The sequence below is a fragment of the Streptomyces sp. NPDC032721 genome (genome assembly GCF_055579625.1).
The window spans coordinates 1-43,003 of sequence record NZ_JBVIMX010000035.1 but is presented as its reverse complement, the minus strand read 5'-3'; the positions used below and the strand labels follow the sequence as shown (position 1 = coordinate 43,003).

At 69.9% G+C, this 43,003-nt stretch carries 39 protein-coding genes; 11 read left to right on the top strand and 28 right to left on the bottom strand.

Features of this window, described 5'->3' with window-relative positions; all coding sequences use genetic code 11:
• Positions 1–169 precede the first annotated feature (169 nt).
• From ACZ5PB_RS41160 to ACZ5PB_RS41040, 25 genes are all read right to left on the bottom strand, one after another.
• Complete coding sequence (locus tag ACZ5PB_RS41160) at positions 170–946, bottom strand: GP88 family protein (protein WP_468698641.1); 777 nt, start codon at positions 944–946, stop codon at positions 170–172.
• A complete protein-coding gene (locus ACZ5PB_RS41155) occupies positions 939–1,391 on the bottom strand; it encodes a hypothetical protein (RefSeq protein WP_468698639.1) in 453 nt (150 codons plus the stop codon). The genes ACZ5PB_RS41160 and ACZ5PB_RS41155 overlap by 8 nt, the downstream gene beginning before the upstream one ends.
• A 74-nt stretch (positions 1,392–1,465) precedes the next feature.
• The gene (locus ACZ5PB_RS41150) at positions 1,466–1,969 is read right to left on the bottom strand and encodes a hypothetical protein (RefSeq protein ID WP_468698637.1); all 504 of its coding nucleotides are present in this window, start codon (positions 1,967–1,969) and stop codon (positions 1,466–1,468) included.
• A gap of 246 nt (positions 1,970–2,215) precedes the next feature.
• Positions 2,216–2,644, bottom strand: a complete 429-nt coding sequence (locus ACZ5PB_RS41145) for a hypothetical protein (protein WP_468698636.1) — start codon at positions 2,642–2,644, stop codon at positions 2,216–2,218.
• Between the two features lie 161 nt (positions 2,645–2,805).
• Positions 2,806–3,273 (bottom strand): hypothetical protein, encoded by a 468-nt coding sequence (locus tag ACZ5PB_RS41140; RefSeq protein WP_358478221.1) that lies wholly within the window; start codon positions 3,271–3,273, stop codon positions 2,806–2,808.
• A 14-nt stretch (positions 3,274–3,287) separates the two neighbouring features.
• The gene (locus ACZ5PB_RS41135; protein ID WP_468698634.1) at positions 3,288–5,552 is read right to left on the bottom strand and encodes a hypothetical protein; all 2,265 of its coding nucleotides are present in this window, start codon (positions 5,550–5,552) and stop codon (positions 3,288–3,290) included.
• Positions 5,552–8,179, bottom strand: coding sequence for a hypothetical protein (locus ACZ5PB_RS41130; protein ID WP_468698633.1), 2,628 nt, complete (start codon positions 8,177–8,179; stop codon positions 5,552–5,554). The genes ACZ5PB_RS41135 and ACZ5PB_RS41130 overlap by 1 nt, the downstream gene beginning before the upstream one ends.
• On the bottom strand, positions 8,179–8,577 hold the full coding sequence (locus tag ACZ5PB_RS41125) for a hypothetical protein (protein WP_468698631.1): 399 nt from the start codon (positions 8,575–8,577) through the stop codon (positions 8,179–8,181). The genes ACZ5PB_RS41130 and ACZ5PB_RS41125 overlap by 1 nt, the downstream gene beginning before the upstream one ends.
• A gap of 80 nt (positions 8,578–8,657) precedes the next feature.
• A complete protein-coding gene (locus tag ACZ5PB_RS41120) occupies positions 8,658–9,773 on the bottom strand; it encodes a DUF4417 domain-containing protein (protein ID WP_358478214.1) in 1,116 nt (371 codons plus the stop codon).
• Positions 9,770–11,116, bottom strand: coding sequence for a hypothetical protein (locus tag ACZ5PB_RS41115; RefSeq protein WP_468698629.1), 1,347 nt, complete (start codon positions 11,114–11,116; stop codon positions 9,770–9,772). The genes ACZ5PB_RS41120 and ACZ5PB_RS41115 overlap by 4 nt, the downstream gene beginning before the upstream one ends.
• Before the next feature lie 36 nt (positions 11,117–11,152).
• The gene (locus ACZ5PB_RS41110) at positions 11,153–12,169 is read right to left on the bottom strand and encodes a replication-relaxation family protein (RefSeq protein WP_468698627.1); all 1,017 of its coding nucleotides are present in this window, start codon (positions 12,167–12,169) and stop codon (positions 11,153–11,155) included.
• Positions 12,166–14,652, bottom strand: coding sequence for a type IV secretory system conjugative DNA transfer family protein (locus ACZ5PB_RS41105; RefSeq protein WP_468698625.1), 2,487 nt, complete (start codon positions 14,650–14,652; stop codon positions 12,166–12,168). Before ACZ5PB_RS41105 ends, ACZ5PB_RS41110 begins: the two co-directional genes overlap by 4 nt.
• Positions 14,653–14,683: 31 nt before the next feature.
• A complete protein-coding gene (locus ACZ5PB_RS41100) occupies positions 14,684–15,169 on the bottom strand; it encodes a hypothetical protein (protein WP_468698624.1) in 486 nt (161 codons plus the stop codon).
• Positions 15,170–15,389: 220 nt separating this feature from the next.
• On the bottom strand, positions 15,390–16,847 hold the full coding sequence (locus tag ACZ5PB_RS41095; RefSeq protein WP_468698623.1) for a peptidoglycan DD-metalloendopeptidase family protein: 1,458 nt from the start codon (positions 16,845–16,847) through the stop codon (positions 15,390–15,392).
• A complete protein-coding gene (locus ACZ5PB_RS41090; RefSeq protein WP_468698621.1) occupies positions 16,840–17,511 on the bottom strand; it encodes a hypothetical protein in 672 nt (223 codons plus the stop codon). Before ACZ5PB_RS41090 ends, ACZ5PB_RS41095 begins: the two co-directional genes overlap by 8 nt.
• Before the next feature lie 75 nt (positions 17,512–17,586).
• Positions 17,587–20,034, bottom strand: a complete 2,448-nt coding sequence (locus ACZ5PB_RS41085; protein ID WP_468698620.1) for a hypothetical protein — start codon at positions 20,032–20,034, stop codon at positions 17,587–17,589.
• Positions 20,031–22,634: an ATP-binding protein gene (locus tag ACZ5PB_RS41080; RefSeq protein WP_468698618.1), complete on the bottom strand. Its 2,604-nt coding sequence runs from the start codon at positions 22,632–22,634 to the stop codon at positions 20,031–20,033. Before ACZ5PB_RS41080 ends, ACZ5PB_RS41085 begins: the two co-directional genes overlap by 4 nt.
• A gap of 42 nt (positions 22,635–22,676) precedes the next feature.
• Positions 22,677–23,243: a hypothetical protein gene (locus tag ACZ5PB_RS41075; RefSeq protein WP_468698617.1), complete on the bottom strand. Its 567-nt coding sequence runs from the start codon at positions 23,241–23,243 to the stop codon at positions 22,677–22,679.
• On the bottom strand, positions 23,240–23,578 hold the full coding sequence (locus tag ACZ5PB_RS41070) for a hypothetical protein (protein WP_468698616.1): 339 nt from the start codon (positions 23,576–23,578) through the stop codon (positions 23,240–23,242). The genes ACZ5PB_RS41075 and ACZ5PB_RS41070 overlap by 4 nt, the downstream gene beginning before the upstream one ends.
• Before the next feature lie 16 nt (positions 23,579–23,594).
• Positions 23,595–24,725, bottom strand: coding sequence for a conjugal transfer protein (locus ACZ5PB_RS41065; RefSeq protein WP_468698614.1), 1,131 nt, complete (start codon positions 24,723–24,725; stop codon positions 23,595–23,597).
• Positions 24,722–24,997 carry a hypothetical protein gene (locus ACZ5PB_RS41060; protein WP_358478197.1) on the bottom strand — a complete coding sequence of 92 codons (276 nt, stop codon included), beginning with the start codon at positions 24,995–24,997 and terminating at the stop codon, positions 24,722–24,724. The genes ACZ5PB_RS41065 and ACZ5PB_RS41060 overlap by 4 nt, the downstream gene beginning before the upstream one ends.
• A 176-nt stretch (positions 24,998–25,173) precedes the next feature.
• Positions 25,174–26,172 carry a hypothetical protein gene (locus ACZ5PB_RS41055; RefSeq protein WP_468698612.1) on the bottom strand — a complete coding sequence of 333 codons (999 nt, stop codon included), beginning with the start codon at positions 26,170–26,172 and terminating at the stop codon, positions 25,174–25,176.
• 1,383 nt (positions 26,173–27,555) lie between these two features.
• The gene (locus ACZ5PB_RS41050; RefSeq protein WP_468698611.1) at positions 27,556–29,205 is read right to left on the bottom strand and encodes a hypothetical protein; all 1,650 of its coding nucleotides are present in this window, start codon (positions 29,203–29,205) and stop codon (positions 27,556–27,558) included.
• A 717-nt stretch (positions 29,206–29,922) separates the two neighbouring features.
• Positions 29,923–30,051: a hypothetical protein gene (locus ACZ5PB_RS41045; protein ID WP_468698609.1), complete on the bottom strand. Its 129-nt coding sequence runs from the start codon at positions 30,049–30,051 to the stop codon at positions 29,923–29,925.
• A gap of 186 nt (positions 30,052–30,237) precedes the next feature.
• Positions 30,238–30,969, bottom strand: a complete 732-nt coding sequence (locus ACZ5PB_RS41040) for a GntR family transcriptional regulator (protein ID WP_358478192.1) — start codon at positions 30,967–30,969, stop codon at positions 30,238–30,240.
• 187 nt (positions 30,970–31,156) lie between these two features.
• Between ACZ5PB_RS41040 and ACZ5PB_RS41035 the strand changes: the two genes are divergently transcribed.
• The 11 genes from ACZ5PB_RS41035 to ACZ5PB_RS40985 all read left to right on the top strand — a co-directional run bounded on the left by ACZ5PB_RS41035 (position 31,157) and on the right by ACZ5PB_RS40985 (position 39,186).
• Positions 31,157–31,795 (top strand): WhiB family transcriptional regulator, encoded by a 639-nt coding sequence (locus ACZ5PB_RS41035; RefSeq protein WP_468698644.1) that lies wholly within the window; start codon positions 31,157–31,159, stop codon positions 31,793–31,795.
• Positions 31,792–32,076, top strand: coding sequence for a hypothetical protein (locus ACZ5PB_RS41030; protein WP_468698608.1), 285 nt, complete (start codon positions 31,792–31,794; stop codon positions 32,074–32,076). Before ACZ5PB_RS41035 ends, ACZ5PB_RS41030 begins: the two co-directional genes overlap by 4 nt.
• Positions 32,073–33,617, top strand: a complete 1,545-nt coding sequence (locus ACZ5PB_RS41025) for a DUF2637 domain-containing protein (RefSeq protein ID WP_468698606.1) — start codon at positions 32,073–32,075, stop codon at positions 33,615–33,617. The genes ACZ5PB_RS41030 and ACZ5PB_RS41025 overlap by 4 nt, the downstream gene beginning before the upstream one ends.
• A gap of 63 nt (positions 33,618–33,680) precedes the next feature.
• Positions 33,681–33,854, top strand: a complete 174-nt coding sequence (locus ACZ5PB_RS41020) for a hypothetical protein (RefSeq protein WP_468698604.1) — start codon at positions 33,681–33,683, stop codon at positions 33,852–33,854.
• Positions 33,851–34,888, top strand: a complete 1,038-nt coding sequence (locus tag ACZ5PB_RS41015) for an ICP22 family protein (RefSeq protein ID WP_468698602.1) — start codon at positions 33,851–33,853, stop codon at positions 34,886–34,888. The genes ACZ5PB_RS41020 and ACZ5PB_RS41015 overlap by 4 nt, the downstream gene beginning before the upstream one ends.
• A gap of 9 nt (positions 34,889–34,897) precedes the next feature.
• Positions 34,898–35,338 carry a hypothetical protein gene (locus tag ACZ5PB_RS41010; RefSeq protein ID WP_468698600.1) on the top strand — a complete coding sequence of 147 codons (441 nt, stop codon included), beginning with the start codon at positions 34,898–34,900 and terminating at the stop codon, positions 35,336–35,338.
• On the top strand, positions 35,335–36,159 hold the full coding sequence (locus ACZ5PB_RS41005) for a hypothetical protein (RefSeq protein ID WP_468698599.1): 825 nt from the start codon (positions 35,335–35,337) through the stop codon (positions 36,157–36,159). Before ACZ5PB_RS41010 ends, ACZ5PB_RS41005 begins: the two co-directional genes overlap by 4 nt.
• Before the next feature lie 384 nt (positions 36,160–36,543).
• Complete coding sequence (locus ACZ5PB_RS41000; RefSeq protein WP_468698598.1) at positions 36,544–36,672, top strand: hypothetical protein; 129 nt, start codon at positions 36,544–36,546, stop codon at positions 36,670–36,672.
• 217 nt (positions 36,673–36,889) lie between these two features.
• The gene (locus ACZ5PB_RS40995; protein WP_468698597.1) at positions 36,890–37,390 is read left to right on the top strand and encodes a hypothetical protein; all 501 of its coding nucleotides are present in this window, start codon (positions 36,890–36,892) and stop codon (positions 37,388–37,390) included.
• A gap of 32 nt (positions 37,391–37,422) precedes the next feature.
• Complete coding sequence (locus ACZ5PB_RS40990) at positions 37,423–37,947, top strand: hypothetical protein (protein ID WP_468698595.1); 525 nt, start codon at positions 37,423–37,425, stop codon at positions 37,945–37,947.
• A 249-nt stretch (positions 37,948–38,196) separates the two neighbouring features.
• Positions 38,197–39,186: a hypothetical protein gene (locus tag ACZ5PB_RS40985; protein WP_468698594.1), complete on the top strand. Its 990-nt coding sequence runs from the start codon at positions 38,197–38,199 to the stop codon at positions 39,184–39,186.
• Positions 39,187–40,137: 951 nt separating this feature from the next.
• Here the strand turns inward: ACZ5PB_RS40985 and ACZ5PB_RS40980 are convergent.
• From ACZ5PB_RS40980 to ACZ5PB_RS40970, 3 genes are all read right to left on the bottom strand, one after another.
• Positions 40,138–40,302 carry a hypothetical protein gene (locus ACZ5PB_RS40980; RefSeq protein ID WP_468698592.1) on the bottom strand — a complete coding sequence of 55 codons (165 nt, stop codon included), beginning with the start codon at positions 40,300–40,302 and terminating at the stop codon, positions 40,138–40,140.
• A 314-nt stretch (positions 40,303–40,616) separates the two neighbouring features.
• Positions 40,617–41,030 (bottom strand): hypothetical protein, encoded by a 414-nt coding sequence (locus ACZ5PB_RS40975; protein ID WP_468698590.1) that lies wholly within the window; start codon positions 41,028–41,030, stop codon positions 40,617–40,619.
• 406 nt (positions 41,031–41,436) lie between these two features.
• Positions 41,437–42,054 carry a hypothetical protein gene (locus ACZ5PB_RS40970; RefSeq protein ID WP_468698588.1) on the bottom strand — a complete coding sequence of 206 codons (618 nt, stop codon included), beginning with the start codon at positions 42,052–42,054 and terminating at the stop codon, positions 41,437–41,439.
• Positions 42,055–43,003: the final 949 nt, after the last annotated feature.

The window sequence follows — 43,003 nt, the reverse complement described above, 5'->3', positions numbered from 1 at the left end:
CCTCTTTCCCCTCCTCCTCTTTCTTGTTTCCCCCTCCCTGAAGCACCCCCCCCCCCCCCCCCCCCCCCCCCCCCCCCCCCTCCTCCCCCCCCCCCCCCCCCCCCCCCCCCCCCCCCCCCCCCCCCCCCCCCCCCCCCCCCCCCCCCCCCCCCCCCCACCCCCGCGGGTGTCAGTGCGCCAGCGCCAACTTCTGGTTCGCGCGCGCCCTCTTCGCACGCAGCTTCTCGTCGCGCGCTCGCTGAAGGCTGCCGAATGTCTCCTGCCCCTGTTTCTTCAGAAGGTGCGGAATGTTGTTGGCCGGGATTCCGACGAGAGGGGATTCGCTGAGGACCGACAGAAGGTCCGACTCCGTCTGGTCGGTGTAGTCGGCGGCGATCAGCGCTTCCACATCGGGGAAGACGTCCGCGTGCCTTTCTTTACCCAGGTCGATGAGGTGGTCCTCCTTTCCTCCGAGGCTGTAGCACCAGAGGAAATTTTCAGGCGGGTCGTTGGCGACTACCCGCTTGAACAGGGAAATTTCCTTGGTGTAACAGTAAAAGCGAACGCCCGGCGAGTTGCGCATGATGCGCATCCAGGTGAGAAGGTAATCCTCGGAAAAGAAGTCGCCTGAATCGTGCACGCGAATCCATTTTCCGGCGTACCGCTTGTGTCTGAGCTCCTCGGTCATCTGCTTCTCGAAATCTTCGGGGGTGTCGCGGCAGAGGAGGAGATTTCGGATGTGAGCCGCGCGGACGTTCTTGAAACGGTAGGTGCCGACCCGGGCATAGCACAGCTGGGCGCATACGCCCGCCTGAGGGCAGACGTTGAAATGACTTCCATCGGGCATTTCGATGACGAAAGCCGGGAGCGTCCAGTTGAAGACGCCGATCCTCCTCAGGTCGGAGTTCTGGGTAAGAAGCCGTTTCTTGGGTGCAGTGCGACCGGTCGCCTTCGTGCTCTCAGGCATCTCGTTCCTCACATTTCGACGGGCGGGGCTGGGTGGTAGGACTGGCAGGGCAGCCGTCGTGCGGGCGGGTGCACGCGTGAATTCCGAGCGCGGTCACACCGCCTTCGGCTCTCGCGAGTACAGCGAGCCCTTTGGCGATCGCGGTGCGCGCGCTGCGCTGGTGGTGCCCGCCGTACTGCGCGTCGTCGCCGTGACTGGTGATCAGGTCGGCGGCTTTCTCCGAGACGCGCTTGATCTCGGGGTCCGGGAGGTCCCTGAACTCGGCGATGCACAGCGGGACCATGAACAGCAGCCACGTCACCCACGTCGATGACGCCGGCGTTGCGCTGCTTCCGGGGGCGGTGACCACCCGGCCGAAGGGGCCGTATGCGTCGGGAGCCCGGAGCGGGTCCGGTTCGTGTTGGACAGGCTTGTCGCCGAGGCCGGCGGGGGGACTGGCTGTCATGGTGAGGTGTCGCTCCATGCAGGGCGCCCCCGGCTGCATCAGCCGGGGGCGCCAGTGGGGGAGGGGTAGGGCGGTCAGCCGCGCGCGGGACAGCCGGCGGCGTGTGCCGGGGAGGTGCGGAAGCGCGGGGATCCGCCGAGGGCGTCCCGGGCCTGGAGGAGGTAGTCGCCCAGGTCCTCCAGGCGGTCGATCTCCTCGGTGGGGACCGGCTTGCCGCAGCAGTGGCACGGGCTGACGACGTCGAAGGTCAGGCGGCCGTCGTCGTTATAGGTCGCGAGGAAGTCCAGCGTCCTGTCGGCGAAGGGGATCGTCAGCGCCACTGCGGGGAAAGCTCGGCCGCCCGCGACGAGCGGATGGGTGTTGTCTTCGCCGGTTCGGATGGCGACCGGGCGGCCGAGCGTGAGGAGCGAGAGGCGGTGGCGCAGCACGGCCTCCACCCACCGGAGTTCCGTGTCCTGGCTGTGAAGGGCCGGGTCCGGTCCGATCCAGGCGGCCCGACCCGTCTGGGCGCGCTTCAGTGCGGCCTCGACGGCTGCGGTTTCGACGTCGTTGAAGGGCTTCATCGTGGTGCTCGGCATGGGGTCTCCGAGGAGGATCGGGCCCGCGTGATGGGCACGCTGGAGCGCGTGATGTCACCTGGGCTGGATGTGAGGCCGCGAGTAGCGGCTCCGGTCGGCGGCGTCTCCCGCACGACATCCATCACGATACATAGTGAACGCCTATTGTGCAACAGTCTGGGCGTAGGGCGGCCGGCCTGCCTCTGCCTCCTCGGCGCGGTGTAGCGGGAGGCATCGGCGCGGCCGGCCGGTTGTCCGCGGACTGTCTTACGTCAGCGCGGCGGTGAGCTGCCCGACCTCGTCGAGCAAGAGCTGGGCCCGGGCGAAGGCGGCCGCCTTGTGCCCGTAGGAGGGGACGACCAGGTGCATGGTCTCGTGGGCCAAGGCGCGGTCCGCCTCCTCGCGCGTGGTCACCAGCTGGAGGTTGATGGCCATCAGCGGCACCTTCAGGCGTGCCGTCTTCGGGCCGGTGTACACCTGGGCGGCATAGTGCGCGAGGTAGGGCATGCCGCTGACCGAGGCGTACGCCGCGAGGTCCGTGACGAGGTGGAACTCGCGCTTGGACACAACTGCGAACAGCTTGGCGCGCCGGCGCAGCCAGGCCACGTCAACGGGGAGATCGCGCTCGTGCTCCGGCAGAGGACTGCGCAGGTCAGCATGCCGCTGTTCGGTCACCGGGTGTGCTCGATCTGCCATGTCCTCCTCCTTCCGCGTGCGGTCCGCCTGGTCCGCCAAGTTCGTCGGGCCGGCCCTCTTCGTACCGGGGCCGGCCAGTTGTCTGCCCGCGGCCGCCGGGCCGCGGGGACATCATGCCAACACGCCCCGCAGTCCCCCTTCGCCGCCGGCGGCGGGGCTGCTCACGCATAGCGTCCGTGCCAGGAGTCGGCGTCCAGCCGCGCGAGTGCGGCGTCCTCCTCGGGAGTGAGACGGTTGGTGAAGTCCTCCCAACGGGTCAGCTGCTCGAGTTCGGGGCCGTCAGCCGGCTCGATCCGCGCCTTCTGCCCCGAGGTCAGATCTATCTCCACGCAGTCGTCCACGACGTCGGCCCGCGCCACAGAAAGGGATCGCCGCCGGGCCAGGTTGAGGTTGAACAGGTATCCGCTCCCGGTGTCCTGGCCGCCGACCAGGGGCCTGATCCATATGACCTGGTCGTCGTCGTCCTCGAAGCGGTGGTGGCGGGCAAGCGCGGTGCGGAAGACCTCGGTACCGTCGGGGTCTGACACGACCAGGCGCGCACCGGCGTCTACCGGGTCCCCGGTCGGGCTGTGGTTGCCCGCGAGGAGATCCGCGAACCGCTGTCGCCACTGCTGCTGTGTTGCTGTCATCGAATCGCTCCTGCTCAGCTGTAGTAGTCGGCTTCCGTGCACAGGACATCCTCGACCGGCTTCCCGCCGAGCTGGGTGATGCCCCGCGCGGTGAGGGAGGCAAGGATGCTGCTGCGCTCCGCGGCGGTGTGGCAGACGATCCGGCTGGGGGCCTCTGCCCCAAGCAAGTCGATCCCGTTGCGGAACATGATCTCGTTGCTGCTGCCGGAGAACTTGGCGATCTTCATCGGGTCCCGCGTAATCGCCCCCGCGTTGTAGTTGTGGTGCGCGGGGTTGATGGCGCCGTAGTGGTCGCCGTTGTAGGCGTAGTAGTCGCTGCGCTGCATGAGCACGCTCGGGTCGTCCCAGATGAGCCGGCCGCCGCCAGGCTGGGCGGGCGTCTTCTTGACGCGCAGGAAGACGCTGTTGGCGCCGCCGGTCATCTTGTCGGCCTGCTCACTCATGCCGAGCCCGCCGCCGATACCCATCACGGCTCGCTTCTCCGTGGAGGCCAGGACTCCGGTGCCGAGGAGGCTGGCGAGGTCGCCGCCGTTGAGGTTGTGGGTCAGTGACCGGCCCTTGAACGCGTCCTGGATCTCGGCCTTCTTGCCGGTCACGTCGAAGCGGGACCAGGTCAGCCACTTCCCTCCCGTCGAGGGTGTGGGCTCGTAGCCCGGGCTGGCCGCAAGTTCGGCGCCGCTGGAGAATCCGGAAGCCTTCGCAACGGCGTCTCGGACGACGTCGACCTTCATCGGGAGCACCTTGTGGGAGGCCTCCAGGTGGATCCTCTTCATGGCCGTCTGCAGGGCGTCGCTGTCGAGACCCATGAGGGACTCCATGCGCTGGTGCACGATCTCCTGGACCTGGAGATCCTGGAGACCCTGGGCCGTCTCCATGGCGGCCTTCATGCCCGGGGCGTCTTCCAGCCCCTGGGCTCGGATGTTGTTCGCCAGGTACGTCCACTCGCCCTCGGCCGCGGTCATCGGCTTGTTCATCAGGTGCAGCTGTTCCAGCCGCTCCACGAGGTCCTTGCCGTGGCCGGCGCCCGCAGGGGCATGGACCTCGAGCTGTCCCCGAAGCGAGTACTCCGTGTGCTTCGGATCGTTGTCCTTATACGGGCGGTAGACGGCCTTCCAGCCGTCACCCATGTCGATCTCGTACTCCGTGCCGTTGGCGGAAGAGCGGGTAACGCCGTCCCACGACGTCTGCCCGGTGGCCGGGTCCAGGTTCGCCTGGATCCGGCTGGCCTTGCGGACGGTCGCGGCGAGCGTGCCAGGCTCCGGATCCCCATCGGGCACCGGTACCTGCTTGGTGACCATCTTGGTGGTGGTCACCTCGTATGCGTCCATCCACGGCATGGGCGCGCCGCCGTTGTCGATCTTGTCCTTCACGACGTTCAGCTGGTCCATGTAGTGCTGGGCCATGGCCTTTTCGTCGTCACTGATCGACGGGTCGTTGAGGACGTCGGAGACTGCGTCGACGGCCGCCTGGTGCTTGGCGATCGACGCGTCCGACATCTCGGAGCCGGTCTTCAGCTTGTGCTGCACGGAGCTGACCGCGGTCTTGGTCAGCTCGGCCAGCTTCTTCTCCTTGTCGAGGTCCAGGCGCTCCTTGACTTCCTCCTCGACCTGGATTTCCTCCATGTGCGTGCCGGGGATGCTCAGCGCGTCGAGGAGCTTCTCCTCGGCCTCCTCGGATATGTGCGTGAGCAGCACCTCCCGCGGGCCGTCCGGCGAGTCGTAGGCGACCAGGGTCGCTTCGGAGTTGATGAAGTCGTCACCACCCACCAGGATCGGTGTCCCCGTGGGCTCGCCCACCGGGGGCGCCGCCGGTACGGGAGTCAGCGGCGGGTCCGTCTCTTCCTCTTCCTCCTGGACCTCCTCGATGTCCTCCGCCTGGAGCAGCACGGCTTCCTCCGTAGGCTGCTCCTCATCGCTGCTCTGCACCTCGGCGGCGCCCGTGACACCCTCGGCAGACGTCTCCGGAACGTCCTCCTCAGGGGGCGCCGCGGACACGACAGGCTCGGGTTCGGATTCGGTGCCCAGCGGCCCGCCGGGCTCCGCCAGCGGGTCATCGCCAGCCGGCGGTTCCGCAAGGAAAGTCGGCTCGACAACTGGTTCGGGCAGCTCCGGCACCTCGAAGCCCGGCGCCCCGGAAGCTCCTGCGGCCGCGCCCGTGACGTCGCTCTCCCCGCCCGCTGCCGGCGCGCCCGTGAGGTCCAGCGGGGCGGCAGGGGCCTCGGCGAGCGCGGTCGGGCTGACCGCGTAGCTCTGGTGGCTCGACTTGGATCCGGTCCCCATCAGCTACCACCGCCGTGCTTCAGGGAGGCGCCTGAGGGCAGGCCCAGCTGCTTGACGAAGAAGTCGGAGAAGTTCTCGCGCAAGTTGTTCTTCCTCTCTACGGCGTGGTCCAGGAACGCCGTGGCGATCTGCTCGTGGGTCACCTGGGATTGCGGGATTTTCAGGGCCTTGGCCGCCCGGCTGCGCATCTGCGGCACCCATGCCACACCGGCCTTGGCGCCCTCGTGCGCGGTGGAGTGCAGGATGGAGCGCAGCTGTGCGTCTGGCATGGACTCGAACTTCTTGATCACCGGGTGCGCGGCGGCCGGGTTGATCTTCACCCCGCTGGCGAGGCCACCGCCCAGAGCGGCCTGGTAGAGCTTCTGGTGGACCGGGGTGAAACCGCCTCCGCCGCTGGGGGCGTAGTCGACCGACAGCTGGTCCGCGCCGAAGTGCTTGAAGGCCTGACCGCGGTCGATCTGCACGAGCCCGCCGGAGGACGTGGCCAGCCAGTTGTCCTGGTGGCCGTCGTGCTCGCCGACAAGCCACGACCCCACGTGCGACCGGACGATCGCGTCGACCTGGGACTGTGTCCACTGGCTCGGGCTGGCCGTGAACGGCTTGGCGTCCTTGAGCAGCGGCTGGATGGAGCCGGCCGTTCCGTCAGCCTTCTTGTGGTGGTACACCGGCACCGCCGGGACCCCGCCCAGCGACAGAACGTGGGATGCGGCGGCTTCGGTGTGGCCCAGGGCCCCGCCGTGGTTGTGGTCGGCCTTGAACATCCACTGCGAGCCATCGGGGGCAGCGTGGATGGTCTTGGCGTACGTCCCTCCGAGGTTGGACGCCGAGGTGCCGGGGCCGAAGGTCCAGCTGGCGACTTCCTTGGCGTCGATGCGGGCCGGCAGATCCTGGTTCGTCGCCTTGGCGTGCTGGACCGCGGCCATCATGGCCTGGACGTTCGCGTTGAACGATCCCGGCTTGGGTGCCTTCGCCGGCTTCGCTGCAGGCGTGGCAGGCTTCGCCGCAGTGCCGGCGCTGTTCGACGGCAGTTTGCTCGCCAGGGCCTGGACAGCCTCGTCGGAGGCCAGGCCGCCACTGGGCGTGCCCGCCGGCGCCGCGGCGGCTGCCGCCTTGGCGGCCTTGGCTGCCTCCTTCTTCGCGGCGTCCGCGTTGACCTTGTCCTTGATGGCCTGCTGGTCGTACTTGTTGTTGAAGCTCGCGGCGATGTAGTTCTGGACCTGGGCGCGCGTGGCCTTGGCGTTGTTGTCCATGCCTAGCTCGGCCGCGACGGTGCGCAGGTCGGAGAGCTTCTGCTTCGCGGCCCACGCCTTGAAGTCGCTCGTCAGATCGCCTGCGTGGAGGTGCTTCCCCGGTCCGAGGGCCGGATGCTCGGCGTACGGAGTGTCGCTGGCACCCCCCAGCTGGGTGTTGGCGTACCACCCCTTCACGCCCGTCTGCATGTCTTGGACGTCGCCGGCGTTCTTCGCCCAAGCGGCGATCACCTGCGGCGCGCCCGGGTCGCTCGCCGACGGCAGGTTCAGCGGCTGTCCGCCCTCGGGAGCCATCGCAATGTGAGCGGCGTAGCCGGCGTCGAGGTTCGCCAGCTGCTCCTGCCGCTTGACCGCCAGTGCCTTCAGCGACTCCACTTCGCTCTCGGGTGTGTTCGGCCGCATCAGCGCTACGAGCTGGTGGCCGCCGAGATGCATCGCCTCGGTCTCGCTCAGCTGGCCCGAGGCGAGAGCCTCCTGCACCGAAGGCTGAACCACCTTCGGGTGCATGTACGTGTGGGTGAGAACTTCGTCAACCGCCAACTTGGCCTCGGCCTTGGTCTTGGCCAGGTCCTCGCCGAGCTCAGGACAGTCGGCCGAGGCCAGCTTCTGCTCGGCCGCGAGCATCGTTTGCAGGGCCTCGGCCCGCTGCTCCTGCCACTGGGGCCCGAAGGTCTTCGACGCCTCGTTCCAGGCGTCGATCGACGCCGAGACTTCCTGGGCGGAGGCCGTAACCTCGTCCGGCGTGGCCTTCCATGCGCCACTACTGAGGGGCGGCTCGGTGCCCTCGAGCTCGTGCAGGTCGGCGAGCGTCATTCCGCCGACCGTCTTGCCGGCGAGCAGCTCGTTGTACCGGCTGAGCGCGGCGGCCTGGATCTTCTCCTTGGACGGGATGTCGTTCGGGTACGCGGGGTCGAGCCAGTGGACCAGAGGGTGCTGGCCCTTGCCCGACAGGCCCACCAGCGCGGGGTGCTCGAAGCCCTTGGCCTCGGCGATCTCGCGCAGGTCGTCCTCGTCGAGCGAGTTCAGGTAGGCGAGGGTCTGCGCCTTCAGCGCCTTGGTGTGCGCCTCGATCTCCTCATCGGAGGCACCCGCCGCCTTCAGCTTCTCGATGGCCTCTTGGGCCTGCTCAACCTGCCCGACGAAGAGGTCGTACCGCTCGACAGGATCCGTCGGCACTTCGTCCTCGGGGTCGAGGGCGAACGGCGGATCGGCGAGCTCCCCCATCAGGTCCATCGCGACCACGAGGTCGGCCTTGGCCTGGACCTCCTCGTCGGACATCGGCTGTACGGGTGCCTCGGCCACCACGTCGTCCGTCTCGGATGCCGTGGTGGGCCCCACCGCGTAGGAGGCGTGCGAGGACTTGCTGCCTGTACCCATCAGCCATCACCCCGCTGCGGAAGCGCAGGGATGACCTCAGCGAGCAGTTCATTCAGAACCAGATCGGCTGCATGCGTGAGATCGAGCGCGCCCTCGGGAATGTCGGCTGGCTCGAGCGAGCACGCGCCGCCGGACTGCTGGATCCACCGCTCGATGTCCTCGTCGGTGGTGGCCTCGCGCAGACGCTCGCGCCAGGGGTCGGCCGTTTCGTAGACGAGGGGGACCCAGCGCACGACCCGCTCGGTCGGCTGTCGGCTGTCGTCGAGGGCGAGCACCGCGACCGGGTCGACGGGGAGGCCGAGCGCGGGGTGCCAGACGAGCAGGATCCACAGCCGCCAGGCCGGAGCGGCTGGCGTCGGCTCCGCCGTCTGGGCTTCGGTGGTGAGTTCGGTCGTCACGGAGGCTCCTCCCAAAGGTGCTTTCACCTGCTACAGGTGTGGGAGGAGCCGCCGGTGTGACAGTGCGGACGAAGAAGTTTTCAGCGGCTGGGCAGGAGCGAGGCCATGTACTGGACGGTTGCGGCGAAGGCATCCTCGGTCCGGGCGTGGACGTCCTCGCGGCCGTTGGGGGTCATGATCGCGCCGTGCAGGGCGTACTGGTGGGGGTTCTGGGAGATCAGGGTCAGCCGGGGGCCGAAGATCTCGGCCATCTCGGCGATGCGGTTGGCCCGGGACAGGCCGGTGAGGATGACCGGCAGGTCCTCAGGGAGGGTTTCGGCGAGGAAGTGTAGGCCGGGCCGCTCCCAGCTGTCCCAGTCGGCGTTGTCGCGGACCGTCTGCACGTTGACGGCGATGGCGGCCGGCTGGGTGTCCTCGATCCAGGAGACGTAGCGCTGGAGGTCCTCGAGCCGGAACCAGTAGACGTTCGGCACGACGTTCACGCCGGCCTCGGCGAACTCCTGAGCGAGCATGAGGCTGCGGCGCATGTTGAGCAGGTGCTCGGTGCGCGGCCAGTCCCCGTAGATCGAGTAGTTGCACGAGAGGACCAGGTCCCACTCCTGCTCCGCGATCCGCTCGACGAGCCTGTCGCGGCCGCGGCGGGTCCAGAAGGCCTCGACGAGCGGGTCCTCGCCGTAGCCGACCAGCACTGCCTTCTGGTGGTCCCCGAGGGCGAGGGCCTGGCGGGCGGTCTGCTCGGTGAAGCGCTTGTAGAGCGTGTGGGTGTCCGGAGAGAAGACCCGGCGCAGACCGACGCCGTACGCCGGCCAGTTCAGGCTGGCGTCGAGCTTGGTGACCGCGGAGCCGTCGGTCATGGGGATGAAGGACGGCAGACCGTCGGGCAGCGTGCTGTCGACGGTGATGTCGTCGAAGGTCAAGGTGCCGCCGACGTCCGCCATCCACTGGGCTATGTCGGTTCGGCTCCCGCACCGGATCGGGCACTTGCGGGTCACGCACGCGTTCGCCGGGGCGTCCGCCTCGGCCGCCGAGCACCCGCAGAACCGACAGTCTGAGTTCTGGCCGGTGCACAGGGGCTCGACGGTGGCCGGGCCGCCCCGGCCGTCAGGCCCGGCGTAGAAGGCGCAGCTGTTGCAGTCGCAGCCGCGGCCCGGGAGGGGCACGCCGACGGTCGGGATGGGCAGGGAGACACTGGTCATGCTGCTTCGCTTCCTTCGGTGATTGCGTCGGGGTCTGTAGCGCCGTCGATGGCGGCGCCCTCGAGGTGGTCGTGGAGCTCGCGCAGAGCCAGGCGCAGGGAGCCGCGGTCGTAGCGCGCGATCTCCTTTCCGGCCCGGACTTCGGCCAGCAGCCCGCGGAGGCCGTCGAGCGCCGCACGGACCGTGTCCGTCTCCACTGCCGGACGGCTCGGGGCGGTGTCGGCCGGCATTGCTGCTGCGGCGGATGCCGCCGGCACCGGTGCCGGCGGCATCGCGGAACCCAGCTCCGCGGCCTCTGCCGGCTCATCGGCGTGGAGGGCCGCAGAAGCATCTCCGTCATCGCCTTCTTCGGTCTCTTCCTGGTCCTCGGCCCGGGTGGGAACTCGGGTGAGCTTCGCCCGGCGGCCGGCGTTCGCCGCGTCCTGCCGTTCCTCTGCTTCGGCGATGATTTCCTCTGGCCCGAGCTCGGGCTCCTCCAGGCCGACGTTCACGGCGGTCGGGAGCAGGTGGAGCCGCTTGGAGGACTTCAGCGCGGCCCAGATGCCCTCGGCAGCCTGTGCCCGGCCGTTGCGGAGCTCGGCGAAGCGGATCCTCGTGTTCAGGCGTACCGCGGCCTCGTCCATCTCCTCGGTGAGGTCGCGCGGCAGCGCGCGAAAGGCCCGCACGAGTTCGCCGGCCTTACGCTCGTTGAGCTGCAGCCCCAGGCGGTCCAGCACCTCGCTCCAGGGGGCGGCGCAGGAACTGTCGGTGCCGCGGATCTTCTCCAGGGCAAGGAACCGCTCGGCCGGATCGGGGATCGCGTAGACCTCCTGCGGCACGGGCTTGCCGGCCTTGAGCAGCTTGCCGACGAGGATGGCGCACCGCTGGTACAGCAACGCGGCGGCCTGCTCCCCGGGGCGGAGGGGCTCCCGGGCGAAGTTCTCGACGAAGCGCCACATGTGGCGCTCCTCCTCGGACAACGGCCCCGGGCAGACCACGGCCGGCAGCGCCTGGAAGTGCGGGTTGTCCGGCCTGTTGACGGCACCCCAGCGCATCGCGCGCAGGCGGCGCTCCCCGGTGACCAACCGGATCGTCGGCGCCTTCCCGTCGACGACGATCTCCTCGGCCAAGACCGGCTCCAGGAGGCCGATGACGGACATGGAGGAGATCAGGTCGGCGAGTTCGGACGGCGGCAGGGAGTCGGAGGGGTTGCGGGCGTGAGGCTCGGTGAAGGGTGCGCCCTGGCCGCGCAGCGGCAGCATCTCGAATCGCCGCTGCCGCAGCTTGACGCTGCGGTGCAGGATCTCGGTGAGCCGGATCATGCTCCCGCCGTCAGGCGGAGCTACGAGCGAGGTACTGGTCATGATGCTGCTTCCTTTATGGCCGGCGCGAGCGGCTGGTCACTTCGTGGCGAGGTAGAGGTCGGTGGGAGCAGGGCGGACAGACTGCGTGCCGCTCAGCAGCGGCGTGAAGATCGGGGCGAACGGGCCGTGCTCCCGGAGCTGCTGAAGGGTGGTGACGCCGATGTGGATGTCGCTCTTGAGCCGGCCGAGTCGGACGTCCGCCGCAGCGCGCGTGTACAGGTCCTCGGTGCGCGCGGCCAGCCGCTGCGGGCGCCGGTCCGGCTCGCCAGCCTTCGGCGGCGCCGCGTCGAGGACTACCAGGACCCGCGGAAAGACCGGGTAGGTGTACATCCACGCCGGCCGGGTCGCGTTCGGGGTCCGGCGCGCCCGGTCAGTGCTCTGCGGGACGTACTCGTAGAGCCGGCCGTACGACTGGAGCTTCGCGGCGAGCCGCGCGGAGGTCATCGTGGCGCGGTCGAACTCGACGAAGAAGCTGAGCATCGTGCGGCGGCCGCCGCGCTCCACGTGCACATAGTTGAGGACGGCGTCGCTGATGACGTGGTCGTCTTCGAAGCGTCGTTGGCCGTCGCGGATCCGGTTGGCGACCTCGGGGGTCCAGTCCAGCGGCCCGCACTCGTGACCCAGTCGCCGCGCCCACTCGACGAAGGCGATGCCGACTTCGTTCACTCCCAGGGTGTGCGCCTGCCGGGCGCCGGCGACGGATTCGGGCGTCACCCGGTACGGCCGGGTGGGCAGCTCGCCCGCCTCCTCCACGGATGCGGCGCCTGCTTCGGTGAGGAACCACAGAAACGGCTGGCTCTGGACCCGTCCGCGGCCGCCGGGTCCTTGGGCCCGGATCCGGTCGACCAGCCCGGCCTGGAGCAGCTCGCCGAGCTGCCAGCGCAGGTACACGGGGCGGGCCGGCCGCTTCTCGGGCAGAGTCAGCAGGATGTGCAGCTGCTGGGTCGAGAGCACCCGGTGCTGGTACAGCAGCTCCAGGACCTCGCCGCCGATCGCGTGGAAGCTGCGCGTAGGCGCCGCCGCGGCGGCTGCTTCGACAGGGAGCAGGGTCATCCGAGCCTCGACTGGTTCTGGTGGGGGTTGATCGGGTGGACGTTGTCGGGGACTTCACTGGCCGGGTCCGGCTCAGCGCCGCTGATGACGGTGCCTGCGCTGTCGTGAACCCGCGGCGTGGCCGCACTACCGCTGGACGTGAGGCCGCTGGCCGGTCCGTCCGGGCCTTCGGGGTCGGGCGGTGCGGCCTCGTCGAAGTCGGGCTCGTCCGGCGGCAGATCGGCGCCGACCGGGTCGTCGTCGTCCGGCGGGACGGGGAGCGTGACGATGAACCGGCGCAGCCGCGAGTCCAGGCGGCGCAGGTCGGTGAGGATGTCGCGGACCGAGCGGCGCTGGAGGTTCTCGTCGATGGCCTGCGCCAGCAGCTTCTCGTTCTGCGGCCGGTAGTAGTCGCCGTACAGGTCCTCCACCGAGGCGCCGCGGACCCGGAACGGGTCGGTCGAGCCCGACTCGAGTGTCACGGACATGACGTAGCTGTACCGGTTGAGCTGGACGATCGTGTCGGGGGCGACCTTCTTGCCCCAGCGGCGGGTGACCAGCGTCGCCTCGTCGACGTCGGACGCGGTCGTCGACAGGATGGACAGGTTCTGCAGCAAACCCTGCCGGGTGGTGGCGCTCAGCCGCTGCGCCATCTGCGTCATGGCGAGCAGCTTGACGTTGTACTTGCGCAGCTGCTCGGTGATCTGGGCGAGGGTGCCCTTGGACGCGCCGTCCACGCTGGTCAGCTCGTCGATGAAGGTGTAGAAGTCGCGGCGCTGGTCGGGCGGGGTGTCCCGGCGCGAGAGGCCGGCGCGGAAGAGGTCGTAGATCAGCAGGGAGCTGATGATGCGGTCGACGTCGCCGGTGCCGGCGGGGCAGACGAAGACGATCTTCCCGGTGTCCATGGCGTGCCGGATGTCGTACGTCGACCGGCTCGACCCCAGGAACGCCTTGATCGCGTTGGAGGAGGACAGTCGCTCGATGATGTTGGTGACGACCGGGATGGCTTCCTTGCTGTAGCCCGGGAAGACGTTCTCCCAGAAGTCCCGGATGTCCTTGGGCAGGTACGGCAGCACATTGGTGCGCCACACGGCGTCCGTGAGGATCGTACGGATCTGGAAGACGGTGGGCGCCAGGTCGGGCCGGCCGGCGCGGCAGACGTGCCACGACAGGTACACCAGGGACTCGACCGCACGCGTGAGGATGGTCTTCGCACGGCCCGCGGAGTCGGACCAGTTCAGGGCCGCGGCGAAGCCGGTGACGATGTACTGGACGATGTCGGGGATCTCGGACTCGCGCCGGCGCTCCATCGACAGGGGGTTCCAGGAGCCGACCATCTTGTCGAGCTCGGGGCTCGTGAGGTCGATCTCCCAGATCCGGTCGGCCAGCTCCTTGTGTGCCAGGTAGGGCCGGGCACGGGTCCAGCCGTCACCGTGGGGGTCGAGGAAGAGCACGCCGAACCCACCGTGGGCGATCGCGATCGCCTGGACGAGCGACATCTCGGTCTTTCCGAAGCCGGACTTGCCGAGGAACAGAGCGAAGAGCAGGTACTTCAAGGGGACACCGGCGAGGCGCTCGCCGCCGCCGGACTTCGCCACCCACCCGAGGGGCAGCAGACCGCGCTGGCCGGTCCACGTCGGGAGCGCTGCGGGCGGCGGCGGGACGACTCCGCCCGAGCGGGTGATGTTCGGGGCCATGTTGTGCTTGGTGGGCGGCTTGAGCAGCCCGGCGATCTCCTGGGCGGTCACCCAGGAGTGCCGGCGCGGTACGAACAACCCGGTCTCGAAGCGGCGGTCGAACCTGCCCCGGTAGACCCAGTGGTCCGCCCGGAGGCGGGTGACCCCGAGGTGGAGACCGACGGGGCGCAGGTGGTTGTCGCCGGACCACGGCTCCAGGGCGGCGAGGACCTGGTCCAGCAGCATCCGGGCCCGGTACTCGTCGCGGGCGCAGGTGCGCACGAGCAGCTGCATGGAGAAGACGGGCTCGGCACCGGGGGCGAGCTTGCCCATGGCGGCCTTCATGTCTGTGACGCGGTGCGCCGTGCGCTGCTGGTGGTGCTGCCGCGGCCGGGCGCCGCCGCCCTGGTTGCCCTTCATCTCGGTGGCGATCTCGGACATCACCGCGCCGAGGTCGAAACCGAACCGGTTGCCGCGTTGCTGCGGCATGCCGGGTATCGCCGGCCCGTCGGAGGGGTTGCGGCGGGCCTGGGCCAGCAGGCGCCGGCGCCTGCTGCTCACACGGTTCGGGGAGACGGGCACGAGGTCCAGGACGACGTCGGCGCTCTCGCCGAGGTCCTCGCGGACGTCGGCGACCGCGTTGGCCAGAGCCTCGAGCGGATCCGGGGTGAGGGGCACTTCGCGCAGGGCGAGGTGGTCGGGGAGGGCCAGGGCGAGCTCAGCGCGGGCGTAGTGCATCTCCCGGGTGGCCGGCCTGCCGCGGCCGGCCGCTTCCGGCTTGGCGAAATCGACCGACGGGGCGACGGTCGGGTCTGGTGCGATGGTCATGATCTACCTGTCTGTGATGTGCGTGGGGGCGTCAGGAGCCGAGCCGGATCTGTGGCCGTTCGCGAGCGGCACGGCCATCGGCCTCCACGGGCCGCATCTCGACCTGGGCGTAGCCCTGGTGGCGCAGCACCGACATCGCCCGGTCCGGGCCCTCGACCCTCATGGACAGCGAGCCGTTGGAGCAGGTGAAGCGGACGCGCAGGGCGCCGGTGCGGCTCGAGGAGACAAGCCAGCGCGACACGCTCTTGTGAGCGCGGGCCATCTGGTGGCCGAAGCGGATGACCTCTTCCGGCTTCGGGTCGAAGCCGGTGGTCGGCAGCACCTCCAGAGCCGTTCGCTTGGCCATCGGGCCGCGGGACAGGGCCCAGCGGACCGCGGCAGCCGCACCACCGGCAGCAAGGGCGACGAGTGCGGCCCACCAGGCGTTGGCCATCACCCAGTCCACGAGCTGTTCGGCGTGGCCGGGCAGGTCCCCGATGAAGTCGAGCGCGCCGTCGATGAGTTCGGTCGTGGTCATCGCCCACCATCCGCGGACGAGTAGCGCGGCGCCGCGGCGGCCGGAGCGGACACGGGCAAGATCGGGAGCACGGCGGCACCTCCAAAGAGCAAACGGGCCTTTCACCTGCTACAGGTGTCGGGATCCGGCTCGGTGTGACACTGCGCTCCGAAATTCTTCGCGGTCATGTGGCGGCCGGCGGCGCGCGCTCCCTGCGGGAGGCGGGACGCCGGCCGCCAGGTCAGATCGTGACGCCGTGACCGCGGAGGTAGGCCAGCGGGTCGATGTCCGATCCGTACTCGGGCCCGGTGCGTATCTCGAAGTGGAGGTGCGCGCCGCTGACGTTGCCCGTGGCGCCGGACCATCCGATCCGGTCGCCGCCCTTCACCTTCTGGCCCACGACGACGTTGAGCGAGGAGTGGTGCGCGTACTGCGAGTACATGCCGTCTCCGTGCTTGATCACTACCTGGTAGCCGTAGGCGCTGTTCCAGCCGGCTGTGACCACGGTGCCCGGGCCCACCGCGCGGGTCGCGGTCCCGCTGGGCACGGGGAAGTCGACGCCGGTGTGGTAGCCGCTTGACCACATCGAGCCCGAGACCCGGTAGCCGGTGCCGATGTGCTTGTCGGCGACCGGGGTGACCCACGGGCCCGAGGTGTCGCCCGAGCCGGGCTCGGTGTAGGTGGGCCGCTTCCTGATCAAGGTCCTGCCGTCCCAGAACGACAAGGACGTGATTCGCACACGGGCGCCAGGGTGTGGGGCATCGATGACTTGCCCGCCGCCGATGTACATGGCCACGTGCTCCGGGCTGGAAGCACTGCCGCCCGAGAAGAGCAGGTCGCCGGGGCGCAGTTCCTTATCCGAATCCACCTTGGTGCCGATGTCGACCTGGTCGTAGGTGACCCTGGGGAGGTTGATGCCGACCTTGCTCCACGCGTATTTGACCAGGCTGGAGCAGTCGCATCCGCTGGCACCTATGAACGGGGGCTTGCAGTTACCGCCCAGGACGTAGGGGGTGTTGTACGCCTCCTTGGCTCCGGCCACGACCTTGGCCAGCCCACCGGAAGTCTTGCCGTCCATCGGCGCCGACCACCGCTCGGCGCGGTCACGGATCTCCCGGACGTACTTGCGCGTCTCCTCGTACGGCGGGATGCCGCCGTACTTCTTCACCTTGTATCCGCCGGCGTTGTAGGCGGCGAGCATGTTGTCGACGACGTCGCCGGGCACCTTGCGGATCTCATCGGCGAGCTTGCAGTCGTAGGACACCATCGACGGAACGGCGTCCTTCGGGTCCAGGATGTCCTTCTTGCCGTCGTTGTTGGCGTCGATCCCCTCATCAGCCCACGTCTCCGGAATGAACTGGGCGATGCCCCGCGCGTGGGCCCCGCCGTCGGGCGGGTCCAGGCGGAAGGTGGACTCCTGGTAGAGCTGGGCGGCGATCAGAGAGGGGGTGACCTCCGCACAGCCGTACCTCGCCACGGCGTCGAGGATGATGGGACGCAGCCAGTCAGGGATCTCCTTGGTGTCCGACAGACCCCCGCCGAACCCCGCGTTCTCCAACGCGTCGGAGGTGTTGTCCTCGCCGATCGCGGACGACAGCGACAGCACGGCGCTCAGGATCAGGCCGAGCCCGAGCAGACACCCGGCGAGGGCCCAGATCAGCACTTTGCGCAGGAGCTTGGACTCGCCCTGCTCAGACATTGGGCAGGCCCACCACGCGCCAACTTCCGTCGGCGCCGCGGCGGAGCTTGAGTGCCACGTGCTCTTCCGACTCGGTGGCAGGACCCTTGGCCGGCGTCTCCGTCAGCTTGTAGATCACGCGCGCGAAACTGGAGGCCTCGCTCGGTGCAGGCGCCCCGTCCGGCAGTGACACCCGCAGAACCGTCGCCGTCACCAGGACCTGACGGTCCTTCCAGCTCAGCCACTCCTGCCCGGCGGCGCTGCCGCTGGTGTGAGTGCGCAGGTCCTCGGCGAGGTCTCCGGCAGCGTGTTCAGCCGCTCGTCGGGATGCGTCGTCGTACGAGGTGTCCCGACCCGGTCGGGCATCGTGGCCGGCCCACGCGGTCACGAAGTCCCGGGCCGCCTTCTCCACCGGCGCCGGCACCGGCCTCGGGTCCAAGGACTCGGGGGACACAGACGGTGCGGTAGCGGGCGAGGCCTCGGCCGGGCGCATGGCGCCGGAGCTGCCGCCTTCAGCAGGGGCGGAGGACGTGGTCGTGGCTGGAGCCGAGTCGGGGGCAGAGCGCTCGGGCCCTTGGAGGCCGAACAGGAGGGTGACACCGACGGCTGCCAGGATGGCCGCGGCGACGAACAGCGCGATCGTCGCACGCTGGGCGCGGGCGCGCGTGACATCGGTTTTGGGCATGGGGGTCCCCCGTGAGGTGGTTCTGGTGCGGTGATCTGGGCGGCCGGGACTTGTGGGGCCCCGGCCGCGGTCCGGTTACGGCCGGGGCCTGGGCGGGCCGGGCGGCCGGGTGGCGCGCCGGATAGTCCGGGGCGGAGCCGGCGGCTTGGCCGGGGTCGACTTCTTCGCGGCGGGCGGCGCCGGGGTGGGCGGGGTCGGCATCTTCGGTACGGCGGCCGGCCCGGCAGCCGGGGGCTTCACCGAGCTCGGTGTCTTCGTGCCGGCCGCCTTGGGCGCGGGCTTACCGGGCGTCTTGCCTCCGGCCACCGACGGTGCGCCCCCGGGGGTCTTCGGTGCGATGGCGCCGGCCCGGGGACCGGGAGGGTTCCCGGCCTTCGGGTTCGGCTGGATCTGCGCCAGGCCGAGGTTGACCTGCGCCTTCGTGCCTTGCTTCGCGACGAACTTGCCGGCCGTGGCAACGTTGCGCACGTACTCGTCCTTGAAGTCCTTGGCCTCCTGGACCTTCTTGTCGACAGTGCGTTCCTTGACGGCCTTGAGCTGGTCGCGCACCTGCCCGGCACGGGCGGTGGCCGCGGCAGCGCCTCGCTTCGTCGCGGCGACTCCCCGGGGAATGCCCACCGGCGCGCCCAGCGTGGCCATGAAGGCGAACTTGGTCGCCTTGGCGCCGTACTTCGCGGTGGCGGCGGCCGCCTTGCCGGTGGCCATGGTGGCCCTGCCGCCCCTGGTCTGGGACATCTTGTTCGCGGCAGCTGTGGCCAACCGCTTCTTCAGGGTCTGCTTGGCCGCCTGCTGCGCCGCGACCTTCGCGGCCGCACTCGCGCCGCCGGTGCCCACAGCCGCGGCGGCGTTGGTGGCGAGTCGGGCGGCGGTCCGCAGCCGGCTGGCCTTGCGGTTGGCCTGCGGCGAGCCGACCCAGGCGTTCTTGGCGGCCTTCAGGCCCTGGCCGACGGGCTTGCTCACACGCCGCGCCTCGCCGCGGGCCTCGCCCCACATCTGCTTCAGGCCGGGGGCGGTCTCGGCGTAGCGGCCCGGGCTGCTGAACACGGAGCGGCGGCCGGCGCCGCCGACGCGGGCGTTGGCGAGCTTGCGGTTGAGGTTGACCGCGATGCTCTGGGCGGTCTGCTTGATGCGCTTGTGACCGGCCAGGCCTGCGACAGCGGTGACGTCGATGACGATGAACTTGACGGCCAAGACGTCGCCGGTGTCCGCATCGATCAGGGCCAGAACGATCAGGATGAAGATCGCCAGGAAGAGAATGGAGATGATGACGCCTAGGACGGCCTTGGTGATCGCGGAGAACCAGCGCCACAGGGTGGCGCGGCCGCCGCCGGGCAGGATGCCGGCGGTCAGGGCCCAGTGGCCGCGGATGGCCTCGAAGGCGAGCCAGCCCTGCGCGGTGAGGAACGTACCGGTGACCAGGATCATGAGGATGGCCACGATGACGGCGGCGATGGCGACGAACAGGGCGGAGAAGGCCAGGTCGGCGGAGGCCCGCTTGGCCTTGGGCTTCACGTCCCCGCACGCGGCCTCGAACGCCTCGGCGTTCTTGGTGAGCTGCCCGATGAAGTTCGTGTCGTACATCGAATCCATCTGCATGGCGTCCCAGTAGTTCAGCCCCATCTGGTCGAGGTTGAACTCGGCGAGCTTGAACTCGCGGAAGGCCTTGTCGCACTTCCCGTCGAAGGTCTGGCCGTAGACCATGAGCTGGTTGGGCTTGACGATGAACGCCTCCACCAGGGCGTCAGTGATCGGCTTGGCCACGTTGTTCGGGTCGGCGCTGCCCTTGGCGCTCGCAGGATCGTCGGCCAGCACGATGCTGGCGACCTCCAGGGTGAAGTCCTTCGACTTCCCCAGCAGACCCTCCTCGGAGAGCAGCATGGTGGAGCCCTGCGGCTGCACCTGGTCATGCTGGCCGAGCAGCACCTGGGCCGGGGAGACGAGCACCGTGGTGGTCAGCGCGGCGACGACCAGGGAGACCCCGATCTCGGCGAAGCCACGCGAGCGCTCCTTGAACAGGATCAGCCAGCCGCAGTAGAACCCGGCAAAGGTCAGGAACAGGCCCGGCAGACCGAGCCGGTCGATGACCTGGTTCTTGATGGTGCTGGAGATGTCCTCGACGGGGCCGATCATGACCTTGGCCAGGCCGAAGTTCAGCGCCCACTTGATCAGCCAGCAGGTGAAGCCGGTGACCCACTTCGAGACGCCGAAGAGCAACTGGGCGACGATGTTCCAGATCTTGAGGTCGATGTCCTTCCAGCCGCCCGTGTCCGTCTTGACGGTGTAGGAGCTGATCGGGACGCCGTCCTTGTCGGTGACGTTGAACGGCTGGAGCAGACCGTCGCTGCCGTCCTTCGGCTTCTGGTTCAAGTTCGGGGGACCGGCCGCCGGCTGCGACGCGGACGTGCTGGGCGACGGCGACGGGTCCGCCATGGCCGCAGGGGCCTGCAGCGCGGTGAACAGAGCCAGCAGAACGGCGATCAGACCGAGGCGCCGCTTGATGCGCCCTCCTTGTATGTGGTTCATGCCAGGGCCCCGTCCGCCGCGGCGAACTCGACCGCCTCGTCGTCCTCCTCGTCGCGCTGTCCGGGCGTCGTGGTGATGGCGGCGGCGGCGTTCTCGTCAGCCGGGATCAGCACCTTGATGCCTGCGATGCGCTTGCGGAGGTCGCGGTACAGGCCTTCGCCGGCCCGCAGGGCGCGCTCGGTCTCGCTGACGTTGAGCGGGGAGAGGTTCTCGGTGATGACCTTGAGCATCTCGTCGTCGGTCGGGTCGAGGTCGAGGAACTCCAGGCACCTGGCGGCCAGCGCCTTGCCGCGGTGGCGGAAGACGAAAATGTGGCTGAGCAGCGCCCGGATCTTGTCTCCGATCTCGGACTTGGGGCCGATGTCGTACGGGTCGTGCGAGCCTGCGAAGGCGCCGGCGTTGTGCTTGCGGCCGTCGGCGATGAGCTCGAGCAGCAGGTTGGAGCCCTCGGCGGAGGAGGTGAGCCACCAGCACTCGTCGAGGAAGACGCCGGCGAACTCTGCCGGGTCGGCGAACGCGATCTCGCGGCAGAGCGCCGTCATCAGGTACATCAGGCGCCAGCCGAAACGCTTCTCCACCTCCAGGCTCGGCAGGCGGTGCTCGGAGAGCTCCTCCTTGGTGGGAAGGCCCAGGCGGTCGACGGCGAAGACGATGGAGTCGGCGTCGGTGATCCGTACGACCGGCAGGGTGGGGTCGAAGATGACGCGGCCGAGGTCCTTCTTCGCCAGCGAGCGGAGCTTGCGGACGAGTTCGGAGGCGGCCGCGCGGACCGCGTTGTCGTTCGGCTCCTCCGGGTCGGCGGTGCGGGCCCGGTCGGCGAGCGTGTTCATCAGCGCGGTCATGCTCGGCTTGGGCCCGAGCCGGGTGGCCTCGATCGCCTCGGCGAGGGTGATGCCCTCGATGCTCATGGAGCCGATGTCCAGGAGGGGGGTGAGGAAGGACTCGGTGTAGCGGGCGGCGCGCGGGCCGCGGAAGACGCGCAGGGGGTCGAGGGAGACGCCGGCGTTCTCGTCGACGTTGATGATCTGGGTCGTGCCGGGGCAGGCGTTCGCGAAGCGCGACCACTCCTGCTGCGGGGTGCGGTCGATGACCAGGGCGCGGCCGCGGGAGTTCCTCTGGCCGGTCCGGTGGCCGGTGGTGAGGATCGAGTACATCGCGCACTTCATCGCCACCGACTTGCCGGAGCCGAGCTCGCCGACGAACGCGGCAGATGCGCTGGCGTTGACGCGGGGGCCGTGGGAGAAGTCCACGAGCACGGGGCGGACGCCGCCGCCGTTGAGCTGCAGTCCGAAGAGGCTGCCGGAGTCGTCGCCCAGGCCGGCGCCGCAGAAGGGCATCGACATGGCGAAGTCGCGGGCGAGGAGGTACTGGGTGTAGTCGAGCATGGGGCCCGGGGTTTTGGTGCCGGGCAGCATGCCGTGGAAGAGCGCGACCTGGTCGCCGGTGGGCCGCACGAGCGTGTAGTCGTTGCCGCCGAAGTGGTTGGCCAGGGACGTCGCCTTCTCGTCGGCCTCCTCGGGGGTGGTTCCCCACACACAGGTGGCGACGGTGGCGCGGATCTCGACCTCGGTGCTGGAGGCGGTGAGCCGGTCGCGGTACTCGTCCAGGGCGAAGCTCGCCTTGTCGAGCGAGGCCGGCACGCCGGAGGTCTCCCCGTCGTACTCGCCGCGCTGGTGCGCGAGCTCGCGCTGCTGGCGCCGGGACTTCGGTTCGGCCTTGGCGCCGGACTCGACGTGCAGGCGGACGGCCCAGTCCACGGGGAAGTTGAACTCGTCCAGGGCCGCCAGGTACTCGGATCCCGGAAACCGGAAGGCTTCCGGCATCTCACTGAGCACGCAGAACGCCTGGTAGGAGTCGCCGTGTTCGCTGGTGGCCCGCAGGTAGCGGCGCTTGAAGGGGTTGGTCGGGCCCTTGGAGGCCCGGGTGCCGCGGCCGCCCTCGTCCAGGATCACCTGGGTGTGCGCGGTCACCGTGTGGCCGCGGCCGCGCAGAGCGCGCGGTGCGCCGTCCTCGGGCAGGAGAGGCTCGCTCAGGCCGCGGCGGGCGCTGTGCCCGTAGATCCACAAGATCTCCGCCTCGGTGGCAGGCCGCATCTTGATGCCGGAGGGCCAGCCGGCGGCCAGACGGTTGGCCTGCTCCAGGCGCTGGCGCTCCTCGGCGAGGGATATGGGGGCGACCGGCAGACCGAGGGCACCCATGACCTCCACTTGGAGGGAGGAGAAGACGGCCCGGGCGCTCTGCTTGAAGTCGAGGTGCGGCAGGGGCACGGCGAGGAAGTCGACGCGACCGGTGAGCTCGAGGTCCTGGAGCTGGTCGAGGACCTTCAGTGCCAGGTCGACGTACTCGGGGGAGGCGTCGAGGTCGACGCCGGCGGTCATGCGGGTGACGACCGACGCGGCGTCGACGCTCGGGCACAGGCTGAGCAGCAGGGCCTCGCCCCGCAGGGACTTGAAGAGGGCCTCGAGGGAGTCCAGCCGCTCACGCTTCGTGGACTTGCTGGCGTGGGTGTAGTTCTCGGTGTCGACGCGCCACACCGCCCACACGGTGGCGGCAGTGGTCCAGATCAGGTGGCCGCTGATGTGCCGGACGGGGAGACGCATGGGTTCTTCTTTCTGTGCTGGTGGTGATGACGAGACGGCTGGTCACTGCTCGTCGAGAGAGGCCAGGAGGGCCTGCAAGCCGGTCTTCGGCTGCGTCCGGCCTGTCGCGGCCGCCGCCGGCACCGGTGCCGGGCGGGCTTGGCGCTTGGTCACGGCCGCCGGTGCGGGAGAGGGCTTCGCGGGGGCCGCCGCCGGGGCGGGCCGCTCGGCGGACCGGACGCGCACCGTGCAGGTGGCGGTCGCCAGTCGCGGTCGAGCGACCCGCTGCGGCTTGCCGGCCAGGCGCCCCTGGGCCGGAGTGGAGGAGTAGATGAGCAGGCTGCGCACGGCGCGTGCCGGGTCCCGGCCGTCGAGCCGCGCGTACCGCAGCACCCACGCCAGGCCCCAGGGGATCAGCACCATGAGGATGAAGTTCATGGCGCCGAAGTGGGCCCACAGGTCCCTCGTCAGGATGAGAAGCCCGAAACTGATCACCATGGTCATGACCTGGGTGATCGTGTAGGGCCCTCCCGGGAGCCGGCCGGCTCCCGGGAGCTTGCCGATGACCAGCGGGTGTTTACGGGCTCGCGTGTACGAGTGCCCGATCAGCTCCTCCTCCGAGGCACTCACGCGACCCGCCAGCCCTCACCCGCCAGAGCGGGGGCGTCACCGGCGACGTGGACGACAGCAGCAGGGGCCGCGTCGTTGATCTCGGAGCCGACCTTGGTCTGGAGGACCGAGAGGTTGCTGATGCCCCAGAGCACGAGGGCGGCCAGGACGAAGGCGACGAGGGTGCCGACGAAGGAGCGGGTCTTCCACCAGGCCATCAGCACGGCGATGATCGCCATGAGGGCGGCCACGGCGAGGACCAGCGTGCGGACCTGCCCCGTCTTGGTGTTGGCCCAGTCGAGGACGTCGCCGGCGAGAACGACGTGGTCGGGGTTGGCGGCTGCCAGAGTGTGCATGAACGATTCCTCTTTCTCAGGAGTTCGACGGCGACGGCGAAGGAGATGCCGTGGCGGCGTCGGGGCTGGGGCTGGTGGTGGTGTGCGGCGCCGCCGAGGGCGGGCTGCTCGCGCGGATCGCCGGGGCGTCGTCGACGGACGCGACCTCCCAGCGGCCGGCGCGGGACTTGAGGGTGAGCGCGTAGCTCAGCGAGACCGGGCTGCCGGCCTGGTCCGTGGCATCGACCAGGACCAGTTGGTGCAGCACCGTGCCGTCGGCCGGCACCTTCTGCTGGCCGGCGCCGGTCGCGTCGTCCTGGACGCCGGTCACCTTCACCGAGGCGTACGGCGCAGGGCTGATCGGCTGGAGCCGCGTGCCGGGCGAGGTGTAGCGGTCGAGCTCGGTCGTACCGGTCAGGTAAGCGGCCAGGAACCCGCGCGCGGTCTCGACCGAGGGGTCCGCGCTGCTCGACCCGCGGTCGGTCTCGTACGCCAGGCCGCCCGGCTTGAGCGCGGTGGGCGCCGCCACCTGCGCCGGCAGCGACGTCGCCGCGTACCCGGCGGTGCCGGAGCTCTTCTCGGTGCCGCCGGCGCTGGCCGGGCCGGTGGCCTGGATGCCGACGCGGAAGTACTGGACGCCCAGGCGCTTGGACTTGCCCTTGTCGTCGTGGGCGGTGACGTCGGCGGCGACCGTGACGGACCAGTAGCCGGGCTGGACCTCGCGGGACGCGATCACGGTGGACTGCGTGGCCGTGCGGGTCCCGGGTTTGACCGCAAGCGCGACGGAGCCGGAGTAGTACGGCGCAAGGTCCCGCTCGGTGCCCTGGCCGGCCTGGAGGTAGGCGGAGACGAACAGCTCGGCGAAGCCAGCCGGCCCGACCGACGACGCCGGCGTCGCTGCAGGGGCCGGCTTGGTGGCGCCCTGGGCGGGCGCGGACGAGGAGAGGAACGCGAGCGTGCCAAGGACGGGGCCGGAGACCACGAGCGCCCAGACACCGGCACGGACCAGCCGGGAGAGGCCGGCCATCTGAGCCGTGCTGGTTTTCCACCCGGTCTCATCCGGCTCGTCCGCCGACGTCGCGTGGGGCTCGTCGACCTCCCCGTCCCAGGCATCCGCCTCGACGAGTTCCTTCTTGGCCGCGTTGCGAGGCCGGCGCTGCCGCTTCACGACGCCGTCCGCAGGGCCTGGACGGTCAGGACCGTCGAGATGCGCTCCTTGAGCTGGGCCGGCGTGCGGGCCAGCAGCGCGTCCCACGACGCCAGAGCAGGCTCCGACTCGCTGTCGAGGAAGGCGCGCATCTGCTCGTGCAGGTCACGGTCCATCGGCCGGCTCACCAGCGCGGCAGCGAGCTTGGTCAGCTCGCGCGAAGCACGGGCAACACGGGCCTCGTCGGCGTCGAGCAGCTGTCGGCCGGTGCCGGCCGGGGACTTCGTGTTCACGTCGGTTCTCCCGGGGGTCGAGAAGGGGCGGGGACGGGGGTGTTCAGGTGGGGCGGGACCGATCTGGCGGCCCTCTCGCCTGCTACAGGTGTTGAGAAAGCGCGCGGTGTGACAGTCGGGCCGAGGTTTTTTCGAGCGACTTCCGCAGCGCCCGATCTGGCGGGTGCCGGCGGCCTTCAGGCCGCGGCTCGGTACTGGGTGAGGTCCGCCTTCGCGCGCAGGGTTCGCACGGCACGGCTGGCGTGCTGCCGCGGCAGGTTTCCCTCCTGGCCCATGGACCGGGTGGTCATGTACCGCTGGTCGGGGCTCTGCGAGCTGGACAGGTAGTACCGGGCGATGCGCTGCGCCTCGAGCTCCTTCAGAGCTCCGACCTCTACCGCCCACAGCAGAAGGTCGAGGACCTCGGTGCGCGCCTCGTGACGCGACAGCGCCGGTTCGTCGGCGTCGACGAGCTCCATCTGGGCAGCGCGCATCAGCAGGTCGGCGAGCTCGACCGTGCGGTGCGGGGTGTCGGGGTCCTCGCTGGAGACGACGTGCGCGTAGCGGGTGTGGCTCTCGGCCGCGGCCAAGGGCTCCACGCCGGCGGCGAACTCCTGGACGTCTTCCACGTCGTCAAGGCAGGCGGCCAGGGTGCGGCGGGTCAGCTGCAGGGTGTCGAGCGCGAGGTTGTTGTAGATCCGCCGCGGCCGCCGGTCGAGCGGGTAGGTACGGACGACCTCGAAGGCCGCGCCCAGCACCGTCGCGCACACGTCGTCCCACGGCAGGCCGTAGGACCGCCGCTGCGTCTTCGCCATCAAGACCGCCTTGGGCAGCAGGACCCGCACCGCCACCCTCCACGCGAGGTGGGCATCGAAGCCGGACCCGCCGGCCCGCTCGACCAGCAGGTGCATCACGCGGTCGTGGCCATCCAGGTCACCGCGACGGTGGAGGGCGGAGATCTTGTCGACCACGTCCTGGGGACCGGCCGCTCCGGCGAGATCCGGGTGCTCACCTGCCCACACAGAGATCCGGTCTGCCGCCCGCAGGTCGCGGCAGAGCGCGGCCCAGTCGCGGTTCATCACGGTGAGCGTGTCGTAGCGGGGCGTGGACTCGGAGGAGTCGAGTGCCGGGGTGTGCTGGGTGGTGGCCACGTCCGTGTCCGTCCTTTCGCGCCATCTGGTCTCGATGGCGCTCACACTCCCGAGGGCCCCCTTGACCGCGGTCTGACCGCGATCCCTGCGCGAGGCGGTCAAGGGGAAAGGAGCCTTGGCGACGGAGTGGCCGGCGTGGGCAAGGGGGGAGTGGTCAAGGGGGTGGGCGGAGTGGTCAAGGGGGTGGGTGGGTGCCACTCAGCGCGGTGGGCGGGCGTGCTCCATTCCGCCGAGGACCGGGTGGGGAGTGGAAGTGGGCGCCACTGCAGTGGGCGGGGTCCGGCACACCGGCCGGCTCCACTCCTCCGTCTCGGGTGGACGCCACCGAGGCGATGGGCAGGGCGGCCCACCGCGGGAGTGTTGGGTCCATTTCCACTGCGGCCGCCCCAGTGGGTCCGCCGCCCACCCTCCGGGCCTACGCGGTGGACCCATCGAGGTCCGCGGCCCGGTGCTCGGCAACTCCGGCGCGAGCCGCGAAGGCGCCGGTCCTCCCTGCACCACTCCCACTGGTTGGCGGCTCCGCCCCACCGGTGGCGCCCGTGCAGTACTCCAGCCTGATCGCTTCATGGAGGCGATTGCCGGATCCCCCCTTGACGGGCCGTGGTCAAGGGGAAACGGCAACAGCCCCGGCCCTTGGTCAAGGGGGGAAGGGAGGGCAGTCAAGGGGTAAGGAGTTCGGCGGTGAACCTGGTCAAGGGGGAGCAGCGAAGAGGCGTCGTGATGTCTTCCGGTGGGCCCACGGGGTGGGGGCGCTCCGCTCCACGACGATTCCGGTCCGTGCTGCGGGCTGACGGTGCGCCCCTTCTGTCACCCATCCCTCATCGATGGGCCGGCGGTGGGCGCCACCGGTGTGTGGCATCAGGACAGTGGCAGTGGAGGTCCACTGCGCGTGTGGGCCCCGGCCGTTCCATCGGGTGTTGCCCACCGAGTGGAGTGGGCCGATGGGTGCCACTCCTGTGACGGAAGCTGGCTTCCACTCCACTGGGTGGGCTCCACCGCGGGCTCGGTGGAGTGGATGGAGCCCACTCAGCACCCGGCGCCTGGGTGGTGGATGGTTGCTTCGCGGGTGGGCCGGGATGGAGGAGGACGTCGCGGTGGCGGCCACTCACCGGGTGGCGGCCACCCTCGGCTCCCCACTCCGCGCCGGCGTTCTCGGCGCCGTAGCGCTCTGTTGTGGACAGCGGTGTTTCCCCTTGACCCGGACCGCGTGTCAAGGAGGAACCCTGCAGTCGGCGAGGCTCGTCAAGGGGGGTCTCGTGGCGTCGGCCGCCGTGGGTGCGGATCAGGCCGGCGTCTCGTTGCCCGGGAGGGTTGCTGAAGCCATGGCGCGGCTGGTGGTCGAGCTCTGGTCCATCGGCGCCGTCGGAGTGGTCGGGACCGGCACCTCCGGCAGTGGCGAGCCTCGTTGAGGCGGATCGAGTGGGCGGCTCATGAGGCGGCTCGTTCCATCCGGCGGGTTCGGCACCGGACACACAGGCCAGTGGAGCCGAGCGCAGGACGGGTGCATCCACCGCCGTCCCACCCTGCGCACACCTCGGGGTGGGCCGACGGGAGTGGACCGCTGGCGCGTCCACCGTCGTGCTCCTCCCGGCACGGCTTGCACCGAGGGGCGGCTGAGGCGGCGCTCGGCATCAGGACGGTGCAGCCGCACTCCGGACACCGGCTCCGCGGGGTTGCAAGAGTGGACCGCGATACGGGGACCGGAGTGGGGGCGGGGTGGACGATGGCGAGAGTGGAGGCCGCGGGCTGCGCGGTGGTCTGGCGACGATCGCGGACGATCTCTTCGCACACTGAGCACCGGCGGCCGCTGCTCCACAGGACGCCGGCCTCGCAGTCGAAGATGCCGCAGCCCCAGTGGGGCAGGCCGACGCCGAGGATCCACCGGCCGGGGTCGCGGATCTCGTCGGTGAAGGTGCGGCAGAGCCGCGTCTCCAGGCGCTGCCGAAGCCGCGCGTCATCGATGCCGGAACGCAGTTGGCGGCCGACTTCCCGGGCGATGCGCCGCTGCATGTAGACGCTGGTCCGCCGGTAGAGCTGGTGGACCGGCTCGAGGACGACGTGCACGCGGGCGCTGATGGTCAGTTCGGGCCCGCCGTAGGCGCCTGCGCGGTTGGTCAAGGGGGTGCCCGAGGCCTTGGTCAAGGGGGTGGTCAAGGGGGTCTGGTGGTCATCCGCGCGCAGCGCGAGCCCACCTGCGCCGGTGCCGTGCTGCGGCTGCGCACCGCGGTTTTCCACACCTTCACCTACCTGTACCTCGCCTACGGCGGGTGAGAACAGGGCGCGCTCGTCATCAGGTCGGTCAGTCTTAGGTTCTTCCATAGTCGCGAGTGATCCCGCATCAGCCGACGAACCCGATCCCTCACCAGAGGCAGGAGTCGAGGAGGGGGCGACGTCAGTGGAGGACGGTTGTCCACAGGCAGCGTCCTCGGCGGCGGCCGGGATGTCGTGAGCGATGAAGTGGTGGCGGCCGCGCACGCCGGCGCGCCGCTCCACGGTGATCCACCGTGTGGCCTCCAGCTCGTCGACGATCTCGCCGGCGGCCGCGGTGGTGAGCGGCTGTCCGGCCCGGCGCCCGCTGTGGTGGTGCAGCGCCCCTGCGATCTCCGACTCGGTGAGTGGGATCTTCTGGGCCTGGGCGTAGGCGATGAGCGCGTACGCGCGCAGCTGGCGCGGGGTGAGGTCCTCGGACGCGGCTACCGGGATCCACACGAACCGCTCGGTCGAGGAGAGCGACCGAGTGCGGCGCACCGCCGAAGTGCCGTTCCCGCCGGGCAGGGACCGGCGAGTGGAGGACAACTCGACGATGCCGTCGGGCCCGGGGCGCATGAGCTGCGTCATCCCGCGTTCGACGGAGGCCTTCGACAGGCCGACGTACTCCGCGATGGTCGCGGTCGCCGCCGTGCAGCCTTCGGGGCGCGACGCCAGCGCGGCGATCTTCACGTAGACGGTCACCGCGACGTCGGCGTAATGCGGGTTGGCGACGAGGCGCAGGGGCACCTTCACCCGCTGGCGGCGCTGCGGGCGCGCCTGATCGCCCACCGGCGGCGGGCTACTGGGTACGGCTGCTGTGCTGGGCACGCTTCTCCTGGCGCACCGGTGCCGCGAGGCGGCGACTCGGGTGCGCTGGGTCTCGACGGCGTCCGGCAAGGACGCGCGGTCTGGGGTCTGGCCAGGGGCACTCGGGCGAAGCTGAAGGAATGGGCCCTTCAGCTGCTACGGGTGTCGAAAAAGCCGACGGTGTGACAGTCCGGCCGAAGAAATCCCCAGCGAGCCTGTGACCTGCAGGTCAAGGGGGTGAGGGGTGCGCTGAAACCCCCCTTGACGTACCACGTGCAGAGCAGCGTGTTCGGGGGGTGAGCACGAGGTGTGGCCCCTGCTCGTCAAGGGGTCTCGGCGGAAGCCGGTCAAGGGGAGACCACGAAAGCGCTGCCCGCGATGGCGGCCCCGCGCCGGAGAGCCGGCCTGGGAAGAGGACACACAGCGTGGCGCCGGCATCACGGACGGGCGAAAAACCACCGCCTTCGGCGTGCTTCGGTGGTGCCCGAGCTGACAAAGGGCATGGGTGTACTGCAAGATGGACCCCGTTCTCCCGGGTCGCCCCGGGAAACGACGAACCCCTTCGGGGGGATTGCTGCTGGAGGGCAGTGATTGCCGGACCATTTCGGTCTGGCCCTCGCTCAAACTGGGCTGCTAACCCAGGACTGAGCGGTGACGGCCGGCGGAGGAGCCGCTAACTCCGAAGCCGGCGGAGAGGGGCGAGGAGCAGCCTTTGCTAGAGGCGCCCGCCCGGAAGACCTACAACATCCTCAACTCCCCCTTCCAGGGGGTTTTCGTGTTTCTGGGCCCGGTCTCGCCGGGCAGCTCCCACGGCAGCGCCGCGCCCGGCGCGGTGGAACCGCTCGGGGGCTGTGCGGTGCTGGTCATGGGAGAACCGCCTTCTCGGTTCGCTGGGCCCGTACTCGGCGCTGTGCGCCGGGGCCCAGGTGAGGCGTATTGGATCAAGCGGAAGTCACCCTATCCCCTGATGGCCGCCGCGCACACGCACTCGGCGGGTTGTCCCGTCGACGTTGAAAAGTCCGGGCAAAAACGGATAGTTGGCGCGGAAGGTAACTAACTACCGCCCTCTGTGAGGATGGTCACCCGATCTGCTCGTACTACCGTCAACAGGTACGAAGTAGGCCGTTCGTTGACGTACCCCACTCTGCGGATCTCCAGGACCGTGAGGCCATGCCCTCGCAGCAGCCGGTTCTCCTCGGCCGCTGCCGGCCGCGCGCTCCAGCGACTGCGGTGCCCGGTCTCCTGGCCGGTGCCACCGGTGATGAACGGTGCCACGGTGACGGCGTGATCGCCGCTGCCCGAGTCGAGCGCCTCTGCGGTGAGCAGCGTCTGCGTCGCCCAGGGGGTCCCGGCGTGAAGCAGGAGGGCCTGGCTCTCGAAGAGCCGCGCGCTGGGCGAGAGCAGAAGTGCCTCGGCGGCCTGCTGGTTCACGACTCGGGTGCCGGCGTGGAAGTCGACGTGCCCGAGGTTCTCGGTGTCGACCGGCCGGAGATGCCCGGCGCCGGAGATCCGCACTTCCAGGTGCGGGAACGACTGCAGGACGCGGGTGCGGCGCCTGGGCGCCATCTCGACCAGGCCCTCGACCTCGAGTAGGCGTAGCGCCTGCCCCATCGTGTTCTGCGCGACGCCGTACTTCTCGGCGAGCTCCCGCTGGCCGGGTAGTGCCTCGCCGGCGGCGTACGTTCCCGCCGAGATGTCGGCGCGCAGTGCTGCCGCGGCGCGTTCGTGCGGGTGATGGGACGTCATGCCCACATCTTGCCGCACCAGCCACTGCTGCTTCGTCATGTGTGATCGACCGCCTTCTCCTTGACGTGATCGGCATCCCCGTGCATGATCTGACTCAACTGACGCAGTCAGTTAAGTCAGATGGCGCGTGAAAAGCAAGCGACCCCCGGGGCTGGTCCCCCCGGAGGTCGCGAACGCGCCTCACCACCCACCAGAGCGTCACAGGAGATGAGATCGCGTGAACACCATGATGGCAGCACGCCCGCCGGCTTCCCGCCCCGTCCGGGGCACTGACGAGGCCAGCATCGCCCAGTTCGTCGCCGCCACTGACCCGCTCGACAGCCTCGTCGCCGCCGGATTCCTCGACCGGCAGGACGGCCACTACGTCGCGCAGGAACTGCGCACCCGGCAGCTGCGACAGGCGATGAAGTACTCGGTCTGCCTCGCCACCGACCCCGACCCGAACCACTTCTACCAGGAGGACGAGGAGCCGGACGCTGACTGGCACCGCCGCGGCGCCCAGACGGTACGCGACTACTGCTCCGTATGCCCGGTGCGCGCCGCGTGCGCCGAGCTTGCGCTCCGCGAGGGCGACACCGACGGCATCCGCGGCGGCCTGACCCCCGAGAAGCGCATGCGCCGGCTTGCCATGGAGCGCGACCGGCTCGACCGGGCCCTGGCCGAGGACCAGCGTGCCGCTCAGGAGCAGCAGGCCCGCATCGCCGCGGCGCGCGAGGTACAGCGGCTGGCCAGCCAGTACCTCGGCTCGTCCGGCAAGCCCCACAACCGACAGCAGAACCTGGAGAACATCCGCCAGGCTGCCCAGCGCCGCCAGGAGCTCGTCGCGTCGCACCGACGCACCGCCGGCTGGACGGTGGCGGCATGAGCGAGGCCAGCTACGAAGCCACCTGCACCCGAGCTCTGGTCAGCGCCTACGCCCACAGCGGCGGCGTCCTCTTACTGCCCGTCCTCGTGCCGGCCGACGCCGAGGCGCCCGCCATTCACCCGTTGACCGTGTTGCTCCTCGGCGAGATCCAGCGCCTCACCGCCGAGCGCGACGCCTTCAAGACCTGGGTCATCCACGACCCCACCCCACCCCGCGACACCGTGCTGCGCGCCCGCGCCGCCGACGCGGCCGGCAACCTCGCCCGGAGGGACTCCCCGTGACACCCGACCTCGCCCCCCAGGGCGTGGACCTCGCTGAACTCCTCGGCAGCTGGCAGTTCGTCCTCGGCACGCTCGTTCTCACCCTCGGCCCGGCGATCGCCCTGCGCCGGCGCCGCATTGCCCTGGCCACGCTCACTGACGTCGAGCGCGCCGCGGCCGCTGACCGCCGCGGGCGCCGGTTCGAGGACCTTCTCACCGTCGTCATCGCCGCGGCCGCGGCCGCTCTGTCGGCCACCGGTCTGCGCCGGGTCGGTCACCACCAGATGGGCCTGGACGCCCCGTTCGACCTCCTGCCCTTCGTCGCGCTCGACGTCGCGGCGATGGTCTGCGGCCGTCGCGCCCGCCGTCGCGCCCGCGACGGCGAAGGGCCGGGCCTGTCCGGCGCGCTCTTCTGGACTCTGGCCGGCATCAGCTCGGTCTTCTCCGCGTCCGAAGCCGACTCCCTCCTCGGCGGCGCCGTCCGCGCGGTGTGGCCAGTCCTGGCCGCCGTGCTCTGGGAGATCGGCTCGCTCGAGGAGCGCCGCGCCGCCCGCAACAAGGGCGGACGCCCCGACCGACGCATCGCCCTGGTGCGCCTGCTCCACCCCGTCGAGGCCTTCCGCGTCGCGCTGCTGCTCGCCGCCCGCCAGGACCTGGCCCAAGAGGAGGCCACCGCCGAGGTCCGCATCTCCCGGGCCGCCTACCGCTGGTACCGGCTGCGCCGTGCCCAGGACGCGGTCAAGCGGGCCGGCGGGATGACCCGCTGGGCATACCGCCTCGCCGAGATGCATGCCGACGGCCGTGCTCAGGATGCCAGCGAGCGAGCGGGATGCTCCGACCCCATCATCCTCAAGCGTGTCGTCGCCCGGCTGCAGTTGCGGGTTCGCCAGTCCGACATTGCCGGGATGAACCTGCGGAATCCCGCTGCGTTCGAGGGCATCCTCACCACGCTGATCGGCACCATCCCGACCATGCCATCCCAGGCTGCCGACCCCCATCCCGCTTCCTCATCCCGCCCGGCTGATGAGGAAGAACAGCAGGTCACCGTAGGGATGGGCCAGGGGGAAGGGCCTGAGGACGACATCGACGAGGAGGAAGACGACTCGCCGGACCCGGACGACGAAACCGAGCGGGATGCTGACTCGGCCGCGGACTGGAAGACCGACGAGGAAGTCATGGCCGCCTTCGTCCAGACCGTCCCGCTCAAGGACGACGGCACGTTCGCCTGGGGCATCAACAAGTGCGCCGAGGCCCTCAACATCGGCAACCGGCGGGCCAAGAAGTTCCTGAGGACCCAAGCGGAATGGCTGCCCAAGGCCCTGGCGGACCATCCCGCCGCGCACGGAACCGACAGCGCGGAGCCGGACCACTTCGACCAGGCCCTCGCCGTCGCCAACGAGCAGCAGCAGCCGGCCGCCCACCCCCAAGGCCTCCAGCCCGTCCCGGCGCCGGCCGGTCGGCAGCCGCTCGAAGAGCTCCTCCGTCTCGACCTGACCGTGGGCGACCACTTCGAGGAGCACGACAGCGGTCTCCTCGTTCCCGCCGCCGGCAGCCGACTCTGACGCCCCGCTCCGCAGGGCGCCCCCCCGCAGGGCTGCCCGCGAGCACGACCGTGAGGACCACACATGTCCGTCATCACCTTCGACCAGCACGTCAATGAGGCCCTCGCCCTCATCGCCCCGGCCCGCCGTCCGGCGACCGCCATCCGTCCGGCCCGATCCGCGGGCGCGCCGCAGCACGGCAGGCCCCGCCTCGCCCTTGTGCGGCTCCCCTCCTCCCACGAGGGGAGCCGGAAGTGACCACGAACCCCTCCACCCGCGACCGAGCCGGCAGGGCGCACACCGACGCCCCCGAGAGCGAACCGACCCAGAACGCAGGGTCGGGCAGCGGCACGCCGGACGACGAAACGCGGCTGCGCCGCCTCCTGCACCGCGTCGGCGTCCGCCCGCTCGGCCACGCCGAGCAGGAGCCCGAGCCGACCGCGGATCGCTCCGGCCAGGACACGGAGTCCGCCGGTGCCCCCCGCCGGATCTCGATGTCACCCGGCGGACGACTGCCCGTGCCCGGCCAGACCATTGACCTCACCGACCTCCCGGAGCATCAGGACCCGGCGGCCGACGAGCCGGTGCCTGCCGAGGACGAGGAGGCCGGTGCTGACCCGACAAGGCCCTCGGAGGGGCAGGCCGGGGGTGAGCCGGCGAAGAGCACATGGCCGCCCGGTGTCTCCTGGCGCCGGCGCAAGGACGACGACCAGACCGAGGGCCCGCACGCCGCTGATGCGGACGGAGATCTCCCGGGTCCGGAGGGCGGCGACCCCGACTGGTTCCGCGTACGGAAGACCGCCGATCCGCAGGCACTGGGGCCGGACTCCTACGAGGTGCACAACCACTACTACGGCACCGGCCAGGAGCTGTCGGCACCCGCAGGGGAGAGGACCGGCCTGGCTGGCCCGGGCCGCAACCGAACCTCCCTCACCGCCTGGTGGGCGTCGCTCACACCGTGGCAGCGGTTCATCCTCCACAACGGATCCGCCGCAACCGCCGGCGCCTGGGGCTGGGGCCTGCTCACCGGCCAGTGGGACACCGGCCTGCCTCAGTGGACGCTCGCCGTTATGCACGACGCCGCGGCCAGCAGCGACGAGCCCTCCCTCCCGTTCATCGTCGGCGGCGGCGTGATCCTGCTCGCCGCGGTCGGCGGCGGCATCGTCACCGCCTTCGTGGAGAGGTGGCTGTACCGGCTGCCCTCGTTCTGCGCCGCAGTCCGCTACCTCACCCACATCCCGGCCGCCTCCGCCGGCATCGCCGTCCTGCTCTACTCCGCCCCCACCATCTAAGGGACACCCGTGACCAGCCTGCTCGCCGCCGGGGCCGGAACCAGCGCCCTCGGCCCGATGTCCGCCACCGCCGTCAGCGTCATCCTGATCGTCCTGATCATCTACGGCATCTGGGGCAAGGGAAAGAAGAAGCTGGCCCGAGGCCCGGCCCAGGCCGTCGGCTTTTTCGCCGAGCTCGCCTTCCTGCGTGCCGACAACTGGCCCCATGACCTGGGCACCGCCATCCAGGACGTCCCGCGCCAGATCGCCGCGAACCCCGACCTCGGGGCCATCGGCATGACCGCCGTGGTCGTCATCCTGCTCGTACTGTCAGCCTTCGCCCCCATCGTGCCGTTCACCGGCGTCCTGTGGGGGATGTTCACCGCGGCCGCCATGACGGCAGCGCAGGGGTCCGCCTGGCGGGTGATCATCTCCGTCGCCACCGCCGGCCTCTCCCTGGTGGGCGCATGACCGCCAAGCCGGCCAAGACGAACCCCGCCAAAGGGGAACGGCCGAAGACCAGGCTGGAGCACATCCCCTTCGTGCGCGAGGTGCCCGTGGTGGCCAGGGCCGCCATGGTCGCCCTGCGTTATGTGGGAGCTTGGCTGCGCGCCGGCGACCAGGAGAGTGGCGGGTTTTTCGTCCGCCTCGGCGCGCTCGGCATCGCCGGCTACATCGCTCTCTACTTCACGGAGAAGCACCCAGGGCTCTGGTACATCTACGGCGCCACCGGACTCGTCGTCGTCACGACCGTCGCCGTCCGCACGGGACTGTCGGCGGGCCGCACGGTGACGGACCTGGAAGCCGCGCACACCACCGCCGAGGAAGAGACGCAGGGGAACGACACCGCAAACGATCATGAAACGCCGGGGGAGCAGGACTCCGAAGCGACGACGCCCCAGGCCACCTCGGCCGAAGCCGAGGCCGCCTTCGCGGTGTTCGTCGAGCACAGCGTCGCCTTCGCTGTCCGCCAGGGCCGCAGGGGCGTCCACACCGACACCCTCCTCAAACGGATCCACCAGGAGAGGATGCTGGCCGACTGGACGGAGCCCATGCTCAGGCAGAAGTGCAAAGCCCTCGACATCCCCGTCCGAACCCAGATGGGCATCCAGGGGAGGAACTACTTCGGGGTGCACATCGCCGACCTCGAGCAGGCTCTCGGCCGGCCGCTTCGGATCCCCGCCCAGCTGGTCCCCGACCTCACCCCGAACGCCCCCGCCGCGCCGCCTGTCGAGCCCCCCGCTCCACCCGCCGAAGTGGCCTTCCTCGAGGCCCCTGCGGACGTCGACTGAGCGCTCTGTCCGGGAGCTCCCTCGGCCACCGGCCAGAGAGGGCTCCCGGGCCGCCGAAGTCCCCCTCGGCCAGCTGCCGCTCCCCTCCCCCGCAGAGGCTCAGCCGGCCATCTATCGGACGCATCTACGATCGTCTGACCTGCGGATCTATCCCAACAGTAGAGGCATCTACTGCTCCATCTATCGTCCCCTACCGGCTCGTTCCCGCAGCACAGCACGCGGTCGCCCGCTACCGTCGAACCACACTGTGCAGGACCGGCGGAAGGGGAGCCCGCGGTGGCGTGGCGGTACGAGTGCGGCGTATGCGGAGTTACGACCGGGTGGCTGCCGAAAGACCAGGCCTCGGCCAAGCGGGACGAACACCGAGACACGGTCCACACCGGCATGGTCCCAGTGCTGGAAGTCTTCGAGTCCAATGCCAAGTCCATCGCCAAGGACCCGGCCGCGCTGCGCATGTGGGCAGCCATCGCCATCGTCTGTCTGATCGCGTGGCTCACCCAGACCAACCGCTGACAGGCGACCACCACGCACCGCCCGGCCACGGCCCTGGCTAGAGCGTTCCGAACTTCACAGCGATAGGACGCGGTCCAGCCCCAACTCATTGTTGCGTATCAGGCTTTCGCTATGTAGATTGTGGCTCACGGAGAAAGTTTCCGCGTCCGTGTCACACGCCGCTCGCTCACAACACCTGTAAGAGACGAGCGCACCCACACCTCGTCTGGAGATCATCGTGACCACGCCCCGCACTCTGACGCTCGGCGCGGCCATAACGGCCGCCCTCCTGACCCTCACTGGCTGCGCCAGCGGCACCATCGAGCACGGTGAGGTCATCGACAAGCGCCACTCCGGCCGCTGGATCCCTGAGTACGAGGACGTCTACCGCGAGAACTGCACGACGATCCGCAAGAGCTCCTTCACCACCACCGCCTTCGCTGGCCGCAGCGGCGGATCCGGCGGCGGAAAGTCCGGCAGTGGAAAGTCGACCGGCGGTAAGACCGGCTCGTCAGGCCGAACCGGCAGGAGCAACCCGGACACCAGCAGCTCCTCCGGCGGTACGGGCAACAGCTCACAGCCGAGCAAGCAGTGCGAGCGCCAGTACGTCGGCCAGAAGCAGACCGGCCGGCACTGGCAGGGCAAGTGGGAGCTCAAACTCCGTGACGGCGACCGGACCGGCTGGATCACGGTCTCCCATACCACCTACAACGACACCGACCTCCATGACCACATCTGACCGACGCCGACGACCCGCGAGGAAGATCCGTCATGCCTGACGCACCCGAATACACGCCGTACAGCGTCTACGTGCTGGAGCCGCACCCTGATTGGGTGACCGCCGAGAACGGCCACATCCCGATCGAAGCCATTGCCGAGCGCGTCTACGGCAAGCCGTACAGCTCGCTGTGCGGATGTCGGCGGGACGACGAGCACATCGGCAATGACAGCGTGAAGCTGTACGAACTCACCTCCGACGGTGACTACCTGGAAGCACTCGAAGCGTTCGACGACACCGAGGTGTATCTGGGCTGGGACTCCAGTACCCGCGAGAGCGTCCGCAAGACCGGCATGACTGAGCTGGACTACTGGCTGAGCATCCGGATCGCCGACGAGAACACTCCGGCCACCGTTGAGGCGAACCCGCCGGAAACGCAAGACCTTGAGAACGCCGTGTTCGAGGACCGATTCTTCGCCGATCGCGCCTTCTCCCCGTCGCTGAAACTGATCCTGGCCGATCTCATCCGTCGCGGCGAACTCCCGCGCGGCGACTTCCTGTTCCGGCACTGGTGGTGACCGAAACGGGACGAGGACCGACGCCACAGAGCCCCGGTGGAGCACGACTGGCCCTCTTCCCTGGCGATCCGCTGCCACGCGACCAGTTACCCACCCAGCACACCCACCCCCGACGACGTCCGATGCGGGGCCACCACCTGGTGGCCCCGCATGTTTCAAGGCCGACTCCATCGTGACCCCGCCCGCACCCAACGCGCGGGTTGACCAAGCCCCGCTCACCCGCTACCAGCCACCCTGAAGGGAAGCCCTATGCCCATCGGCCACCACCCCGAACACGCTGTAGACGCGTACCAGGATGAACGCCCGTCCATCACCCGCCTCATCCTCGAAGCACGGTGGGCGCACTACCGCCTCACCGACGCTCTCGAACACGACCCCGACAGCAACGGCGTCCCCGCCCTGCGCCGCCTCAAGCTCCTGCACGCCGGCGCGCTCGTCGACGTCCTTGCCCTGCGCACCCGAGACCCCGACCTCTACGAAGCCGCCCGCGACCACGGCGCCGCCCTCCGCGAGGTCGACGGCCTGGCCCTCGACGACCGCCCCCACAACGGTCTCGACCACCTGCGAGCCCAGTACGCCCGGCTCCACCACCACACCCACCGCGACGCACGCCGAGTACCCCACGCCGCTGACGAGTCTCTGCCGACCAAGCGCCCCTTCCGCCGACCCGGCCCCCGGCTCGTCCGCCAGATGCTCGACACCTACGCCTGGGCCCACCTCGGCCTCACTCCCCGCTTCCCCGCCGTCGACGTGGCCAGCGAACAACGGCGACACCTCATGACTCGCGGGCTCCTACTCGACTGGGCCGCCACCGCGGCACCAGCCGACAACGCAGCAGCGGCAGCAGCGGCCACCGCCGGCCACGCCCTGCGAGCCCTCGACCGCCGACCCGCGCTGAACGATCTCCGTGCCCGCGCCTACCTCCGGGATGCCTTCCGCGACTTCGACGACCAAGACGAAGACGACGCCCCGCACCCTCTCGACTGCGCAGGGCGCTGCGACGGCACCGGCGAAGTCCTCACCGTGCTCACCTGGGAGCACCACGGCGACGACAGCTACACCGCCGTCCACCAGGAGCCGATCCTCTGCCTTGGCGCCCCCGTCGCCCACGCCCCAGACTGCGCCCCCTGCGGTGGACGCGGCTTCACCTACACGACCGGCTACCGCGAGCTCTGCCTCGACGGGCGCATCTCCGACGGCGACCCCGTCGCTGCCACCGCGACGCCGCAGGGAGCATGACCCCACGGCGCCAGGGGCGACCAGAACCGCCGGCGTCGAGCTGCACGCCGCACCTGCTCAGACGCCGGCCGTCCCGGGGCCGCTCCCGCGGACTGTGATTTCTCTCCCTCTCGGGTCGGGGGAGAGAAATCTCCCCCAGGCGGCAGCGGAGAAATCTCTCCCCCCCGACGGCAACGGAGAAGTCCTCCCAAAGGAGGGAGATTTCTCTCCCCCGGTAGAGCCCAGCCGCCGGGGGGTGATTTCTCTCCCCTCCTTCAATTCCGGAGGGGAGAGAAATCACCCTCCGGCGGAAGACAGGACTCGGCCCAGCAGAACACCGCCAGAGGCCACCTTGCCCTACAACATGCCCCACAACATGCCCTCCAACTTGCTCTACAGCTTGCCTTTCAACTTGCCCTCCAACTTGCCCCCACGCTGTGCCCTCGACATGGAAACCCGCACTTCAGGGGAACGGTCAAGGGGTTTTGGGCGCGCCGACTACTTCTCTACGAGACCCCCAAGGGCACTGAGGACATCAGCGAAGAGCCACAGGCGAACGACAGGAAGGAGGAAGCCGGCGGAGAGCGAGGAGGAAGCGAGACGGAAGGGGAGAGGGACAGAGCAGGAGGAGCGAGGGAGAGCCGAGCGCGGGAGAGCAGGCGGAAGGACAACAGCAAGCGAGACGAAGAGGCTGAAGAGCGGAAGAGCCGAAGGGAAGGAACAGCCGAAGCAGACAAGACGACGCGACACAGATGACCATGAAACACGGAAACAGACAGGCAGACGGAAGCGGGAAGGCCCAGGGAGCGTGAGCACGAGCAAGGCAGAGCCGACGACGGATCGAGAGGGTCGGGGAGTTGAGCCGGTCGCCGAAGGGCACGGAACGCAAGCGGCCCCGCCCAGCGAGACGCTGAGCGGGGCGCGAGCAAGGGGGGGTGGGAGGGGCGCGCCGCGAGGGCTCGGCACGCGAGGCTACGCGGCTCGTCGCAGCATTCGCCGGGCGGCGGCCCGGCCGCTGGAGCCGACGCGCTCCGCCGCGTGAAGTCGCAGCGCCCGCGCCCGCGTGAATGCGGCGGCGGCCTCGGCGTCGCCTGCCGCCGCGCGGGCGAGCAACTCAAGGATCTTGCTGTCAGTCATCGGAGGGCCCTTTCAATCGCAACGGCTTGTCCATCACATGGGCGGGGCTTGCGCCGTCCGGCCCGACGGCTGTTATCGGCACTGGGGGTGGACTTCCGCGACGGCGTTCGAGAGCGCGCGCGAAGCATCCATTGAGATTTTGAAGCTGACCAGGGTAAGGAAGATCGCGACGGCACCCAGCATGGCGCCCAAGAGGAGTCCGGCCCGGCGGCCGACCCTGCGGTTCATCATTGCTCCCACTTCCTAGCTCCTGAGGGTGGCGAGTAGAGATGCGGCCGGGTGCCGCGCCCCCCGGCGGGCGGCGCGGCCGACAGCTAGAACCAAGACGCCTTGCAGCCGGAGTCGTCGCGGGCGATGTCTCGCAGCTCGGACAGTTCGCCGCGTGTACCGCATTCGACACACGTGCCGACCTGCTGGTCGCCGTCGGCCTGGAAGTCGTCGATGAGAATGATGTGCGGCCGGGCGATGGGGGTCTTGATTGTGGACACGATCAGACCGGGCTCGGGGCGTGCAGCCGCACGCCGTGCGAAGTAGTCCAGGCGTTCCTGGATGTCCTCCAGGTCCTGCTCGGCCCATATCCAGGCCAGTCGCTCCAGGGAGCCGGGCTCCCCGTAGGGGAGCCCCGTCTCCGGGCACACCGCCGGTTCCTCAGTCTTGGGGCGCGTTACCGACATCTCGATGGCGGACGGGGCGGCCTTCGTCGAGCGGCGGCGGAGCAGGGCGAACATGGGATCTCCCAGAGTTTGGCGCTGATGTGACCGGTTGATGCGACTAGTGTACATAATGAAAGCTAGATACGCAACATGTGGCGGTGGTGGCCCGGCCCCGGCCCCGGCCCCGGGGGTGGGGGTGGTGTGGGGCTGGGGGCCGGGCCGGGGGGCGCGGGCGGGCTTGGGGGGTGGGTCCGTCCTGCCCTGGTCTGTGGGCGCGCGGGGCCGGGTGGTGGGGCCGGGCGGGCGGGGGCCTGGCCGCCGCGCCCGAGCTACGGCGCTCCGCCTGGGGGCCGGCGGTCGGTGGGTGGGTGTGGGTGCCCGGCCCCGGCCCTGTGGAGGGGGGTGTGGGGGCCTGGGGCCGGGCTGTGGGCGCGGGCGGCCCTCCGGGGGGTTGGAGGGCTGCCCTGCCCTGGTCGGGTGGTCAGGCGGCCTTGTAGCCGTTCAGCTTCTCGACGAGCGCCGCGCGCTGGATCATGAGGGCCTGGACCTTGGCGTCGAGCTGACCGATCGCGGTCTCGGTGGCCTCGGCGCGCTTGCCGTCGAGGAACTTGGCGTAGGCGGCCTCACGGGCCGGGGTGTCCTTGTCGGCCTGGTAGACCTTGACCAGACCGGTCACCATGTCCCGGACCTTCTCGAACGTCTCCTTGTAGGCGTTCTCGGCCGGGGCGCTGGTCGGGTAGGCCGCGCCGAGGACGGGCTTGCGGAAGCGCACGAGACCGTCGGTGTCGTCGCCGGTCAGGTCCGCCGGGTTGATCAGGTGGGAGCCGACGACGTACGGCAGCTCGCCGTCACCGAGCATCGGCGCGTCGGTCCGGCCGTGCCGGTCCTCCGGGCTGCCCTTGCCGAACTGGACGTTCAGCAGACCGGCGGTCTTCGGGAACAGCTCCCAGTTCGGGTGGACCACGACCACGCCGATCGGGAACACGCTGTCCTGGAAGACCTGGGACAGGTCGTAGACGGCCTCGCCGTTCTCGCCGGTCTCGACCTCGTAGGCGTAGGTGTTACCGGCCGGGCTGGTGAACGTCTTGGTACCGGACATGAAGATCCCCTCCAACAGGGCTCAGGTGGTGTGGTTTCTCGGCCGGTTCTTCGTTCCCCCGACCTCGTGATAACTACAGTACACAACGAAAGCCCATTGCGCAACAACGGAACGGGATCACCCCTCCACGCTCAACCAAACACACTCCCAACTAGAAACCTCACCCCCCGACCCGCACCCCCGCGACCGGACCGCACCCCGCCCAACCCTCACCGTCCACCCCCGCCCCGAACCCCACGCACCCCACCCCCACGCACCCCACCCCCCCCGGAACCCGCGCACGCGAATCTAACGCCACTCGGAAAGCCGCCCGGCCGCACGGGGGCGAATCTAACGTCCAACCCGTGTGCGACGATTAAAGCGGCCCGGATCTAACGCCACCGACGCGTGCGAATCTAACGCCCCGACAGTCCGGGAGTGGGTGAATCTAACGCGCCCCCCACGGGGGTCCAGGATCGCCGTACGCGGCCCCTTGGAATTCACCCCCGGGACTCCCCTTCCCGACCCGCCCAGACGCCTGTAGGCTGCTGCTACAGCCCACACAGGAACGGCCCGGTCCCACTGGACGGACCCAAGGGCCGGGGGAGCGGAACCCCCGTCAATTCCCGCCGCTCAGCTTGAATTTCAAGGGCTCAAGCCGTTAGAATGATCAGGCAGCACGGGAAATCAGGATCACCCGCAGAGAAACACCACCGGGACAACCTGAAAGCCCGTCGAGAAACCACAGAAAAGGCCCGCCAGGACCACGAGGGAACCCCTCCCACCTAGCCAGCCATTCTCTGACCTTAACCCCCGGAAAGCAGCACCGAATTCGAGACCGCACCACCGCCGGCCCCCGGCCCGCCCCGCGGGCCGGCTCCACGGCCGGCCCCTCGGGCCGGCCGGTCAGCGCTCTGCGCTGACGGTCTTTCAGAAGGCGCTCTGCGCCTTCTGTACCCGCTCCGCGGGG

Coding starts and splice junctions, on each gene's coding strand:
- ACZ5PB_RS41070 (WP_468698616.1), bottom strand. CDS start 23,578: ATGCACACTCTGGCAGCCGCCAACCCCGACCACGTCGTTCTCGCCGGC.
- ACZ5PB_RS41145 (WP_468698636.1), bottom strand. CDS start 2,644: ATGGCAGATCGAGCACACCCGGTGACCGAACAGCGGCATGCTGACCTG.
- ACZ5PB_RS41045 (WP_468698609.1), bottom strand. CDS start 30,051: ATGACCAGCACCGCACAGCCCCCGAGCGGTTCCACCGCGCCGGGCGCG.
- ACZ5PB_RS40990 (WP_468698595.1), top strand. CDS start 37,423: ATGCCTGACGCACCCGAATACACGCCGTACAGCGTCTACGTGCTGGAG.
- ACZ5PB_RS41100 (WP_468698624.1), bottom strand. CDS start 15,169: ATGACCACGACCGAACTCATCGACGGCGCGCTCGACTTCATCGGGGAC.
- ACZ5PB_RS41095 (WP_468698623.1), bottom strand. CDS start 16,847: ATGTCTGAGCAGGGCGAGTCCAAGCTCCTGCGCAAAGTGCTGATCTGG.
- ACZ5PB_RS41115 (WP_468698629.1), bottom strand. CDS start 11,116: ATGACCAGTACCTCGCTCGTAGCTCCGCCTGACGGCGGGAGCATGATC.
- ACZ5PB_RS41155 (WP_468698639.1), bottom strand. CDS start 1,391: ATGACAGCCAGTCCCCCCGCCGGCCTCGGCGACAAGCCTGTCCAACAC.
- ACZ5PB_RS41080 (WP_468698618.1), bottom strand. CDS start 22,634: ATGCGTCTCCCCGTCCGGCACATCAGCGGCCACCTGATCTGGACCACT.
- ACZ5PB_RS41110 (WP_468698627.1), bottom strand. CDS start 12,169: ATGACCCTGCTCCCTGTCGAAGCAGCCGCCGCGGCGGCGCCTACGCGC.
- ACZ5PB_RS41150 (WP_468698637.1), bottom strand. CDS start 1,969: ATGCCGAGCACCACGATGAAGCCCTTCAACGACGTCGAAACCGCAGCC.
- ACZ5PB_RS40970 (WP_468698588.1), bottom strand. CDS start 42,054: ATGTCCGGTACCAAGACGTTCACCAGCCCGGCCGGTAACACCTACGCC.
- ACZ5PB_RS40975 (WP_468698590.1), bottom strand. CDS start 41,030: ATGTTCGCCCTGCTCCGCCGCCGCTCGACGAAGGCCGCCCCGTCCGCC.
- ACZ5PB_RS41105 (WP_468698625.1), bottom strand. CDS start 14,652: ATGACCATCGCACCAGACCCGACCGTCGCCCCGTCGGTCGATTTCGCC.
- ACZ5PB_RS41005 (WP_468698599.1), top strand. CDS start 35,335: ATGACCGCCAAGCCGGCCAAGACGAACCCCGCCAAAGGGGAACGGCCG.
- ACZ5PB_RS41090 (WP_468698621.1), bottom strand. CDS start 17,511: ATGCCCAAAACCGATGTCACGCGCGCCCGCGCCCAGCGTGCGACGATC.
- ACZ5PB_RS41140 (WP_358478221.1), bottom strand. CDS start 3,273: ATGACAGCAACACAGCAGCAGTGGCGACAGCGGTTCGCGGATCTCCTC.
- ACZ5PB_RS40985 (WP_468698594.1), top strand. CDS start 38,197: ATGCCCATCGGCCACCACCCCGAACACGCTGTAGACGCGTACCAGGAT.
- ACZ5PB_RS40980 (WP_468698592.1), bottom strand. CDS start 40,302: ATGACTGACAGCAAGATCCTTGAGTTGCTCGCCCGCGCGGCGGCAGGC.
- ACZ5PB_RS41160 (WP_468698641.1), bottom strand. CDS start 946: ATGCCTGAGAGCACGAAGGCGACCGGTCGCACTGCACCCAAGAAACGG.
- ACZ5PB_RS41030 (WP_468698608.1), top strand. CDS start 31,792: ATGAGCGAGGCCAGCTACGAAGCCACCTGCACCCGAGCTCTGGTCAGC.
- ACZ5PB_RS41020 (WP_468698604.1), top strand. CDS start 33,681: ATGTCCGTCATCACCTTCGACCAGCACGTCAATGAGGCCCTCGCCCTC.
- ACZ5PB_RS41035 (WP_468698644.1), top strand. CDS start 31,157: ATGATGGCAGCACGCCCGCCGGCTTCCCGCCCCGTCCGGGGCACTGAC.
- ACZ5PB_RS41135 (WP_468698634.1), bottom strand. CDS start 5,552: ATGGGGACCGGATCCAAGTCGAGCCACCAGAGCTACGCGGTCAGCCCG.
- ACZ5PB_RS41120 (WP_358478214.1), bottom strand. CDS start 9,773: ATGACCAGTGTCTCCCTGCCCATCCCGACCGTCGGCGTGCCCCTCCCG.
- ACZ5PB_RS41130 (WP_468698633.1), bottom strand. CDS start 8,179: ATGGGTACAGGCAGCAAGTCCTCGCACGCCTCCTACGCGGTGGGGCCC.
- ACZ5PB_RS41085 (WP_468698620.1), bottom strand. CDS start 20,034: ATGAACCACATACAAGGAGGGCGCATCAAGCGGCGCCTCGGTCTGATC.
- ACZ5PB_RS41000 (WP_468698598.1), top strand. CDS start 36,544: ATGGTCCCAGTGCTGGAAGTCTTCGAGTCCAATGCCAAGTCCATCGCC.
- ACZ5PB_RS41040 (WP_358478192.1), bottom strand. CDS start 30,969: ATGACGAAGCAGCAGTGGCTGGTGCGGCAAGATGTGGGCATGACGTCC.